Annotated in this window: 44 protein-coding genes; 19 read left to right on the top strand and 25 right to left on the bottom strand. The window is 71.3% G+C overall.

The genetic code is table 11. The features are described from left to right. From treZ to L615_RS20335, 4 genes are all read left to right on the top strand, one after another. Window positions 1-1,591: malto-oligosyltrehalose trehalohydrolase (treZ, locus tag L615_RS20320; RefSeq protein ID WP_261376789.1), on the top strand; the 1,591-nt coding region annotated here is incomplete at its 5' end. Beyond that, a complete protein-coding gene (locus tag L615_RS20325) occupies window positions 1,588-3,045 on the top strand; it encodes a YdiU family protein (RefSeq protein WP_145726289.1) in 1,458 nt (485 codons plus the stop codon). The genes treZ and L615_RS20325, both read left to right, overlap by 4 nt. A gap of 49 nt (window positions 3,046-3,094) precedes the next feature. Next, entirely contained in the window at window positions 3,095-3,691 is a 597-nt protein-coding gene (gene wrbA / locus L615_RS20330; RefSeq protein ID WP_145726290.1) for an NAD(P)H:quinone oxidoreductase, read from the top strand. Window positions 3,692-3,816: 125 nt separating this feature from the next. Next, on the top strand, window positions 3,817-4,182 hold the full coding sequence (locus tag L615_RS20335) for a YciI family protein (protein ID WP_028655500.1): 366 nt from the start codon (window positions 3,817-3,819) through the stop codon (window positions 4,180-4,182). A 21-nt stretch (window positions 4,183-4,203) separates the two neighbouring features. Here the strand turns inward: L615_RS20335 and L615_RS20340 are convergent, their stop codons facing one another. The 4 genes from L615_RS20340 to L615_RS20355 form a co-directional block, all read right to left on the bottom strand. Further along, on the bottom strand, window positions 4,204-4,749 hold the full coding sequence (locus L615_RS20340) for a 1-acyl-sn-glycerol-3-phosphate acyltransferase (RefSeq protein ID WP_186449955.1): 546 nt from the start codon (window positions 4,747-4,749) through the stop codon (window positions 4,204-4,206). Between the two features lie 225 nt (window positions 4,750-4,974). Further along, complete coding sequence (locus tag L615_RS20345; protein ID WP_028655498.1) at window positions 4,975-6,351, bottom strand: FAD-binding oxidoreductase; 1,377 nt, start codon at window positions 6,349-6,351, stop codon at window positions 4,975-4,977. Next, window positions 6,348-7,574 (bottom strand): saccharopine dehydrogenase family protein, encoded by a 1,227-nt coding sequence (locus tag L615_RS20350; RefSeq protein ID WP_145726291.1) that lies wholly within the window; start codon window positions 7,572-7,574, stop codon window positions 6,348-6,350. The genes L615_RS20345 and L615_RS20350 overlap by 4 nt, the downstream gene beginning before the upstream one ends. A gap of 14 nt (window positions 7,575-7,588) precedes the next feature. Beyond that, window positions 7,589-9,028, bottom strand: coding sequence for an aminobutyraldehyde dehydrogenase (locus tag L615_RS20355; protein WP_028655496.1), 1,440 nt, complete (start codon window positions 9,026-9,028; stop codon window positions 7,589-7,591). Window positions 9,029-9,152: 124 nt separating this feature from the next. Between L615_RS20355 and L615_RS20360 the strand changes: the two genes are divergently transcribed. Further along, the gene (locus tag L615_RS20360; protein ID WP_261376790.1) at window positions 9,153-10,547 is read left to right on the top strand and encodes an aspartate aminotransferase family protein; all 1,395 of its coding nucleotides are present in this window, start codon (window positions 9,153-9,155) and stop codon (window positions 10,545-10,547) included. Window positions 10,548-10,811: 264 nt separating this feature from the next. Here the strand turns inward: L615_RS20360 and L615_RS20365 are convergent, their stop codons facing one another. Genes L615_RS20365 through L615_RS20380 form a run of 4 tightly spaced genes read right to left on the bottom strand, consistent with a single transcriptional unit; the run spans window position 10,812 to window position 14,788 of the window. Then, the gene (locus L615_RS20365) at window positions 10,812-11,627 is read right to left on the bottom strand and encodes an ABC transporter permease (RefSeq protein WP_261376791.1); all 816 of its coding nucleotides are present in this window, start codon (window positions 11,625-11,627) and stop codon (window positions 10,812-10,814) included. Next, window positions 11,624-12,472 (bottom strand): ABC transporter permease, encoded by an 849-nt coding sequence (locus L615_RS20370; protein WP_145726293.1) that lies wholly within the window; start codon window positions 12,470-12,472, stop codon window positions 11,624-11,626. Before L615_RS20370 ends, L615_RS20365 begins: the two co-directional genes overlap by 4 nt. Then, complete coding sequence (locus L615_RS20375; protein ID WP_145726294.1) at window positions 12,472-13,635, bottom strand: ABC transporter ATP-binding protein; 1,164 nt, start codon at window positions 13,633-13,635, stop codon at window positions 12,472-12,474. The genes L615_RS20370 and L615_RS20375 overlap by 1 nt, the downstream gene beginning before the upstream one ends. Next, entirely contained in the window at window positions 13,619-14,788 is a 1,170-nt protein-coding gene (locus tag L615_RS20380; RefSeq protein ID WP_261376792.1) for a spermidine/putrescine ABC transporter substrate-binding protein, read from the bottom strand. Before L615_RS20380 ends, L615_RS20375 begins: the two co-directional genes overlap by 17 nt. Before the next feature lie 166 nt (window positions 14,789-14,954). Between L615_RS20380 and L615_RS20385 the strand changes: the two genes are divergently transcribed. Next, complete coding sequence (locus L615_RS20385) at window positions 14,955-15,395, top strand: Lrp/AsnC family transcriptional regulator (protein WP_396954779.1); 441 nt, start codon at window positions 14,955-14,957, stop codon at window positions 15,393-15,395. 99 nt (window positions 15,396-15,494) lie between these two features. Beyond that, window positions 15,495-16,043, top strand: a complete 549-nt coding sequence (locus tag L615_RS23585) for a hypothetical protein (RefSeq protein ID WP_186449956.1) — start codon at window positions 15,495-15,497, stop codon at window positions 16,041-16,043. 58 nt (window positions 16,044-16,101) lie between these two features. Here L615_RS23585 and L615_RS20390 read toward each other — a convergent pair whose 3' ends face one another. From L615_RS20390 to L615_RS20400, 3 genes are all read right to left on the bottom strand, one after another. Further along, window positions 16,102-16,542 (bottom strand): hypothetical protein, encoded by a 441-nt coding sequence (locus L615_RS20390; protein WP_145726296.1) that lies wholly within the window; start codon window positions 16,540-16,542, stop codon window positions 16,102-16,104. 130 nt (window positions 16,543-16,672) lie between these two features. After that, complete coding sequence (locus tag L615_RS20395) at window positions 16,673-17,020, bottom strand: MerR family transcriptional regulator (RefSeq protein WP_145726297.1); 348 nt, start codon at window positions 17,018-17,020, stop codon at window positions 16,673-16,675. Window positions 17,021-17,082: 62 nt separating this feature from the next. Next, window positions 17,083-19,203 carry a glycogen debranching N-terminal domain-containing protein gene (locus L615_RS20400; RefSeq protein ID WP_145726298.1) on the bottom strand — a complete coding sequence of 707 codons (2,121 nt, stop codon included), beginning with the start codon at window positions 19,201-19,203 and terminating at the stop codon, window positions 17,083-17,085. Between the two features lie 109 nt (window positions 19,204-19,312). On the opposite strand from L615_RS20400, the gene L615_RS20405 reads away from it, so the two are divergent. Together L615_RS20405 and L615_RS20410 are read left to right on the top strand one after the other, a co-directional pair. Further along, on the top strand, window positions 19,313-20,419 hold the full coding sequence (locus tag L615_RS20405) for a glycosyltransferase family 4 protein (protein ID WP_051485719.1): 1,107 nt from the start codon (window positions 19,313-19,315) through the stop codon (window positions 20,417-20,419). A 40-nt stretch (window positions 20,420-20,459) separates the two neighbouring features. Then, entirely contained in the window at window positions 20,460-20,789 is a 330-nt protein-coding gene (locus L615_RS20410; protein ID WP_028655486.1) for a hypothetical protein, read from the top strand. 76 nt (window positions 20,790-20,865) lie between these two features. Here L615_RS20410 and katG read toward each other — a convergent pair whose 3' ends face one another. From katG to L615_RS20425, 3 genes are all read right to left on the bottom strand, one after another. Beyond that, a complete protein-coding gene (gene katG / locus L615_RS20415) occupies window positions 20,866-23,178 on the bottom strand; it encodes a catalase/peroxidase HPI (protein WP_145726299.1) in 2,313 nt (770 codons plus the stop codon). A 148-nt stretch (window positions 23,179-23,326) separates the two neighbouring features. Next, window positions 23,327-23,800 (bottom strand): universal stress protein, encoded by a 474-nt coding sequence (locus tag L615_RS20420; protein ID WP_028655485.1) that lies wholly within the window; start codon window positions 23,798-23,800, stop codon window positions 23,327-23,329. A gap of 1 nt (window position 23,801) precedes the next feature. Next, window positions 23,802-25,247 (bottom strand): APC family permease, encoded by a 1,446-nt coding sequence (locus L615_RS20425; RefSeq protein ID WP_145726300.1) that lies wholly within the window; start codon window positions 25,245-25,247, stop codon window positions 23,802-23,804. A 304-nt stretch (window positions 25,248-25,551) separates the two neighbouring features. Between L615_RS20425 and L615_RS20430 the strand changes: the two genes are divergently transcribed. The 5 genes from L615_RS20430 (at window position 25,552) to L615_RS20445 (ending at window position 29,196) form a co-directional block, all read left to right on the top strand. After that, a complete protein-coding gene (locus L615_RS20430; protein ID WP_186449957.1) occupies window positions 25,552-26,853 on the top strand; it encodes a hypothetical protein in 1,302 nt (433 codons plus the stop codon). 14 nt (window positions 26,854-26,867) lie between these two features. Beyond that, window positions 26,868-27,311: a hypothetical protein gene (locus L615_RS20435; RefSeq protein WP_145726302.1), complete on the top strand. Its 444-nt coding sequence runs from the start codon at window positions 26,868-26,870 to the stop codon at window positions 27,309-27,311. Continuing rightward, entirely contained in the window at window positions 27,301-28,452 is a 1,152-nt protein-coding gene (locus L615_RS20440; protein WP_145726303.1) for a hypothetical protein, read from the top strand. The genes L615_RS20435 and L615_RS20440 overlap by 11 nt, the downstream gene beginning before the upstream one ends. 201 nt (window positions 28,453-28,653) lie before the next feature. Then, window positions 28,654-28,776 (top strand): hypothetical protein, encoded by a 123-nt coding sequence (locus L615_RS24470; protein WP_261376793.1) that lies wholly within the window; start codon window positions 28,654-28,656, stop codon window positions 28,774-28,776. A 105-nt stretch (window positions 28,777-28,881) separates the two neighbouring features. Further along, window positions 28,882-29,196 (top strand): hypothetical protein, encoded by a 315-nt coding sequence (locus L615_RS20445; protein ID WP_145726304.1) that lies wholly within the window; start codon window positions 28,882-28,884, stop codon window positions 29,194-29,196. 335 nt (window positions 29,197-29,531) lie between these two features. On the opposite strand, the gene L615_RS20450 is transcribed toward L615_RS20445, so the two are convergent. Both L615_RS20450 and L615_RS20455 read right to left on the bottom strand, forming a co-directional pair. Continuing rightward, window positions 29,532-29,732 (bottom strand): hypothetical protein, encoded by a 201-nt coding sequence (locus L615_RS20450; RefSeq protein WP_145726305.1) that lies wholly within the window; start codon window positions 29,730-29,732, stop codon window positions 29,532-29,534. A gap of 108 nt (window positions 29,733-29,840) precedes the next feature. Continuing rightward, the gene (locus L615_RS20455; RefSeq protein WP_145726306.1) at window positions 29,841-31,364 is read right to left on the bottom strand and encodes a malate:quinone oxidoreductase; all 1,524 of its coding nucleotides are present in this window, start codon (window positions 31,362-31,364) and stop codon (window positions 29,841-29,843) included. A gap of 356 nt (window positions 31,365-31,720) precedes the next feature. Between L615_RS20455 and L615_RS20460 the strand changes: the two genes are divergently transcribed. Continuing rightward, window positions 31,721-32,065 carry a hypothetical protein gene (locus L615_RS20460; protein WP_145726307.1) on the top strand — a complete coding sequence of 115 codons (345 nt, stop codon included), beginning with the start codon at window positions 31,721-31,723 and terminating at the stop codon, window positions 32,063-32,065. Between the two features lie 7 nt (window positions 32,066-32,072). Beyond that, the gene (locus tag L615_RS20465; RefSeq protein ID WP_145726308.1) at window positions 32,073-32,522 is read left to right on the top strand and encodes a hypothetical protein; all 450 of its coding nucleotides are present in this window, start codon (window positions 32,073-32,075) and stop codon (window positions 32,520-32,522) included. Window positions 32,523-32,608: 86 nt separating this feature from the next. On the opposite strand, the gene ppsA is transcribed toward L615_RS20465, so the two are convergent. From ppsA to L615_RS20490, 5 genes are read right to left on the bottom strand one after another with little or no spacing between them, the layout of a single operon-like run. After that, window positions 32,609-34,984 (bottom strand): phosphoenolpyruvate synthase, encoded by a 2,376-nt coding sequence (gene ppsA, locus L615_RS20470; protein ID WP_145726309.1) that lies wholly within the window; start codon window positions 34,982-34,984, stop codon window positions 32,609-32,611. Further along, the gene (locus L615_RS20475; protein WP_145726310.1) at window positions 34,981-35,895 is read right to left on the bottom strand and encodes a pyruvate, water dikinase regulatory protein; all 915 of its coding nucleotides are present in this window, start codon (window positions 35,893-35,895) and stop codon (window positions 34,981-34,983) included. The genes ppsA and L615_RS20475 overlap by 4 nt, the downstream gene beginning before the upstream one ends. Then, entirely contained in the window at window positions 35,892-36,542 is a 651-nt protein-coding gene (locus tag L615_RS20480) for a lactate utilization protein C (RefSeq protein WP_028655479.1), read from the bottom strand. The genes L615_RS20475 and L615_RS20480 overlap by 4 nt, the downstream gene beginning before the upstream one ends. Next, entirely contained in the window at window positions 36,539-37,987 is a 1,449-nt protein-coding gene (locus L615_RS20485; protein ID WP_222430642.1) for a LutB/LldF family L-lactate oxidation iron-sulfur protein, read from the bottom strand. Before L615_RS20485 ends, L615_RS20480 begins: the two co-directional genes overlap by 4 nt. Next, window positions 37,984-38,814 carry a (Fe-S)-binding protein gene (locus L615_RS20490; protein WP_261376794.1) on the bottom strand — a complete coding sequence of 277 codons (831 nt, stop codon included), beginning with the start codon at window positions 38,812-38,814 and terminating at the stop codon, window positions 37,984-37,986. The genes L615_RS20485 and L615_RS20490 overlap by 4 nt, the downstream gene beginning before the upstream one ends. 117 nt (window positions 38,815-38,931) lie before the next feature. Between L615_RS20490 and L615_RS24475 the strand changes: the two genes are divergently transcribed. Continuing rightward, window positions 38,932-39,057 (top strand): hypothetical protein, encoded by a 126-nt coding sequence (locus tag L615_RS24475; RefSeq protein WP_261376795.1) that lies wholly within the window; start codon window positions 38,932-38,934, stop codon window positions 39,055-39,057. A 24-nt stretch (window positions 39,058-39,081) separates the two neighbouring features. Here L615_RS24475 and L615_RS20495 read toward each other — a convergent pair whose 3' ends face one another. The 4 genes from L615_RS20495 to L615_RS20510 all read right to left on the bottom strand — a co-directional run bounded on the left by L615_RS20495 (window position 39,082) and on the right by L615_RS20510 (window position 43,039). After that, window positions 39,082-39,900 (bottom strand): sulfite exporter TauE/SafE family protein, encoded by an 819-nt coding sequence (locus tag L615_RS20495; RefSeq protein WP_145726311.1) that lies wholly within the window; start codon window positions 39,898-39,900, stop codon window positions 39,082-39,084. Between the two features lies 1 nt (window position 39,901). Next, a complete protein-coding gene (locus tag L615_RS20500; protein WP_145726312.1) occupies window positions 39,902-41,308 on the bottom strand; it encodes an MBL fold metallo-hydrolase in 1,407 nt (468 codons plus the stop codon). Between the two features lie 3 nt (window positions 41,309-41,311). Next, complete coding sequence (locus tag L615_RS20505; protein ID WP_028655476.1) at window positions 41,312-41,617, bottom strand: rhodanese-like domain-containing protein; 306 nt, start codon at window positions 41,615-41,617, stop codon at window positions 41,312-41,314. A gap of 132 nt (window positions 41,618-41,749) precedes the next feature. Next, complete coding sequence (locus L615_RS20510; RefSeq protein ID WP_145726313.1) at window positions 41,750-43,039, bottom strand: CdaR family transcriptional regulator; 1,290 nt, start codon at window positions 43,037-43,039, stop codon at window positions 41,750-41,752. 194 nt (window positions 43,040-43,233) lie between these two features. Here L615_RS20510 and L615_RS20515 point away from each other — a divergent pair, with 194 nt between their 5' ends. Together L615_RS20515 and L615_RS20520 are read left to right on the top strand one after the other, a co-directional pair. Continuing rightward, window positions 43,234-44,700, top strand: a complete 1,467-nt coding sequence (locus L615_RS20515; protein ID WP_145726314.1) for a class I adenylate-forming enzyme family protein — start codon at window positions 43,234-43,236, stop codon at window positions 44,698-44,700. 1 nt (window position 44,701) lies between these two features. Then, a partial coding sequence (locus tag L615_RS20520; protein ID WP_186449958.1) for a DUF3556 domain-containing protein occupies window positions 44,702-45,826 on the top strand: 1,125 nt, incomplete at its 3' end.

The following is a 45,826-nucleotide window of genomic DNA, read 5'->3' on the forward strand; positions in this document are numbered from 1 at the left end:
CCTCCTCGACGACGACGAGCAGGTGCTGCCCGACCCCCGGTCGCGGCGCCAGCCCGACGGGGTGCACGAGCGCTCGGCGACCTTCGACCCGTCCGCGCACATGTGGCAGGACGGCGGGTGGACCGGGCGGCAGCTCGCCGGGGCGATCGTCTACGAGCTGCACGTCGGCACGTTCACCCCTGAGGGCACCCTCGACGCCGTGGCCTCCCGCCTCGACCACCTCGCGAGCCTCGGGGTCGGGTTCGTCGAGCTGATGCCGGTCAACGCGTTCAACGGCGTGCACAACTGGGGCTACGACGGTGTCCTGTGGTCGGCCGTCCACGAGGCCTACGGGGGTCCGGCGGCCTACCAGCGGCTCGTCGACGCCTGCCACCGCGCCGGCATCGGCGTGATCCAGGACGTCGTCTACAACCACCTCGGTCCGTCGGGGAACTACCTGCCGAGGTTCGGGCCCTACCTCAAGCAGGGCCGCAACACCTGGGGCGACCTGGTCAACCTCGACGGCGAGGGCTCGGCCGAGGTGCGTCGCTACATCCTCGACAACGCACTGATGTGGCTGCGCGACCTCCACGTCGACGGGCTGCGGCTCGACGCCGTGCACGCGCTCGTCGACGACTCCGAGGTGCACCTGCTCGAGGAGATGGCCGTCGAGGTCGCCGCCCTCTCCGCCCACCAGAACCGTCCGCTCACGCTCATCGCCGAGTCCGACCTCAACGACGCCCGCATGGTGACCCCGCGCGAGGCCGGCGGCCGCGGCATCCACGCGCAGTGGAGCGACGACTTCCACCACGCCGTCCACGTCGCGCTCACCGGCGAGACCAGCGGCTACTACGCGGACTTCGCGCCGCTCGATGCACTGGCGAAGGTGCTCGACCGCGGCTTCTTCCACGACGGCACCTTCTCCAGCTTCCGCGGCCGCGACCACGGCCGCCCCATCGACACCGACCGGCTGCCCGCGTGGCGGCTGGTCGTCTGCGCGCAGAACCACGACCAGGTCGGCAACCGCGCCCGCGGCGACCGCACCGCCGAGCACCTCGACGACGAGCGCCTGCTCTGCGCCGCGTTGCTGACGCTGTGCTCCCCCTTCACGCCGATGCTCTTCCAGGGCGAGGAGTGGGCGGCCAGCACGCCGTTCGCGTTCTTCACCTCCCACCCCGAGCCGGAGCTGGCCACCGCGACCGCCGAGGGGCGCCTCGCCGAGTTCGAGCAGATGGGCTGGGACCCCGACGAGGTGCTCGACCCCCAGGACCCCGCGACCTTCACCCGCAGCCGGCTGGACTGGGACGAGCGACTCGGTGGCCGCCACGCCCGTGTGCTCGCCGGCTACCAGCGCCTCGCCGCGCTGCGCCGCGCGCACCCGGAGCTCACCGACCCCGCCTTCGGCCGCGCCACGGTCGACGAGGACGCCGGGCAGCTCACGCTCGATCGCGGCGCGCTCGCAGTGCACCTCAACCTCGGCACGGCACCGTGGTCGGTGGGTGCCGCCGAGGTGCTGTTCATCACCACCGACGACGTCCCGGCCGGGGCCGCGGACGGGCCGGTCGACGTACCCCCGGGCAACGCAGTGCTGGTGCGTAGGCTCGACGCATGACCACCGCACCGGCCGACCTCGCCACCCTCGAGGCGCGGTTCGCGACCGCGCTGCCGGAGCTCGCCCTGCCCGCGCAGGCCGCGGAGACCCCCGAGCCGCGGCTGGTGGTGCTCAACGTGCCCCTCGCCGAGGAGCTCGGGCTCGACCCCGAGCGGCTGGAGACGCCCGAGGGCCTCGGCCTGCTGACCGGCACCCGGCCACCGGCCGGCGCCCAGCCCGTCGCGCAGGCCTACGCCGGGCACCAGTTCGGCGGGTTCGCCCGCCTCGGCGACGGCCGGGCCCTGCTCATGGGCGAGCTCGTCGACCGCGAGGGCCGGTTGCGCGACCTCCACCTCAAGGGCTCCGGGCGCACCCGCTTCGCCCGTGGCGGCGACGGCCTGGCGGCGCTCGGCCCGATGCTGCGGGAGTACGTCGTCAGCGAGGCCATGCACGCGCTCGGCATCCCGACGACCCGCTCGCTCGCCGTGGTCGCCACCGGCCGGCGCGTGCACCGCGAGGAGGTCCTGCCCGGGGCCGTGCTGGCCCGGGTCGCCTCCAGCCACCTGCGGGTCGGCACCGTGCAGCTCGCCCGCGCCGCCGACGACGTGGACCTGCTCCGTCGCGTCGCCGACCACGCCATCGAGCGGCACCACCCGCTCGCGGCCGAGGCGCCCGAGCCCTACCTGGCGCTCTACCGCTCGGTGATCTCCGCGCAGGCCTCCCTGGTGGCGCGGTGGATGCTCGTCGGCTTCGTGCACGGCGTGATGAACACCGACAACATGACGCTGTCGGGGGAGACGATCGACTACGGGCCGTGCGCGTTCCTCGACGCCTACGACCCGGTGACCGTGTTCAGCTCGATCGATGACGGCGGCCGCTACGCCTACGGCCGGCAGCCCGCTGCCGCGCAGTGGAACCTCGCCCGCCTCGGCGAGGCGATCCTCCCGCTGCTGCACGAGGACCAGGAGGCGGCGGTCGCGATCGCGACCGAGGCGCTCGGCGAGTTCGCCCGCGAGTACGACGACGCGCTGGCCGCCGGGCTCCGGGCCAAGCTCGGGCTGCCGATCGGCGCCGAGGCGGACGCCCGTCGCCTGGCGGAACCGCTGCTCGAGCTCCTCGCCGGCGGGCACGTCGACCACACGTCGTTCTGGCGCAACCTCTCCACCGCCGCTCGCGGGGACGCAGAGCCGGTGCGCGGCATGGTGCTCGACCTGCCGCAGGTCGACGCGTGGCTGGAGGAGTGGCGCGCGCTGGGTCCGAACCCCGACGCCATGGACCAGGTCAACCCCGTGCACATCCCACGCAACCACCTCGTCGAGGAGGCCCTCGCCGCCGCGGACGAGGGCGACCTCGACCCGCTGCACCGGCTGCTCGAGGCGGTCCGCGACCCCTACCGCCCGCGTGCAGGGTGGGAGCGCTACGCCGAGCCGGCGCCGGCGGACTTCGGGCGCTACCGCACCTTCTGCGGCACCTGAGCCTGTCGCACCCCGTATGGGACCACCCGGATCGGCTAGCGCTCAGGGCATGGTCAAGCTCACGATCGTCCACTACTCCAGCTACGGCACCGCCCACGCGATGGCCTCGCGCATCGCGGAGACGGCCGAGAAGGCCGGCGCCGAGGTCCGCCTGCGCCGGGTGCGCGAGACCGCGCCACCGGAGGTGGTCGAGAGCGTCGACGCCTGGGCGGAGCACGCCCGCTCGGTCGCGGACATGCCCGTCGCCGAGCCCGACGACCTGGTGTGGGCCGACGCGGTGATCATGGGCTCGGGCACCCGCTACGGCCACGTCACCAGCCAGCTGCAGGCGTTCATCGACACCCTCGGCCCGGTGTGGCAGGAGGGCAAGCTCGCGGACAAGGTCTACGCCGCGTTCACGTCCAGCTCCACGCCGCACGGCGGCCAGGAGTCGACGATCCTCGCCATGCTCACGACCTTCTGCCACTTCGGCGGGATCATCGTGCCGCCGGGCTACACCGACGAGGTGAAGTTCCAGGACGGGAACCCGTACGGCGTCGGCGTGGTCACCGGCGGGCAGGAGACGCTCACGGACACCGACCACGCCGCCCTCGACCACCTGGTCAACCGGGTCCTGCGCGTCGCGGAGGGCCTCGAGCTCGACTGAGGCCTCCGGGGACCGGACGTGCCCGTCGGGGAAATCCTCTGGCGTGTTGTCGTACCGGCGTGGTGCCCTTCGTGGTGGGGGTGAGGGCGGTGATCGGCACCGCCACGACGGAGGAGAGTCCAGCAATGACGCACTACCTGATGTCCGTGATCGGCCCGACCGAGTACCACGACGAGTTCTCCGGTTACGGGTCGAAGGAGGAGATGGAGCAGTCGTTCGCCGACACCGGCGCGTTCAACGACCAGCTCAAGGCCGACGGCCACTGGGTGTTCGCCGGTGGCCTCCAGGCGGCCAGCAACGCCACCGTGGTCGACGGCCAGGGTGACTCGCCCGTCGTGACGGACGGTCCCTACCTGGAGACCAAGGAGGCGATGGCCGGCTTCTGGGTCATCGACGCCCCCGACCTCGACGTCGCGATCCGGCTGGCGGCTGAGGCGTCGAAGGCGTGCCGCGGGAAGGTCGAGGTCCGCCCGTTCGACGGGCTGGGCTGACGCCCGCCCGTGGCGGCGGGGTCAGGCGTCGGCGGGCCGGTCGTTGTAGGCGCCCGCCCCCTCCTGGCCGGTCAGCGGCAGCCGGGCGTCGACCGGCTGGAGCTGGTCGGTGCCGAGCAGCCCGACCGGAACCACCGGCACGCCGGCGGTCAGCGCCAGCTGCGCCACACCGGTCCGGCCGCGGTAGAGCCGGCCGTCGCGCGAGCGGGTGCCCTCGGGGTAGATCCCGAACGCGTCCCCGCGCCCCAGCACCTCGAGCGCGACGTCGAGCGAGTTGAGCGCCGCACGGGTGTCGTTGCGGTCGACCGGCACCATGCCGAGGCCCTCGAACCACGCCTTGCTCAGCTGCCCCTTGAGGCCGCTGCCCGTGAAGTACTCCGCCTTCGCCAGGAACACCACCTTGCGCGGCGCCACGATCGGGATGACGACGCTGTCGGCGAAGCTGAGGTGGTTGCTCGCGAGCAGCACCGGCCCCGTCAGCGGCACGTTGTCGATGCCCTCGACGCTCGGCCGCCACACGGCTCGTGCCAGTGGCGGGACGACGGAGTGGAGGACCTCGTACAGCACGCCGCCAGCCTAGGCCGCGTCGATGGCGGGGGCGTGACGGGTGGGTTTCGGTGGACGGGGTGGGGGCGTGCGGCGGGTGGGGTTTCACCACCTGGGTGGTGAAACCCCGGCGACACGCCGGGAGAAACGTGTGCCAGGTCCGGGTTTCTCGTGCCCAGTCACGGAGATTCACCACCTAGGTGGTGAAACCCCACGAGGCCCCACCCCCGACCCACCGACCCACCCCTACGAGTCGAACCCCAACCCCACCCGGTCCAGCGTCCGCAGCCACAGGTTCCGCCGCCCGGTCTCGTCCGCCCGCGCGGACGCCCACCGGGTCAGCTGGATGCCGGTCCAGGCGAACGGCTCGGGCGGGAACGGCAGCGGCTGCTCGCGCACCATCGCCAGCCGGGTGCGCTCGGTCTCCTCGCCGGCCAGCAGGTCGAGCATGACGTTCGCGGCGAACCGGGAGGCCCCGACGCCGAGGCCGGTGAACCCAGCGGCATAGGCGAGGCGGCCGCGCCTCGCCGTGCCGAAGAAGGCGCAGAAGCGGGTGCAGGTGTCGATGACGCCGCCCCAGCGGTGCGTGAACGCGACGTCGGCCAGCTGCGGGAAGGTCTCGTGGAAGTGCTCGGCCAGCACCCGGTGGGTCGCCGGGCGCTGCTCGTGGTGGGGGGCGATGCCTCGCCCGAAGTGGTAGACCGCGTCGTAGCCGCCCCACAGGATGCGGTCGTCGTCGGTGAGCCGGTAGTAGTGGAAGAGGTTGCCGGAGTCGGCGACCCCGCAGCGCTGCTCCCAGCCGATCGACGCCAGCTGGGAGGCCGTCAGGGGCTCGGTGGCGAGCACGTGGTCGTAGACGGGGACGACTCGGCGCCGGGCCTTGCGCAGCAGCGAGGTGAACACGTTCGTGGCCAGCACGACGTGCCCCGCGTCGACCACCCCGTGCGGCGTGTGCACCTCCATCCGGGTGCCGTTCCGTCGTACGGCGGTGACCGGGGTGCCCTCGGCGATGCGCACCCCGAGCGACTCGGCGGCCCCGGCCAGGCCCCACGCCATCCGGGCCGGGTCGACCATCGCGCAACCGTCGGCGTCGAGCCGGCCGGCGAGGTAGGTGGGGGAGTCGACCAGCGCGCGGACGGCGGCGGCGTCGAGGAAGCCCGGGGTGCCGGGCTCGAGCAGGTCGACTTCGTGCGGGCGGGTGGCGACCGACAGCTGGCCAGTGCGGGCGAAGCCGCAGTCGATGCCGTGGCGGCGGACCGTCTCCTCGATCTCGTCGAGGTTCTGCAGCCCGAGCCGGTCGAGCTCGTCGTACTCCCCGGGCCAGCGGTCGCGGCCGTTCGCCTCGCCGTGGGTGAGGCTGGCCTCGCAGAAGCCGCCGTTGCGTCCGGTCGCGTGCTCGGCGACCCGGTCGCGCTCGAGCAGCACCACGGACCGGTCCGGGTCGCGCTCCTTCGCGAGCAGCGCGGTCCACAGGCCGGTGAACCCGCCGCCGACGACGACCAGGTCGGCCGCGGTCGCCCCCACGGGCGGTCGAGCGGGCGGCCGGTCGGGGGTGTCGAGCCAGAGCACCCGCGGCTCGGCGGCGTCGGCGAGCGCGTGGGCGCGCTCCGGGGTGGTCGTCACTGCTCGCGCTGCCCCCACGGCGCGCCGTACGCCGTCAGCAGGTCGAGGAAGGGCACGGCGTCGAACGCTTCCGGGCCGAGCACGCCGGCGCCCTTCCACACGCCGGTCGCCAGCAGCTCCAGCGCGATCACGGGGTTGACCGCGGTCTGCCAGACCACGCACTGGTGGCCGTACTCCTGCATCGACCACTCGTTGTCGACCACGTGGTAGAGGTACGTCGACCGCGGGCCGGTCGGGTTGCCGTCGGCGTCCTTCCCGGTGCCGGTCACCCACAGGCCCGCGCAGGTCTTGCCGGTCATCCGCGGGCCGATCGTCGCCGGGTCGGGCAGCACGGCGGCGACCACGTCGCGCGGCGAGACCTCGACGCCCTTGACCCGCACCTTGTCCGTGCGGTCGAGCCCCAGGGTGTGCAGCACCTCGAGGATGGTGATCATCTCCTCGCCGAGGCCGTACTTGAACGTCGCTCGCCGGCAGTCCACCCAGCGCGGCATGAGGAGGACCTCCTCGTGCTCGACGTTGACGCACTCGACCGGCCCGATGCCCTCGGGGAAGTCGAAGACCTCCGGCTCGCTGAACGGGGCAGTGGTGAACCAGCCGCGCTCCTTCTCCCACACCACCGGCGGGTTCAGGCACTCCTCGATCGTGGTCCACATCGAGAACGACGGTGCGAAGACCTCGTTGCCGTCGTCGTCGGTGACGACGAGGTTCGCACCGTCGCGGGTGGCCAGCTCGTCGATCTCGGCGAAGAGGTGGTCCGCGGCGTAGCGGGCGAACACGTCGGACAACCCCGGCTCGACGCCGATCCCGACCAGGGCGAGGCGCCCGGCCTGCTCCCACCGGTCCACGACGGCGAACTGCTCGTCGCCCAGCTTCACCCCGCACCGCTCGTACGGCGCCTCGGGGTGCGGCTGCGACAGCGACATCGCCATGTCGAGGTAGTCGGCGCCGGCGGCGAACGCGCCCTCGAAGATCGACATGTTGAACACCGGGTCGACGGCATTCATCACGTGCGTGATCCCGTGCTCGCGGCACAGCGCCGTGACTGCCTCGGCCGACGAGGCGTCGACCTGGGCGGCGACGTACCGCGGGTCGGTCGCGGCGGCCCGCTCGGCCCGGACCGGGTCGTGGTCGGCGACGACGAGGAGCTCGAAGAAGTCGCGGCGCGCAGCGATCGCGGTGAGGGCGCCCCCCACGCCACCGGCACCGACCAGCAGGATCCGCATCGTCGCGCCGGTCCTCACTCGCCGATGTGCGACATCACGTGCTTGATGCGCGTGTAGTCCTCGAGGCTGTACACCGACAGGTCCTTGCCGTAGCCGGAGTGCTTGAACCCGCCGTGCGGCATCTCCGAGACGAACGGGATGTGGGTGTTGATCCACACCACGCCGAAGTCGAGCTTGCGCGACATCCGCAGCGCGCGGGCGTGGTCCCGCGTCCACACGCTGGAGGACAGGCCGTACTGCACGCCGTTGGCGAACCGGAGCGCCTCGGCCTCGTCGGAGAACCTCTGCACCGTGATGACCGGGCCGAAGATCTCCTGCTGGATCGCGTCGTCGTCCTGGCGCAGGTTGGAGACCACGGTCGGGTCGTAGAAGTAGCCGCCCTCGCCGCCGGCGACCGTCGGGCGGGTGCCGCCGGCCTCGATCCGGGCGTGGTCGGGCAGGTTCTCGACCATGCCGCTGACTCGCGCGAGCTGGTCGGGGTTGTTGAGCGCGCCGTAGAGGACGTCGGGGTCGTCGGGCATGCCGGTGCGGGTGCTGCGCGCCTGCTCGGCGAGCGCGGCGACGAGGTCGTCGTGCACGCCCTCGGCGGCCAGCACCCGGGTGGCGGCGGTGCAGTCCTGGCCGGCGTTGAAGTAGCCGGCGGTGGCGATCGCCTCGGCGGCGGCCGCGACGTCGGCGTCGTCGAACACGACCACCGGAGCCTTGCCGCCGAGCTCGAGGTGGACCCGCTTCAGGTCGGTCGCGGCAGACCCGGCCACCTCCATGCCGGCGCGGACCGAGCCCGTGATGGCGACCATCTGCGGGACCGGGTGCTCGATCAGCCTGCGGCCGGTGTCGCGGTCGCCGCAGACCACGTTGAGCACCCCTGGCGGCAGGAACTCGTTGGCGAGCTCCGCGAGCAGCACGGTGCTGGCCGGGGTGGTGTCGCTGGGCTTGAGCACGACGGTGTTGCCGGCCGAGAGCGCCGGCGCGATCTTCCAGATCGCCATCATCAGCGGGTAGTTCCACGGCGTCACCTGCGCCACCACGCCGATCGGCTCGCGGCGGATCCACGAGGTGTGGTCCTTGAGGTACTCGCCTGCGCTGCTTGCCTCGAGGACGCGCGCGGCGCCGGCGAAGAAGCGCAGCTCGTCGACGCTGGGCGGCAGCTCCTCCTCGGCGGTCAGGCCGATCGGCTTGCCGGTGTTCTCGCACTCGACGCGGACGAACTCGTCGGCGCGGTCCTCCAGCGCCTGGGCCATCCGCAGCAACGCCTCCTGCCGCTCCTTCGGGGTGGTGTCGCCCCAGGTGTCGAAGGCCCTCGCGGCCGCCTGCATCGCGCGGTCCACGTCCTCGGCGCCGCTCGCCGGGGCGGTGGCGTAGGCCTGCCCGGTCGCAGGGTTCACGACGTCGTACGTGGCGCCCGACGCGGCGTCGACCGAGGCCCCGTCGATGACATTGCGGAGGGTCGTCATGCCCGGGGAGCCTAGCCAGCATCTCGCACGCAGGGAAGCGCCTTCGCGACGAAATCCGTTGCGAAGTCGTGTAACAGCGACGAAATCACTTGCCGATATCGCGAACGCGAGGGAGGATGGCGCCGTGTACGACGATGCCGCGCACGGCGCCCTGCAACAGTCCGCCCGGGACCACCTGTGGATGCACTTCACCCGCATGTCGTCCTACGACACCGCCGACGTTCCCGTGATCGTGCGGGGTGAGGGTGCCTACGTCTGGGACAGCCGCGGCCGCAAGTACCTCGACGCCCTCGGCGGGCTCTTCGTCAGCCAGCTCGGCCACGGCCGCACCGACCTCGCCGAGGCTGCCGCGAAGCAGGCCGCCGAGCTCGCCTTCTTCCCGCTCTGGTCCTACGCGCACCCGACCGCGATCGAGCTCGCCGAGAAGATCGCCGGCTACGCGCCCGGCGACCTCAACCGCGTCTTCTTCACCTCCGGCGGCGGCGAGGCCGTCGAGTCGGCGTGGAAGCTGGCGAAGAACTACTTCAAGCTCGTCGGCAAGCCGATGAAGCACAAGGTGATCAGCCGCGCGATCGCCTACCACGGCACCACCGCCGGGGCCCTGTCGATCACCGGCCTGCCCGGCCTCAAGCAGCAGTTCGAGCCCCTGGTCCCGTCGACCTTCCGCGTCCCGAACACCAACATCTACCGCGCGCCGTCGTTCCTCGCCGGTGCGGACGGCACCGTCGACCCCGAGACCTTCGGCCGCTGGGCCGCCGACCAGGTCGCCGTCGCGATCGAGGCCGAGGGCCCCGACACCGTCGCCGCCGTCTTCCKSGAGCCGGTGCAGAMCSCCGGCGGCTGCTTCCCGCCGCCGCCGGGCTACTTCCAGCGGGTCCGCGAGATCTGCGACGAGTACGACGTCCTGCTCGTCTCCGACGAGGTCATCTGCGCCTACGGCCGGCTCGGCCACATGTTCGGTGCCGAGCGCTACGGCTACCAGCCCGACATCATCACCTCGGCCAAGGGCATCACCTCCGGCTACGCGCCGCTCGGCGCGATGATCGTCAGCGACCGCCTCTACGAGCCCTTCGCCCGCGGCACCGAGACCTTCCTGCACGGCTACACCTTCGGTGGACACCCCGTGTCCACCGCCGTGGCACTGAAGAACTTCGAGGTCTTCGAGGACGAGAAGGTGCTCGAGGGAGTCCGCGAGCGCGAGGGCGCCTTCCGCGGCACCCTCGAGAAGCTCCTGGACCTGCCGATCGTCGGCGACGTCCGCGGGGACGGGTACTTCTACGGCATCGAGCTCGTCAAGGACAAGAGCACCAAGGAGTCCTTCGACGAGGCCGAGTCCGAGCGCCTGCTGCGCGGCTTCCTCTCGAAGGCCCTCTTCGACGCGGGCCTCTACTGCCGCGCCGACGACCGGGGCGACCCGGTCATCCAGCTCTCTCCGCCGCTGGTCTGCGACCAGGCGCACTTCGACGAGATCGAGGAGAAGCTCCGCTCGGTGCTGACCGAGGCGGTCGCCCTCCTGTAGGGCACCAACGAACCGGGGACCGGGACCGGGTCGGCGTCGCGCAGAGCTGAGTGGGAGAGCGCGCGACACCGGCCCGGTTCTCGTTGGCCGGCTCGTCGAGACGTCACTTTCGGCGGGTTCAGACGTAACTTGTGGCGGGTCGAGAGGTCATTTTCGGCGGGTCGAGACGTCACTTTCGGCGCGGCGGGTGGTCACGTGGGCGCGTTGCGTACGCCGTGCGCGGCCGCCACCCCGAGCAGGCGGTGGCCGGCTGGCCCGGGCCGGTCAGGCGGGTTGCTTGCGGCGGGCGGCGAGCATGTTGCCGACGACGATGGCCAGGGCGACGAGGAACATGATCGTGCCGATCACGTTCACCTGCATCGGGATGCCGCGCTGGGCGACGCCCCAGACGTACATCGGGAAGGTCACGGTCTGGCCGGCGTTGAGGTTGGTGATGATGAAGTCGTCGAAGGACAGCGAGAAGCTCAGCAGGGCGGCGGCGGCGATACCGGGGAAGACCAGCGGGAAGGTCACCCGCCAGAAGGTCGTGGACTCGCTGGCGTAGAGGTCCATCGCCGCTTCCTCGAGGTTGCCGTCGAGGCCGGCGAGCCTCGCCTTGACCGTCACGATGACGAACGACAGGCAGAACATCACGTGCGCGATGAAGATCGTGACCATGCCGAGCCGGCCGCCGAAGCCGGCGGAGACGAAGAGGGCCAGCAGCGAGGAGCCCATCACGATCTCCGGCGAGGCCATCGGCAGGAAGATGATCGTGTTCATCGACGAGCGGCCCAGGAAGCGGTGCCGCACGAGCGCGAACGCCGCGAGCGTGCCGAGGATCGTGGCGACCAGGGTGGCGGACAACCCGATGACGACGCTGCGCAGCACCGCCTCGCACATCCCGTCCGGCTGGCACACGTTCGCCCAGTTGTGCCAGGTGAAGTCGCGGAAGGCGTAGACGTTGCGCGACTTGCTGTTGTCGTTGAAGCTCATCAGCATCACGACGGCGATCGGCACGAACATGTAGACCAGCACGAGCACACCGGCCGCCAGGACCAGGTGCTCGCCGATCCACCGGCCAGCGCGGTGCAGGACGTTCACAGCAGCTCCTCCGTCCCCGCCTTGCGGATGTAGAGCACGACCATCGCCACGATGATCACCATCAGCGTCACCGACAACGCGCCGGCGGTGGCGTAGTCGCCGGTGTTCGTGAAGAGGTCCTGGATCACGTTGCCCACCATCCGCTGGTTGGTGCTGCCGAGGAGCTGGGCGTTGATGTAGTCGCCCGCGGCGGGGATGAAGGTCAGCAGGGTGCCGGCGACCAGGCCGGGCATCGACAGCGGCAGCGTCACCTTCCAGAAGCCCCGCGCCGGCGAGGCGTAGAGGTCGCCCGCTGCCTCGATGAGGCGTACGTCGATCTTCTCCAGGCTGGCGTAGAGGGGGAGCACCATGAACGGCAGGAAGTTGTAGACCAGGCCCGCGATCACGGCGACCGGCGTGGCCAGCAGGCGGTCGTCCTCGCCCATGAGGTGCAGCGTCTGGAGGAAGTCGACGACGAACCCGTCGTCGGCGAGGATCAGCTTCCACGACAGCGTGCGGACCAGGAAGCTGGTGAAGAACGGCGCGATGACGAGCACCAGCATCACGTTGCGCCAGCGGCCCGCCTTGAAGGCGATCGCGTAGGCCAGCACGTAGCCCAGCACGGCGCAGATCACGGTCGCGACCCCGGCGTACCACAGCGATCGCCACAGCTCGTCCGCGTGCTCGCGCAGCGCGTCGGCGAAGTTCGCGACGTGCCAGGTGACGTCGTAGCCCGTCAGCACCGACCCCTCGGGGTCGTAGAGGCTGGTCGCCAGCAGCGAGTAGAACGGGATGACGAAGAAGACGCCGAGCCACAGGGCCGCTGGCAGCATCAGCCAGTAGCCCGTGAAGCGGCCGCGACGCATCAGTCCTCCTCGAACGCGCCGGCCCGGACGTCCTGGTCGGCGGGCAGCAGGAACGCGAACTCGGGGCGCCACGACACGTCGACCTCGGCGCCGTGGCGCAGGATCTTGCGGCGGCCGGTGTTCTGCTCGAACGCCATCAGCTCCTGCCCCCACGGCATCCGCACGAGGTACTGCGTGCTGACGCCGACGAAGCTGACGTCGGTCACCACGCCGCCGGTCATGTGGTTGCCGGGGGCGTCGATCGGCTCGCCGGCCGGGGCGACCAGCACCTTCTCCGGCCGGATGCCCACCCACCCGGCTCCGGTCCGGGTGTGCGCGCGGTCGACCGGGATCGAGACCTGGGTGCCGTGCATGTCGACGCGTACGACGTCCCCCTCCGCGCTGGCCACGGTCCCCGCGATGAGGTTGGACTGACCGAGGAAGTTCGCGACGAAGGTGGTCTGCGGGTTCTCGTAGAGCTCGGTCGGCGAGCCCATCTGCTCGATCACGCCGCCGTTCATGACGGCGATGGTGTCGGCCATGGTCATCGCCTCCTCCTGGTCGTGCGTGACGTGCACGAAGGTGAGGCCGACCTCTTCCTGGATGCGCTTGATCTCGATCTGCATCGACCGGCGCAGCTTGAGGTCGAGGGCGCCGAGCGGCTCGTCGAGGAGCAACACCTCGGGACGGTTGATCAGCGCCCGGGCCAGTGCGACCCGCTGCTGCTGGCCGCCGGACATCTGCGGCGGCTTCTTGCGGGCCTGGCTCTCGAGCTCGACCAGCTCCAGCATCTCCTGCACCTGCTGGTCGACGTCCTTGACGCCACGGCGCCGCAGGCCGAAGGCGACGTTCTCGTGGATGTCGAGGTGGGGGAAGAGCGCGTAGTTCTGGAAGACCGTGTTGACCGGCCGCCGGTACGACTTCTCCCACGTGATGTCGCGGTCGCCGAGGTGGATCGTCCCCGAGGTCGGCGTCTCCAGGCCCGCGACCATGCGCAGCGTGGTCGTCTTGCCGCAGCCCGACGGCCCGAGCAGTGCGAAGAAGGTGCCGGCCGGCACGGTGAGGTCGAGGGAGCGTACGGCGGTGAACGTCGCGAACTCCTTCGTCAGCGCAGCCAGCCGCAGGTCCCGCGGGCCTTCGGCGGGACGGGCGGTGGTGTCGGTGCGGTCAGCCGCCAGTGACATCGGCGTAGTCCTTCTCGTAGGCGCGGACCTGGAACTCCTCGAGTGCCATGAACGCGTGGGTCGTGGCCAGCGACTCGGCCGTCGGGAAGATCAGCGGGTTGTCGACGAGGCTCGGGTCGACCTTCTCCATCGCCTCCTGGGCACCCTTGACCGGGCAGATGTACCAGACCCAGGCAGCCAGCTTCGCCGCCACCTCGGGCTCGTAGTAGTAGTTGATCCACTCCTCGGCATGGGCCTGGTGGGTCGAGAGGTTGGGCACCAGCATGTTGTCCGACCAGATCATCTGGCCCTCCTCCGGCGCGACGAAGACGAGGTTCTCGTCCTCGGCCGCGGCGACGTCGCCCGACCACGCCTCGCAGGCGAGCACGTTGCCGGCTGCGAGGTCCTGGATGTAGTCGTTGCCGGTGAACGCCCGGATCTGCCCGTCGGCACGCGCCTTGCGGATGCGGTCGATCGCGTTGGACCACTGGTCCTCGGTGAAGTCCTCAGGGTCGTCGCCCTGGGCGAGGAGGGTCAGGCCCATCGTGTCGCGCATCTCGGTGAGCAGGGTGACCCGGCCCTTGAGGTCCGGGCGCGACAGCAGCTCCTCGAAGGAGCGCACCTCCTTGACCTTCGCCTTGTTGTAGGCGATGCCGGTGAGGCCGCTCTGCCACGGCGCCGAGTAGGTGCGGTCCGGGTCCCAGCCCACACCCCGGAGGGAGTCGATGAGGTTCTCGTGCAGGTTCGGGACCTTCGCGGGGTCCAGCGGCTGGATCCAGCCGACCTGGATCATCCGGGCCGCCATCCAGTCGGTCAGCATGAACAGGTCGCGCTTGGAGCTCTCGCACGCGCCGAGCTGGTTGACGACCTTGGCGAAGAACTCGAGGTTGTCGTTGATGTCGGCGGTGTAGCTGACGTCGATCCCGGTGCGCCGCTGGAACTCGGTGAGGGTCGACACGTAGCCGTCGTCGTCCTCGTCCATGTAGCCGGGCCAGTTGGACACGACCAGCCGGCGCTCCGAGTCCGACAGGTCGCGCGTCGTGCAGGTGGCGGGATCCTGCTTGCGGTCGGGGGTCCCGAACAGGGGGAGCACGCCGAGGCTGGCCGCGCCGAGCGCGACCCCCGCCCCGCCGCGCAGGACAGCCCTGCGACTGAGTCCGGACGAGCCTGCCAATGGCTCACCTCCTCGGGTGTGGGTCTGCGCATCGTGGCACGCCGACGTGGAGGTGACAAGCGATTCCGTGGTCAGTTCATGAGAACGCAACGGAATCCGAACGTGCGCGTTGCGTATCGCCGTCCCCACCTGTGAGGATTCGGAGGTGACCAAGCCGAAGGCCCCGCTGGACGACGTCTCCAAGGCGATCATCGCCGAGCTGCAGGAGGACGGGCGCCGCTCGTACGCCGCCATCGGCAAGGCGGTCGGGCTCTCGGAGGCGGCCGTGCGGCAACGGGTGCAGCGACTGGTCGACAGCGGCGTGATGCAGGTCGTGGCGGTCACCGACCCGCTGGAGATGGGGTTCGCCCGGCAGGCGATGATCGGCATCCGCGCCACCGGTGAGCTGGAGCCGATCGCGGACGCCCTGGCCGAGCTGGACGAGGTGGACTACGTCGTGATCACGGCGGGCACGTTCGACCTGCTCGCCGAGGTGGTGTGCGAGAGCGACGAGCACCTGCTGCAGATCATCTCCGCCGGGATCCGGAAGATCCCGGGCGTGCTGTCGACGGAGACCCTCGTCTACCTGCGGCTGCGCAAGCAGACCTACGCGTGGGGCGTGCGCTGAGCGGACGCCCGGGCGACCGGGACCTCGCGGGTCCTGCCCACCCCTCGGTGCCACAGGTGCGCGCGGACGTCCGCACCCCCTACGATCGCCGCATCCGACATGGGGCTGGTGACGTGGGGCATGGGCAGGGTCTGGTTGATGCGCGGCGGCGCCGCGGGGGTGCTCACCTTCGTGGCGGGTGCCTGGACGGTCGGCCTGGTGGTCGGCACCGACGACGGCGCGGACCAGGCGCGCGAACCCGCGCCCGCCGCCAGCACGTCGGCTGACCCCCTCGTCGAGGAGGAGCTGTCGGAAGAGCCCCGCTCGACGCCGTCCGGGGCTGCCAGCGGCGACGCGGCATCGGAGACCACGAGCCCGGGCGCGACCGACCTGCCGACGCCGGACGCCGTCGAGGGCGCTCCGGCCGTGGACGCCGGAGCCGACCCACCAGCACCGGAGCCCGAGACGCGGACGCCCGGGACGAAGCCCACCTCCAGCTCGTCGACGCCGAAGTCGAAGCCGACACCGAAGCCGACACCGAAGCCGACGCGCAAGCCGACCCCGAGGCCGTCCGACCCGACGACACCCAGCCCGACGCCGGACGGGCGGTGCACGGACATCCCCGACCTCGTCGAGTGCCTCCTCGCACCGATCACGACGCGCCCCTGACCACTGCGATGCGTGATGCGCAGGGGAGGGGAGCGCCGTGTGCCTTGGGGCCGACGGGCTAGGAGGTCGGCGGCGGGGTGTCGTCGGTCTCGCCGACGATGTCGGCGACGTCCGCAGGCGTCGCGTCGACGTGATCCGGGTCCGCCGCGGCGTCGATGCCGGTGACCGGCTTCGGTTCGCCGGAGCGGTCCACCGGTGCCGGGTCGAGGCCGAGCTCGTCGACGACGTTCACCGGCGTCTCCGGGTCGATGTCGACCTCGGGCTCCTCGGGCTCGACCGCGCCTGACGTCCCGGCCGGGCCGCCCTGGTCGGCGGTCGCCTCCTGCGGCGCGGAAGGGGTGGGGCGGGCGCCCTCGTGCTTCCCGGGGCGCACGGCGCGGGCCGCCTCGTGGGCCGCACCGACGGCTGCCCCGATGGTCGTCCGGGCCGCGGACAAGGGGAGCCCGACCGCGCTGGAGGCGATCTTCTTGACGGTGCTGAGGTGCGGGGTGCCGAGCACGGCAGGGTCCTCTCACTGGGGTACGACGGGTTCGACCCGGAGGTACCCGATCGCGCCCGCTCAACGCACCGGGACGACGTCGATCGCCCTTGTTGCTCGGGGGAGTTCCCGGTCGGGGAGGGTCCGGCGATCAGTCCTCGACGTCGTGGCCCCGGCCGCGCAGCTCGTCGAGCTCGTCCTCGAGGTCGCTGACGCGCTGGCGCAGGGCGAGCACCTCGCGCACGCCCGGCAGGGTGATGCCGCTCTCCGTCAGCTCCACGACCTCACGGAGGCGCTCGACCTCGTCGCGGCTGTAACGACGCTGACCGCCGTCGGAGCGGCTGGGACTGACGATGTCCTGCTCGTCGAGCCGGCGCAGGGCGGCCGGCTGCAGGCCGAGGATCTGGGCCACCTGGCCGATCGTGAAGAAGGGCGCGGACCCGTCGTCGAGGGGGGAGGACGGGGCGGTCGCGCGGCCCTTGTCGCTGCTGCCCGCCATCACACCCCCTGCTCCTCGTCCCTTGATCCTCGCGCCCGGTCCCGGGCGGTCGGGTCCGGATCCTAGCCCTGCGTCCACCCCGTCAGGCGCGACTGCGCCGCGTCGGCGTGGACCGACACTGTTCGGTTGCCCAGTCTCAGCCCGTCGATACGCACCGATCCGACCAGGCCCATGGCCGGCTCGGCGGACAGCCTCCCGCGCGGCACGTCCGCATCCAGCCCGACCGCGATGCGCAGCAGCTCGTAGGGCACCCCGGCGGCCCATGCCTGCGGCGAGCAGGACGTCGGGTAGGGGACCGGCACGGGCAGCTCGGTGCGGTCGAAGCCGCAGAAGAGCTCCGGCAGCCGGCCGCCGAACGCCCCGACTGCGTCCAACAGGCCGGAGAGCACCCGCTCGGCCTGCTCGCGGTAGCCGTAGCGCGCGATGCCGGCGGCGGCGAGGACCGTGTCGTGGTAGCTCACCGGGTTGTACGACGCCGCCTCCGTGCCGAGGGTGCGGATCCCGAACCCGGTGAACATCTCCGGAGAGAGCAGGTGGTCGATCATCTGCCCGGCGACGGACTCCTCGACGATCCCGGTCCACAGGCAGTGGCCGATGTTCGAGGAGAGCACCTCGACCGGTCGCTTGTCACCGTCCAGGGCCATGGCGTGGAAGCCGCGGTCGGGAAGCCAGAACGCGTCGTGGAAGCGCTGGCGCAGTGCGGCTGCCCGGTCCCGCCACGGTGCGCCGTCGGCGCCGAGCGCGTCGGCGAGGTCGGCACGGGCGAGGAGGGCGGCGTACACGTAGCCCTGCACCTCGGCCAGCGCGATCGGAGGCCGGGCGGCGCGCCCGTCGGGGAATGCGATGGCGTCGAAGCTGTCCTTCCAGCCCTGGTTGACCAGCCCGCGATCGGTCGAGCGCTGGTACTCCACGAAGCCGTCCCCGTCGCGGTCGCCGTAGGTGTCCACCCACCGCAGGCCGCGGTCGACAGCGGGGACCAGCTCGCGCAGCTGCTCCACGGGGACGCCCCACCGCAGGGCGCTGCCGACGAGCACCGCGAACAGCGGGGTGGAGTCGATGGAGCCGTAGTAGACGCTGTCGCCGCCGAGCGCGAGGGACAGGTCGGCGCCGAGCCGGACCTCGTGCAGGATCTTGCCGGGCTGCTCCTCGGTCATCGCGTCCTCGCGGCGTCCCTGCAGCCGGGCGAGCGTGCGCAAGGTGCCGAGCGCGAGCTCGGGCATGTAGGGCAGCAACATCGCGCTGGTCAGCAGCGAGTCGCGTCCGAACAGCGCCATGAACCACGGTGCCCCGGCGGCGACCACGTCGTCCCCGGGGTGGTCGGCGTCGACGATGCGCAGCGCACCCAGGTCGCGCCGGCTCATCGCCAGCGCCGCTGCGAGCCCCGCGTGACCCACCTCGATGGTCGGTGCCGCGGCCGTCCACCCCTGCATCCGCCGGGCGGGTGCGGCGGACTCCAGCGGCCGGTCGGTCGGGAAGGCGGCGGCGAGCTCCTGGCCGGAGACGCTCGGCAGCACCTCCACCGTCGTCGTCCAGCGTCCGTGCGGCGGCACGACCGCCCGGAAGGAGATGCCCTCCGCGGTGATCTGGGCGCCGGGCGCCGAGATCCGCACCCCGCGCTGCTCGGGGGTGTTCTCGACCCAGCAGACCAGGTCGGTGCCGACGGCGCGTCGGCCCACCCCGCGCCGGCCCCCCGGGCGGCGGTCCTTGACCTCGAAGAGGTCGGCGAAGTCCGCCTCTACCTGGAGCAGGACCTCGACGCCGGCAGCCTCCGGGCCGTGGTTGTGCAAGGTGATGTCCTCGCGCATGCCCTGGCCGACGAAGCGGCGGACCTCGCTGACCAGCGTGGCGTCGGCCTGGCCCGGGCGCGGTGTGCAACGGCCCAGGAAGCGGCAGCTGAACGGCTCCTCGGAGATGACCGTCAGCGGCTCGACCGGGTGCCTGTCGACGTACAGCTGCCAGCGCGACAGGACCCGGGTGTCGCGCACGAACAGTCCGTGCGCGCCGCCGGGGTCGATCGCCCCGGCGTGGTCGGACACGCAGAAGGAGGATCCCTCGACCAGCGTCACGTCCCGGCCGCGGGCGACGACGGCGCTCGAGGCGGCGACCTCCCCGTCCCGGTCGTGCCGGTCGGCGCGGTCGGTGGTCGTGGCGGTGTCCGGCGTCGGGCGCGCGGCGGTCTCCATTCCCTACTTGACCCCTTTCCGAGAATCTGTAACTTGATTTGTAATTTTAGCCCAACTGGAACTACAGCAAACCTGCGTCGTGGACGCCAGCAAGGGAGGAGTTCACTGGATGTCGCTGACCGTCTCGCCCCAGCCGGCCGCCCTGCGGATCGCCGTCGTGGCTCCGCCGTGGTTCGAGCTCCCGCCCCGGGGCTACGGCGGCACCGAGGTCGTCGTCGCCGGGCTCGTGGACCAGCTGGTCGAGCGGGGTCACGAGGTCACCCTCGTCGCCTCGGGCCGGCACCGCACCCGCGCCCAGCACTTCGTCCAGGTCTACGACGTCCCGCCGTCCTCGCTGCTCGGCACCCCGATGCCCGAGGTGCAGGCTGCGGCGGTCGCCGCTGGTGCGCTCGCGGAGCTCGACGTCGACCTGGTCCACGACCACAGCCTCGCCGGGCCGCTCCTGGCCCGCTCCCGCGCGGTCCCGACGGTCACGACGTTGCACGGACCCGCGCTCGGGCCGAACGGGCAGTACTTCGAGGCCCTCGGTGCCAGCGTCGACGTCGTTGCGATCTCGGCGGCGCAGCAGCGGCTCAACCCCCGGCTGAACTGGGCCGGGGTGGTGCACAACGGCATCGACGTGGCGTCCTTCCCCTACGTGGAGCGCAAGGACGACTACGTGCTGTGGATCGGCCGGTTCAGCGCCGACAAGGGCGCCCACCTCGCCATCGACGCCGCCCGCGCCGTCGGGCGCCGCATCGTGCTCGCCGGCAAGCTCAACGAGCCGGAGGAGCGGGCCTACTTCGAGGAGGCGGTGCGTCCGCGGCTGGGCCAGCGCGACGGCGTCGCGGCGGAGTACGTCGGGGAGGCCGACGCGGCACTCAAGCGCGAGCTGTGCTCCCGCGCTGCCTGCCTCGCGTTCCCGATCCAGTGGGACGAGCCCTTCGGCATGGTGATGGTCGAGGCCCTCGCGTGCGGCACGCCGGTGGCCGCGATCGGCCGGGGGAGCGTGCCGGAGGTGATCGAGGACGGCGTCACCGGCGTGGTCGTCGACCACGTGGCCGACTTCGCCGGCGCCCTCGAGCGTGCGACCACGCTGTCGCCGGTCGCCTGCCGCCGGAGCGCGGCCGAGCGCTTCGACCTGTCCGTGATGGCAGCTTCCTACGAGCGGGTCTTCGAGCTCCTGGTCGACGGAACCCGCGGCCTGCGCGACCTGCCGACCGCGCGGATCGCCTGAGCCGGAGACCTGGCCTGCTGAACGTCTGAGAGGAGGAACGATGACGATCTCGACGCAACCGATCGGGATCCCCCAGCTCCCGCGGCGCTCGTCGGGAGCCGACCCCGCCGGCGGGCTGCGACGGCTGCTGGCGCTGCTGGCCCGGGGCCTCGCCGCCGTGGGGACCGCGCTGTGGCACGCCACCGCCCGGACCTGTGTCCTCGCCGCGCGCCTGGTCGGGTGGTTCGCTGCCGAGCCGCGCCGCATCGGCGTGGCCCTGGCCGGCCTCGGCACCGCCGCCGCCACCGGGGTGCTGATCGGCTGGACGACCGGCGTGGTCGCCGCGCGGGTGGTGACCGCAGCGCTCGGCGTGATCGACAACGGCCCCTAGCCGGTCCGGCCGGGCAGCAGGACGGCGCGACGCGCTGGGCACGTCGCGCCGTCCTTCGGGTGCGGCCGGCCGCTGGTCAGGCCACGTGACGACCCCGGGCGCCGGAGCGGTCGAGGTCGAACCGGTCGGCCTCCATGACCTTGGTCCAGGCGTCCACGAAGGCGTGGACGAAGCGCTCCGTGGCGTCATCGGCGGCGTACACCTCGGCGAGCGCACGCAGCTCGGAGTTGTGGCCGAAGACGAGGTCGACCGCCGTGGCGGTGTGCACGACCTCGCCGCTGGCACGGTCGACACCTTCGTAGACGCCCTCGTGGTCGCGCGACACGCGCCACTCGGTGCGCATGTCGAGCAGCGTGGCGAAGAAGTCGTTGCTCAGCACGCCGACGCGGTCGGTCAGCACGCCGTGCTGCGTCCCGCCGTGGTTGGCGCCGAGCACCCGCATCCCGCCGACGAGGACGGTCATCTCCGGCGGCGTCAGGTCGAGCAGGTAGGACCGCTCCACCATCAGCACCTCCGGGTCTAGCTTGTCGCCCGGGCGGACGTAGTTGCGGAACGCGTCGGCGCGCGGCTCGAGCACGGAGAAGGACTCGACGTCGGTGAGCTCCTGGCTGGCGTCGGTGCGGCCCGGGTGGAAGGGGGCGGTGACCTCGACCCCGGCGTCGCGCGCGGCCTTCTCGATCGCGGCGTTGCCCGCCAGCACGATCAGGTCGGCCAGCGAGACCGCCTTGCCGGACCCGCCGGCGTTGAACTCGTCGCGGATGCCCTCCAGCACGCCGATGACGCGCTGCAGCTCCTCCGGGTCGTTGACCTCCCAGTCCTTCTGCGGCGCCAGCCGGACCCGGGCGCCGTTCGCGCCGCCCCGGTAGTCGGTCTTGCGGTAGGTGGACGCCGACGCCCACGCCGTGCGGACCAGCTCGGGCACGCCGAGCCCGGACTCGAGCACCTTCGCCTTGAGCGTCTCGACGTCGGCCTCGTCGACCAGCTCGTGGTCGACGGCCGGCACCGGGTCCTGCCACGGCTGGGGCTCCGGCACCCACGGTCCGAGGTAGCGGTCGACCGGCCCCATGTCGCGGTGCAGCAGCTTGTACCAGGCCTTGGCGAAGGCCTCGGTGAACTCCTCGGGGTGCTCGTGGAAGCGTCGCGAGATCTTCTCGTACTCCGGGTCGAAGCGCAGGGCGAGGTCCGAGGTGAGCATCCGCGGCTCGCGGTGCTTCGACGGGTCGTGGGCCATCGGCACCAGGTCGGCGCCTGCGCCGTTCTTCGGCCGCCACTGCTTCGCGCCCGCCGGCGACTCCATCAGCTCCCAGTCGTAGCTGAAGAGGATGTGGAAGAACTCGTTGTCCCAGCGCGTCGGGTGGTAGGTCCAGGTGACCTCGAGGCCCGACGTGATCGTGTCGTCACCCTTGCCCGTGCCGTGGCTGTTCTCCCAGCCGAGGCCCTGCTTCTCGATCGGGGCCGCCTCGGGCTCGGGGCCGACGGCGTCGGCGGGACCGGCGCCGTGGGTCTTGCCGAAGGTGTGGCCACCGGCGATGAGGGCGACCGTCTCCTCGTCGTTCATGCCCATCCTGCGGAAGGTCTCGCGGATGTCGCGCGCCGACGCGAGCGGGTCCGGGTTGCCGTTGGGGCCCTCGGGGTTGACGTAGATCAGGCCCATCTGGACTGCGCCCAGCGGCTCGGCCAGGTCGCGCTCTCCGCTGTAGCGCTCGTCGCCCAGCCAGGCGTCCTCCGGTCCCCAGAAGATCTCCTCCGGCTCCCACACGTCGGGGCGGCCGAACCCGAACCCGAACGTCGGCAGGCCCATGTCCTCCAGCGCCGCGTTGCCTGCGAACACGAGCAGGTCGGCCCACGAGACCTTCTGGCCGTACTTCTTCTTCACCGGCCACAGCAGCCGGCGCGCCTTGTCGAGGCTGACGTTGTCGGGCCAGCTGTTGAGCGGGGCGAAGCGCTGCTGCCCGGTGCTCGCGCCGCCGCGACCGTCGTAGATGCGGTAGGTGCCGGCGGCGTGCCAGCTCATCCGGATGAACAGCCCGCCGTAGTGCCCGAAGTCGGCCGGCCACCAGTCCTGGGAGTCCCGCAGCACGGCGACCACGTCGGCCTTGAGGGCCTCGACGTCGAGCGTGGCGAACTCCGCGGCGTAGTCGAAGCCGGGCGGCAGCGGGTCGGACGCCGGCTGGTTCGAGCGCAGCACCGACAAGTCGACCTGGTTGGGCCACCAGTCGCGGTTGCCCCGCGGCCGGGACGTCCCCTTCGGCTCCGGCGACGGGATCGCCGGGTTCTCGCTCTCGCTACCGCTCGCGCGGGCCGAGTCGCCCATGACCGGGCAGCCCTCCTGCTCCTTGCGCTCCGAGCCCTGCGGGTCCGTGGGTGTGTTGTTGCCACTCGACGTCATGGTTCGCTTCCCGTCCTTCGTCTCGAGGTTGGTGCACGTAGCCGGAGTCTCGTCCTGCACCCTGCACCCGCGCAACGGGCAGCAGGGAGCACGCGAGGACCAGGCCCGCCTCGGCAGCGTGGTACCCCGGGGATCGGGATGTAACGGGCTAGCGCTTCGGCGCCTTCTTGCGCGCCCGCGGCTGCGGCCGTACGACGAGCACCGGGCACGGCGCGTAGTGCTGGACCCGCTGGGCCGTGCTGCCCATCAGCACCGACTCGCTGAGCCCGCGACCACCCGCCGCGATGACGACCAGGCCGGCACCGAGCTGGCGGGCCGCCTTGATGATCTCGTTGGCCGGCGAGCCGCTGCGGATCCGCTGGTGCACCTTGGGGCCCCAGCCGTCGAACTCGGCGGCGACCGTGGCGACGGCCCGCTCGGCCTCGGCGCGGAAGGTGCGCTCGGGACCGGACGAGGCGGGGGAGGCGCCGGAGATCTCGTCCGCGAAGGCGACCGAGGACAGCGGCCGGACGACGGCGACCACGGACACGTCGGTGACCTTCGTCGGGTCGGCGAAGCCGAGGAACGTGCGGGCGGCCTGCAGGGACTGGCGCGAGCCGTCCGTCGTGACGAGGACGTGCATGTCAGGCTCCTTCCGCGCCGGTGGTCGTGGTGGTCGTCGGGTCACCCGGGGCGGCCGTCGGTGGACGGTTGCGGCGACCGAAGAAGTGCTCGAGGAGGAACAGCACCCCGCCGATGGCGAGCAGGCCCGCGCACCACACCACGGACGTCGGGTCGTCCACGACGACGTACCCCAGCAGCACGATGTTGCCGACCAGGCCGACGTAGAGCAGCGGCCGCGGCGCGCGGAAGGTCTGGTCGGTGACGTCCTGGCCGGACAGCTTGAGCGCCGCGAGGATCACGAGGAAGTAGATGAAGAGCAGCAGCACGACGGTGACCGTCGCCAGCCGCGCGATCAGGTCGATGCCGCCGCCGGCCTCGACCACCAGCGTGCCGATGACCAGCAGGGCGGCGACGACGAGCGCGGAGAAGATCAGCCCGACCCACGGGCTGCGGCGGCCGGGGTGCAGCTTCGCGAACACGCCGGGGACGACGTCCTCGCGAGCCATGCCGTAGAGGATGCGTGGCTGGGTGACCACCGCGACCAGGGTCGTGTTGGTGATCGCGATGCACGCGATGATCGCGAACAGCGTCGTCATGAAGCCCAGCGGCACCGGGATGATGTCCGCCTTCACGACCTCCAGCAGGGCGGCGTCGGACGCGGCGAGGTCCTTGGCGCCGACGACCAGGGACGCGGTGATCGCGACCAGCACGTAGATGACGCCCGCAGCGACCATGCCGCCGATGAGGGCCCGCGGGAACGAGCGCTGCGGGTCGACCGTCTCCTCCGCGACGTTGGCGACGTTCTCGAAGCCGGTCATGGCGAAGAAGGCGAGCGCGACGCCCGCGATGATCGCGAAGATCGGGGTCGTCGTGGTCTCGAACTCGGTGATCCGGCCGAAGTCGGCGTCGCCCTGGGCGACGAACCAGATCCCGATCCCGACCACGATGACGAGGCCGGAGAGCTCGACGATGGTCATCACCATGTTGACCACGACCGACTCGGTGATGCCGATGAAGTTGATGATCGTCAGCACCAGCAGGAAGAGCAGCGCCACCAGGAGCGCGGGCGGGACGTCCCACAGCTCGAGGAAGTAGCGCGCGAACCCGACCGAGAGCGACCCCGCCGCAGCGAAGCTGGCGGACAGGAAGGACACCGTCACGAGGAATGCCAGCGGCCGGTTCCCGAACGCCTTGTAGAGGTAGAGCGCTGCCCCCGCTGCCTTGGGGTACTTCGTCGCGAGCTCGGCGTACGCGAGCCCGGTGATCGCGGCGACCGAGACGCCGACGGCGAAGGCGATCCAGAACGCGCCGCCGACCTCCCCGGCGACCGACCCGATGAGGACGTAGATGCCCGAGCCGAGGACGTCCCCGAGCACGTAGAAGAAGAGCAGGCGGCCGGTGATGCTCCGGGTGAGCTCCACCTCCGCGTCGGGACTCGACCGGTCCGCGGTCTGGGACGACGTCATGTCAGCCTCCGGAGCTGGGGGATGTGCGACTCCCCGGTTCCCCGAACCGCCGGAAACATGATTACGACCGATCGACCAGAAATGTTCGTGCGTCAGGCCTGACGGACGACTGGCCCGGGTTCCCAGAAGATGTGCATGTCAATGCTTGACAGCAAGCCCGATGTCGCCCGAGTCGCCGGCGGGGCCGGGTTCGACGCCATCAGCCCCCACGCGACCGACTGAACTGACGGAAAAGTCAGAAATGCCTCGGACCCCGGCGGTAGCCTCCCCGCGCTTGGTTAATTGGCAGCAGAAAGGGTTCGTATTGTTCGCCAACTGGTCCGATCACCTGTCGGCGAGCACCCCACGTCTGGTGGTGCTCTTGCTGACAGTGGCAGCGCTGCTTGCCGTCGTCGGACGGATCTGGAGTGAGCGACGCACCTACGGCACGTTGTCGTTCCTCGGCGCTGCCACGAAGTGGACCGGCGTCGCCGTGTGCGCTGCTCTGGCGCTGCAGGTCGTCCAGCTGTCACGCCCCTACGCGGTGCCGGCGACCGGCCAGCTGGCTGTGGTGCTGGGCAACACGCAGAACAGTCCTGCGCCGCAGCTCGGTCACGAGGTGAGCAAGCTCGTCGAGTCGACGATGCTCCTCCACAAGGGAGAGACTGCGCAGGAGGTCCTCGAGGCCTTCACATTCGTATCGGCGACAGGTCATCCGGAGGTCGTCCCGCTCGCATCCCTTGGTCTGCCGTTCGTCGACGTCAGCCGGAACGACACCCGAGCCAAGCGCGACGTCCGCAAGAACGCTGGCCTGCTGCAGGAGCACCTCAAAGGCTTGCCGCCTGCCGACAATGGGGCGAACTACCTCGAGGCGATCCTCGTTGCCGCCCAGAACGTGGATCCCGGGACGAACATCCTGGTTGTCGGGTCAGGACTCAGTGATTCCGGCGACCTCGACTTCGCGCACGACAACTTGCTCACCAACGAGAACCGGCGGACTGAGGCGGTGGAGGAGCTGGCCGACAAGTACGGCTCCCAATACCTGGCAGGGGTGACGGTGTCCTTCTCGGGGCTGGGCGACACCGCCGAACCGCAGTACCCGCTATCGGAGAAGCAGCGTGGAATCGTTCGCGAGGTGTACGAGCAAGCCATCAAGGCGCTCGGTGGCAGGGTTGAGATCGACACCAGGAGCCTGACTGGATCGCCGGTATCGACAGAGTTTGTCGTGGATGCGACGGACACAGAGTGCGGTCCGCTGGACCGGACCTTCACCGAGGACGCCATCGAGTTCGTCAGCGACGAAGCGCGTTACGTCGATGCTGACAAGGTAGGTGCTGCGCTGCAGGGCATCGTGGACATCTACAACCGGAGCCCGCAGAACGTCACCGGCATCAACATCGCCGGGTTCATCGCGAACCCGTCGCAAGCCGAGAAGATCAGCCGCGGGGGCATGAAGCTCTCGCGTGACCGCGCCCGGGCGGTCCTCAGGTCGCTCGCCGACATGGGCGTCGCCCGATCCAAGCTGCACGCCGAGGGGCGTGGATTTGGTCCGCACAACGACCCCGACCGACTCGAGCTGGATCGCATGGTGAAGGTCACCATCGACCGCGACAATCCCGACTGCTGAACGAAGGACGACACATGGGCAGGCAGAAGGTCATCGACAACAAGGCCATCGAGAAACGGGTTCGGAAGATCCAGCGGGCCGTCCTGAAGGACGCCAAGCGAAAGCTTCGAAGGGGCACCCTCTCCGGCGAGGCCTTCGAGCTGTACCTGCCGTTCATCACAGAGCGCTACGACCACCTGCGCTCGGAGCTGAGCACAGGGCACCACGGAGCGCTTGCACGAATCAGTGGGGCCAACGCAGCCCTCCTGGGCGAGATCGAGAACCAGATCAACACACTCGGTGCTGATCGGCACCGCCTCGAGCAGGCCTACGCGACAGCACAGAAGCTGGCGGCAGCCGCCAAGATCGCGCGCACCGACCTCCCGGCCGAGGACAAGGTGACCCTTGATCCTCTTCGAGAGCGTGTGGCCCGCTTCAAGGGTTCCGGCACGACGGAAGGGGCGCACCGTGGCGCTTGAGAACACGTCCCCACACGGTGGCGAGCCTGGCGGAGACCGAAGGTCCGACCACGTCGAGATGCCGTACGGGGTGGCGCTGGCGATCCTCATCGGGTCGGTCGCCTTCACCTGCGTCGACCTCTCGTTCCTCTACGAGGTGGTCGGCGAGGTGCTCGATCTCGAGTTCTGGCCCGCCACCGCCGTGTCCGTCGGCGTCGGTCTCGTGGGACTGACATTCATGATCCACTTGGGCTACAAGCAGGCCAGCGAATCGAGCCATCCCGTCGGTGCTTTCAACAGGGTTGTGCACTACTCGCTGTGGATCGCGCTCGGCCTGGCCATCGCGGCAGCGAGATTCTTCCGCGCAACGATCCTCGACCTGGACTCGTTCGACGGCGAGACGCTGGTGGAAGTGTGGGGAGCCGACGTAGCGCAATCAGATGTCGTCTTCGCGCCGATCATGTTGATCATCTATCTGATCGCGGGCATCGGTGCGAAGGAAGCGACCCACAGTGTGCTGCTCAACCGCGGGTTCCACGGTGCGATGAGCGAGCGTTCCGCTGCTCGGAAGGCGCGGCAGCAAGAGAAGAACGCTGCCAAGGAGCAGCACCAGGCGCGGCTGGCCGAGACGCAACGCGAGATGGAGCAGAAGAAGAAGGAGCTGCTCGAGCAACGTAGTGCCGTTCGTCAGGCCAAGACGGAGACTGCTCGCAAGAAGGAAGAGCTGCGGCGACAGCAGCTCGAAGCGGAGCAGCAGCGGGCCGCCGAAGCTCATGCGGAGAAGATCGCCGCAGCCAAGCAGCTCGAGGCCCAGCGCGCCGAAGCGGCGAAGGCCAAGGAGGCGAAGGACGCGGAGCAGCAGGAAGTCAGCGACCGTCGCAGGGAGTACTACGACGCGGTGCGGCGCTACAAGCAGCTCGAGGGCAACTTCCGGAAGTCGTACCAAGACGTCTCTGACCGTTTGGCGGAGCTGGAGCAGAACTTCGCGGATGCCTCCGTCCTCGACCACGCGGGCAACAACCTGTTGGGGACCATCGCGAAGTCGGAGGAGAGCACCCAGCAACAGGTCGCTCTTCTAGTTCACTCGAAGACCCGGGCCCCCGTAGCGGAGCTGAGGGCGCTGATCTCCGCTCACAACGCCACGCGGGACTTGCGCTCCTGATCGGCCTGCTCCGGGTGAGGCACCCGGAGCTGCCTCCGTCGGAAGTCGGCAAGCCTAATTCCTAGTGCCGAGAACAAGTCCTTCGGTCCTCTCGGAACAACGAGAGGAGTCCGCGTTCGATGGAACCTGGCGGATCAGCGAACGCGCGCCGACCGTCGTGCCTCTGCCGCAGCCGGAGCCGCCCCACCTACGCTGGGGTCCGTGGCTGACCTGACCGAGCCCTGCCCCAACTGCCAGACGATGATGCGGTGGGAGACCTCCCACGAGCGGTGCGACGGCTGCGGCTACATCCGCCCGTGCTGCGAGGGCGCGCCCTGCTACTGAGCCGGCCCCACCCGGGACGGGTGGTGCTCGGACCGCAGGTGGGTCGCTGACGTGGAGCGGGTGCGCGGGCGCTACAGCCGTCCGCAGGTGGTGGACGGTGGTGCGGTGAGTGCTGCCGACGTCTGGTGCCGGTCGTGCGACTGGCGGGCGACCGTCCGGGGCGAGGACGCAGCCGCTGCGTCCCAGGCGGCGACGGGGGAGTTCTTCGAGCACCTGCAGGCGACCCACCCGGGTGCCGAGGGAAAGCTCACCCAGAAGGCGTCCTGGTGGGAGGTGCTGCTGGTCATCGGCTTCCTGCCGATCTTCGGCAAGCTCGTCCTCCTCGGGCAGGGCTTCTTCTGGTGGCTCATCCCCTTCCTCACGCTCCTCGGGCTGCTCGCCCTCGTCGGGGTCCGGTGGCCCGCTGCGAGCAGGCCGTGATCCGGGCCTGGGTGGTCGCGCTGCTCCTCGTGGCGCCGGTGCTCATCGCGCCCACCCTGTGACCGGTGCTCGCGGCGGTGCTGGGTACCGCCCGGGCATGGACCTCTTCGGGCTCGTCCTCACCGTCGTCGTGATGCTGGGCATCGCGTTGGCGATCCTGCTGTTCGAGCGCCGTCGCGCCCGCGAGATCGAGCACGACCTCCGTGAGCAGGCGCCGCGGACCACGCGTCAGCGGGGCCGCCGCCATGCCAGTCAGAAAGCCGGGGGGCCCCCCGCCGTGGCGGCCGTCGCGACGGAGGAGCCTGAGCGCCGGCGCAGCCGAGCCGGACCTGGCCTCAGGGCTGGTCGCTGCTGCCCGCCTGGTTGGTCGGGCRGTCGGCGTTGGTGCAGACCCGCTCGTCCGGGGTGGAGTCGCCGTCGCCGACGACGCCGTCGGCCGGACCGACCGGCTCGGACAGGTCGGCTCTCTCGGGGCCGCCCGCCCGCAGCTCGACCTGGGAGCCGCACACCTGGCAGGGCTTGGTGTCGAAGTACATGGTGCGCTCCTCGGGCCGGCAGAGGGCGCGGTGGGACGCCGCGCCGAGGGGACCGGGAGTTACCCCGTGGCGCGCCCGCTCATACCGGGCGCGCCAGGCAGGTGGGGCTCAGGCAGCGCCCCGCACAGCGGCGTCGGCGTCCAGGCCGAGCACCTTCGCGGTGCGGTCGCGGACCTCGCGGGCGAAGTCCGGGTCGTCCGAGAGTGCGCTGCCGTGGCTCGGCACGATCTCCCGCAGCTGCGGCTGCCAGGCCTCCCAGCGCTCAGGGAAGCAGCGCTCGAGGACCTCGAGCATGATCGGGGCCGCGGTCGAGGCGCCCGGAGAGGCGCCCAGCAGGCCCGCGATCGTGCCGTCGCGGTGCGTGATCACCTCGGTGCCGAACTGCAGCACGCCGTCGGGGCGGATCACCTGGACCCGCTGGCCGGCGGTGATCTTCTCCCAGTCGGCGGGGTCGGCGTCGGGGAAGAAGGCCTTCAGCTCGGTGAACTTCTTCTTCGCCGACGCGAGCAGCTGGGTGACCAGGTAGACCGTCAGCGGGATGTTCGCGAGGCCGGCGCGGATCATCGGCACGATGTTGTGCCCGCGCAGCGAGCGGAACAGGTCGAGCAGCGAGCCGTGCTTGAGGAAGCGGGGGCTGAAGCCGGCGTACGGGCCGAACATCAGGCTGGGCTTGCCGTCCACGACGCGGGTGTCGAGGTGCGGCACCGACATCGGGGGAGCGCCGACCGCGGCCTTGCCGTAGACCTTGGCGTGGTGGCGGGCCACCACGTCGGGGTTGCTGGTGCGCAGGAACTCGCCGCTGACGGGGAAGCCGCCGAAGCCCTTGATCTCGGGGATCCGCGACTTCTGCAGCAGCGTCAGCGCCTGTCCACCGGCGCCGACGAACACGAAGCGGGCGCGGTGGTGGAACTTCTCGCCACCCTGCTTGCCCATGACGTGCCAGGTGCCGTCCATGGTGCGGTGGACGAGCTTGACGTGCGCGTCGTAGTCGATGCTCGCGCCGCGGTCGGCGACCGACTGCAGCAGCAGCTCGGTGAGCGCGCCGAAGTCGACGTCCGTGCCCTCGGGGGAGTACGTCGCCGCGATCGGCTCGTCGCCGGTGCGCCCGGCGCCCAGCAGCGGGGCCCACTGCGCGATCTGCGCCGGGTCCTCGGAGTACTCCATGCCCTCGAACAGCGGGTGCGCCGACAGCAGGGCGTGGCGCTCGCGCAGGTAGGCGACGTTCTCCTCGCCCCAGACGAAGCTCATGTGCGGGGTCGCGTGGATGAAGGCCTCGGGGTCCGGGATCCGGCCCGCCTCCACGAGGAAGGACCACAGCTGGCGCGAGACCGCGAACTGCTCGTTCACGGTCACGGCCTTGGAGATGTCGACCGTGCCGTCCTCGGCCTGCGGCGTGTAGTTCAGCTCGCAGAGGGCGGCGTGGCCGGTGCCCGCGTTGTTCCACGGGTTCGAGCTCTCCCGCGCGGGGCGGTCGAGCCGCTCGAGGACCCGGATCGACCAGGTCGGCTCGAGCTCGGCGATGAGGGAGGCGAGGGTGGCGCTCATGATCCCGCCGCCGATGAGGAGCACGTCGGTGGTCTGCTCCGCGGGCGGCTGCGCTACAGAGGTGTGCACCGTCCTGTTATCCAGCATGGGAAATCATTCACAAGCAGCGGGGGGTCCCGGCACCCCCGATTATTTGACGCACGTCACACCCCGCACGGTCGGCACACTCGGCGTGGGGCAGCGCCACCGGCGTGGATCGCAGGCGGACCGAGCAGACCCCCAGAGGGCCCGGGAGGAGGCGCTCGACTCCAGGGATCGGATAGCGTCGGTGCTGCAGAACGGCTACTCGCAGGACGAGGTCCGCGAGGCCATCTCGGGACTCGTCGACATGAACAGGGGTCGAGGCATCGGATGAACATCACCGGCGACCTCGGCGTGATGATCACAGCGCTGGGCCACCCCTCGAGGACCGCGAGGTCCTCGACGCGCTGACCCTCGTCGGGTTGCCGACCGAGCGCAGCGAGTTCCAGGTCGGACCGACGAAGCGGACCTACTACACCGCCGAGCAGAAGTCCGCCGAGTTCATCTTCGAGGAGGACGTCCTGCAGTCCGTCATCGTGCAGACCGTCGCCGACGACGAGCACGGGGCCTACGCCGCGCCGGACGCGCTGGTCGAGGGGCTGTCGGGGACCGCGGCGCGGGACGAGGTCCTCGCGAGGTTCGGCACGCCGGTCAAGTCCACCGCTGCCTCCGACCGGTTCAGCGTCGACGGCGTCTTCGTCCGCTTCGGCTACGTCGACGACCGGGTCGCGGACGTCACGCTGATGCGCAGCGCGCCGGGCCAGTGAGGTCGCCATGACGACCACGACGGCAACGGGCGAGATCCAGGCCTACCTGGGCGCCCTCGGCATGGGTCCCGACGACCCCGCCCTCGACGCGGTGCTCGACCTGCCCGGCCCGACCACCGACACCCTCGAGCACACCGAGGCCGACGGCAACGTCGTCTTCCGTCTCGCCGCCCGCTCCAGCGGCACCGAGTTCATGTTCTCCCACCAGCAGCTGGTCGCCGTGTTCATCGGCACCCAGCCGCGCGAGGAGTGGGGCGTCTACCCGCGCCCGGACCAGCTCATCGACGGGCTGTCCGCGACCGCCACCCGGGCCGAGGTCCGGGCCCGCTTCGGCGAGCCGGTCTGGCAGCAGGAGGCGTCCGACCGGTTCGAGGTCGGGCCGGACTACCTGCAGCTCGAGTACGACGACGACCGGGTCCGACTCGTCGTCGCCGCGATCGGCGAGCGCGACTCCTGACGCCGGCTGAGCCGCGGCCGGCACCCGCCGGCCGCGCCTCGGAGCCGTCCGTCGCCCCGGTCAGCCCGTCAGTCCCGTCAGTCCCGTCAGCCGTGCCGGCCCGTCTCGGCGAGCGCCAGCCAGGTGTCGACGACCGTGTCGGGGTTGAGCGACATCGACGTGATGCCCCGCTCCAGCAGCCACTGCGCGAGGTCGGGGTGGTCGCTGGGGCCCTGGCCGCAGATGCCGACGTACTTGCCGGCCTTGCGGCACGCCTCGATCGCGCGCTCGAGCATGAACAGCACGGCCGGGTCGCGCTCGTCGAACGAGCCGGCGACGAGCGCGGAGTCGCGGTCGACGCCGAGGGTCAGCTGGGTCATGTCGTTGGAGCCGATGGAGAAGCCGTCGAAGCGCTCGAGGAACTCGTCGGCCAGGATCGCGTTGGACGGGACCTCGCACATCATCACGACCTCGAGGCCGTTCTCCCCACGGACCAGGCCGTGCTCGGCGAGGAGCGCGATGACCCCGTCCGCCTCGGCGAGGGTCCGCACGAACGGGATCATGACCTTGACGTTGGTCAGGCCCATCTCGTCGCGCACGTACCTCAGCGCCTCGGCCTCCATCGCGAAGCAGTCCGCGAAGTCCGCCGAGAGGTACCGCGACGCCCCGCGGTAGCCGATCATCGGGTTCTCCTCGTGCGGCTCGTAGAGCTCGCCCGCGACGAGGTTGGCGTACTCGTTGGACTTGAAGTCGCTCATCCGCACGATCACCGGCTCGGGGGCGAAGGCCGCCGCGAGCATCGACACGCCCTCGGCGACTCGGCGCACGAAGAACTCCCGCGGGCTCGCGTAGGCCTTGGTCGCCTCCGCGATCTCCGAGCGCAACGGCTCCTCGAGCGACGCGTGGTCGAGCAGCGCCTTGGGGTGGATGCCGATCTGGCGGTTGATGATGAACTCCAGGCGGGCCAGCCCGATGCCGGAGTGGGGAAGCCGGGCGAAGGCGAAGGCCTGCTCCGGCGTGCCGACGTTCATCATGATCTTCGTGGGCACGTCCGGCATCGCGGACAGCTCGGTCTCCTCGACGGAGAAGTCCAGCCGGCCGTCGTACACGAAGCCGGTGTCGCCCTCCGCGCACGAGACGGTGACGTCGCGGCCGTCGGTGAGCTCGCGGGTGGCGCCGCCGGTGCCGACGACGGCGGGGATGCCGAGCTCGCGGGCGATGATCGCCGCGTGGCAGGTGCGCCCGCCGCGGTTGGTGACGATGGCGGAGGCGCGCTTCATGATCGGCTCCCAGTCGGGGTCGGTCATGTCGGCGACGAGCACCTCGCCCTGCACGAACTCGTGCATCTGGTCGACCGAGGTCAGCACCCGCACCGGGCCGGCGCCGATCTTCTGGCCGATCGCGCGGCCCTCCACGACGACGGTTCCGGTGTCCTTCATCCGGAAGCGCTGCTGCACGCCGGCGCGCGACATGACCGTCTCCGGGCGGGCCTGGAGGATGTAGAGCCGGCCGTCGACGCCGTCCCTGGCCCACTCGATGTCCATCGGCCGGCCGTAGTGCTCCTCGATGACGAGGGCGTGCCGGGCCAGCTCCTCGACCTCGGCGTCGGTGAGGCTGAGCAGCCCGCGCTCGGAGGGGTCGGTGTCGACGAAGGCAGTGGTCCGGCCGACCGACGCGTCGTCGGTGTAGACCATCTTGGTGGCCTTCGAGCCCACGCCGCGCTTGAGGATCGCGGGGCGCCCGGCGCGCAGGGCGGGCTTGTAGACGTAGAACTCGTCGGGGTTCACGGCGCCCTGCACGACGGCCTCGCCCAGGCCGTACGACGACGTCACGAACACTGCGTCGTCGAAGCCGGACTCGGTGTCCATCGTGAACATGACCCCGGACGCACCGACGTCGGAGCGCGCCATCTGCTGCACGCCGGCGGACAGGCCGACCTCGTCGTGGTCGAAGCCGTGGTGCACGCGGTAGGCGATCGCCCGGTCGTTGTAGAGCGAGGCGAACACCTCGCGGACCGCCTGCAGCACCCCGTCGATGCCGGTGATGTTGAGGAAGGTCTCCTGCTGGCCCGCGAAGGAGGCGTCGGGCAGGTCCTCGGCGGTCGCGCTGGAGCGCACCGCGAAGGAGACGCCCTCGCGGCCGTCCACGAGGCGCTCGTACGCCGCCCGGATGTCGGCCTCGACCTCGGGCGGGAAAGCCTGCGCGGCCACCGACTGGCGCAACGAGCGGCCGACGCGGGCCAGCTCGAGGGTGTCCTCGGGGTCCAGCCCCTTCAACGCGCTGGAGATCTCCTCGGCCAGCCCGGTGTCGCCGATGAAGCGCCGGAACGCCTCGACCGTCGTCGCGAAGCCGTCGGGCACGCTGACGCCCAGCGAGGACAGGTTGCTGACCATCTCGCCCAGGGAGGCGTTCTTGCCACCGACCTGCTCGAGGTCGGCCATGCCGAGCTCGGCGAACGGGCGGACGTAGGGGGACTGGGTCATGGACGACTCCTCGGGGTTCCGGGGACGGGTGAGCTCGGTGGACGCGCGACCGACGGTGGCAGTGCCTTCATGGTCTTCAGCCGCTGCAGGATGATCGTCGAGATCTCCTCGACCGACTTGGTCGAGGAGTCGACGACCGGGAGGTCGTGGCGCCGGAACATCTCGGCGGTGCGGCGCAGCTCGAAGGTGCACTGCTCGAGGGAGGCGTAGCGCGACCCGGGCCGGCGCTCCTCGCGCACCGCTGCGAGGCGTTGCGGGGAGGTGGTGAGCCCGAAGCACCGCTCGCGCAGGTGCCGGACGGGACGCGGCAGGTCGGTGTGGTCGAGGTCGTCCTCGACGATCGGGTAGTTCGCGACGAACAGCCCGTGCTGCAGGGCGAGGTACATCGACGTCGGCGTCTTGCCGCAGCGCGAGGGCGCCACGAGGATCACGTCGGCCTTCTCCAGGCTGCGCAGGCTCTGCCCGTCGTCGTGCTCGATTGCGTACTCGATCGCCTGCATCCGGCTGTTGTAGCGCTGGACGTCGCCCACGCCGTGCAGCCGTGCGGGCAGCCGCACGCCGCGGGTGTCGAGGATCGACTCCACCCGCTGCATGTGCATGTCGAAGAAGTCGATGACCGGGCAGCGGGTGCGCTGCAGCTCGAGCCGGACCTCGTCGCTCGCCGCCGTCGTGAACACCAGCGGGGTGCGGGGGCTCTCGTCCAGCGCCCGGTCGAGGCGGGCGACCACCTCGCGCGCGTCCTCGACGGTGGAGATGAACGGGATGACGGTCCGCTCGAAGCGCAGCTCGGGGAACTGGATGAGCAGCGCGTTGCCCATCGTCTCCGCGCTGATCCCGGTGCTGTCGGACAGGAAGAACACCGGCACCACGTCGTCCGCAGCCCCGCGGTTCGCCCTGCCGGCCGTCGTCATGCCGGTGACTGTAGACCGTCCCCGTCACGGACGAGCAGCACGTGCAGGGTTCTCGGACCGTGGACGCCCTCGACCCGCTCCAGCTCGATGTCGCTGGTCGCCGAGGGACCGCTGATCCACGTCGACGGACGGCCGGCGTCGACGGCGGCGCGCAGCAGCGTGACCGACTCGGGGACGTCGCCGACGAGCTGTGACTCCCGCACCACGCACACGTGCAGGTCGGGCACCAGCGACAGCGCCCGGCGGCCCTGGTCGGGTCGGTGGTCGAGCACGATCGTGCCAGTCGTGGCGATGCCGACGGCCGCTGCGGTGACGACCGCGCCGCACCGGTCCAGGTCGTCGGGGGAGAGGTCCCCGTCGTCGACGAGCACCTCGGCCCCGTCGAGCGCGGAGAGCCACGCCCCCTCCAGCCCCGGGGGTACGACGACCCGGTCGGTCCCGCCCAGCGCGCGGGCCACGGCGGCGGCGAGCTCCTGCGGTGCGACCTGCTCGACGACGGCGCGGTAGTCCTCGACCCGCTCGACGAACAGGCCGACGACGTCGGGCACGGCGGCCGGAGCGCCGTACTCCTGCCGGGGCGGGGGCACCCGGTCGGCGCCGGCCAGGGCGGCGCTGACCCTGCCGAGGATCGCTGCGCGGCTGCTCATCGCCGGCCTCCCTTCTCCCGCTTCCACCACGTCCGGAAGGTCTCCGCAGGTGGGGTCGGGGCGTCGCGGGCATCGCTCCAGGCCGCCAGCGGGCCCGGCAGGCGGCCGATGGTGTCCTTGCCCCCGAGGACCCGACCGCCGAGCTCGGCGCCCTTCTGCGCCTTCTCCCAGCGCCGGTGGTCGGCGAAGAGCCACGCGGCGCCCTTCATGGCGAGCTGCTCGCCGGACGGGACGCCGCCGCGGTGCTCGTCGACGACCCGGGTGCGCAGGTGGACGAGGAGGTCGGGGATCTCGATCCCCACCGGGCAGACGTCGCCGCACGCGCCGCACAGCGACGACGCGTAGGGCAGCGACTGGTCGACCTCGCTGGTCGTCCCGCGCAGCTGCGGGTTGAGGATCGCGCCGATCGGGCCGGGGTAGACCGAGCCGTAGGCGTGGCCGCCGACGCGCTGGTAGACGGGGCAGACGTTGAGGCACGCCGAGCAGCGGATGCAGCGCAGGGCCTGCCGCCCGACGCTGTCGGCGAGCGCGTCCGTGCGGCCGTTGTCGAGCAGCACGACGTGCACGTCCTGCGGCCCGTCGCCGGGGGTGACGCCCGTCCACGTGGACGTGTAGGGATTCATCCGCTCCCCGGTGGAGCTGCGCGGCAGGAGCTGCAGGAAGACCTCGAGGTCCTCCAGGCGCGGCACCACCTTCTCGATGCCGACGACGCTGATCAGCGTCTCGGGCAGGGTGAGGCACATCCGGCCGTTGCCCTCCGACTCCACCACCACGAGGGTGCCGGTGTCGGCGACGGCGAAGTTCGCCCCCGAGACGGCGACCCTCGCGCGCAGGAACTTCTCGCGCAGGTGCACCCGCGCCGCCTCCGCGAGCTCGCGCGGGTCGGAGGTGAGGACGGCCGGGGGAGGCGCGCCGACCTGGCCCATCTCGCGCAGGAAGATCTCGCGGATCTCCGCGCGGTTGCGGTGGACGGCCGGCACCAGGATGTGGCTGGGACGGTCGTGCCCCAGCTGGACGATCAGCTCGGCCAGGTCGGTCTCCCACGCACGGATGCCGGCCTCCTCGAGCGCCTCGTTGAGGCCGATCTCCTGGGTCGCCATCGACTTGACCTTGACGACCTCGTCGGTACCCGTCGCCCGGACCAGGCCGGTGATGATCCGGTTGGCCTCCTCGGCGTCGGACGCCCAGTGCACCGTCGCGCCGGCGCGGGTGAGCGACTCCTCCAGCTGCAGCAGGTAGGAGTCGAGGTGGGTGAGGACGTTGTCCTTGATCGCCGCGGCCGTACGCCGCAGGCCCTCCCAGTCATCGAGCTCGGCGACGACCTGCGCCCGCTTGCCGCGGATCGTGCGGGTGGCGTGCTCGAGGTTGCGCCGCTGCTGGGCGTTGCCCAGCGCCTCCTTTGCCGCGGCCTGGAACGACGGCATGCCGAGGAAGGTGCCGCTCATGCCGTCGCCTCCCTGCCGTCGCGCGCACCGGCCGCGTACGGCGGACCGCCGAGCTCGTTCGCGGCGGCGAAGTCGCGCTCGGTGGACGCCAGCACCTCGGCCAGGTGCATGACACGGGTGCCGGAGCGCTGGCGGGTGAGCAGGCCGCCGATGTGGGCGAGGCAGCTGTTGTCACCGGCGACCAGGACCTCGGCGCGGGTCTCGCGGACGTGCTGGGCCTTGTCGGCCCCCATCGCCACCGAGGTGTCGGAGTTCTTCATCGCGAAGGTGCCGCCGAAGCCGCAGCACTCCTCGGCCTCGGGCAGGTCGACCAGCTCGATGCCGCGCACCTCGCGCAGCAACCGCAGCGGCTTGTCGGCCACGCGCAGCATCCGCAGCGAGTGGCAGGTCGGGTGGTAGGTCACCCGGTGCGGGAAGGTCGCGCCCACGTCGGTCACCCCCAGGACGTCGATTAGCAGCTCGCTGAGCTCGTAGACCTTCCCGGCCGCCGCCGTCGCACGGTCGGCCAGCGCCGGCCGGCCGCAGCCCCGCGCGACCCCGGCGTGCTGGTGCCGCACGCTGCCGACGCAGGAGCCCGAGGGAGCCACCACGGCGTCGTACTCCTCGAAGACGTCGGCGAAGCGCTCGACCAGCGGCAGCGCCTCGCGGGCGTAGCCCGTGTTGGTGAACATCTGCCCGCAGCAGGTCTGCTCGAGCGGGAAGTCGACGCTCACACCGAGCCGCTCGAGGACCGTCACCACCGCCCTGGGCGTCTCGGGCCACATCGTGTCGTTGAAGCAGGTGGCGAACAGCGCGACGCGCAGGCCGCTGCCGGGGAGCGAAGTCACGGGACCTCCCGAGGGTCGTCGGCGATTCGTTGGCTGGCCATCCTGTGGTCGGGCCACACGATCGACAGTGGGGTGGCCCTCGGCCCAGCGTCAAGGCCGACAGATCGGACGCAGGTCGTGCTCACCGAGCACCGTGGCATCTTCGCGGCCATCGAGGGCGGCGACGGCGCGCTCGCCGCCGACCGGGTGGACCAGCACATCCGCTCGTCCTTCGCCGCGCTCCCGCTCGCCCCCACCACCTGACGACCACCACCTGGCGACGCGCGCTCAGAGGAGGGCGGGCACCGCCCGGGTGGCGGTGTAGGCGGCGACGGCGAGCACCAGCACGGTGAAGGCGCCGGACAGCACGCGAGCGTCGACCCGGGCCGCGACGCGGGCGCCGGCGACCGCGGCCAGGGCCGAGGACGCAGTGAGGACGAGGACGAGGCCCCAGTCGGGGCTCGTGCCGGCTCCCGCGCGGGCCGCGAGGGCGGTGGTGCTGGTGATCGTGATGACCACGAGCGAGGTGCCGGCGGCGTGGGGGAGCGGGAGGGCGAGGCCCAGCACCAGGGCGGGTACGACGAGGAACCCGCCTCCCACGCCGAGGAACCCGGTGAGCAGGCCGACCAGCGTCGCGGTCACGAGCACCTTGAGGGCCCGCGGGCAGGCGCACGCGAAGGTCGGGCTGAAGGTGATGATCGGGTCGTCGAGGGTCGGTCGTGCCGCGTGCTGGGGGCCGGTGCGGTGACGCAGCTGCCGCAGGGCCATGAGGATGCCCACCAGCAGCATCAGGGCCGCGAAGGTGGCGAGCAGCACGTCCCCGTCGACGAGGGACGACGCGCGTGCTCCGAGCACGGCGCCGCCGACGGCCACGAGGCCGAAGACGACCCCGCGTCCCACCATCGCGTGGCCCGCTCGAGCCGCGGCCACGGCACCGGTCAGCGCCGTGACGCCCACGACGACCAGGGACCCGGTCGTCGCCTGGGTGGGGCCCTGGTCGAGGAGGAAGACCAGGACCGGCACCGCCAGGATCGATCCGCCTCCGCCGAGGGAGCCCAGGCTGAGCCCGATGAGCGCTCCCGCGACGACGGCGAGGACGAGGGTCATGTCAGGACTCGGGCCCCACCAGGTCCAGGCCCGCCGCGGCGGCGTCGGCGAAGCTGTCGTCGACCGCCACCGTCGTCCGCCCCCGCGCGTGCAGCATGGACGCAGCGATCGAGGCGCGGTAGCCGCTCGCGCAGTGCACCCAGACCTCGCCGGCCGGGACCTCGTCGATGCGGTTCCACAGCTCGTGCAGGGGGACGTTCTCGGCGCCGTCGATGGCGCCCGCGGCGTGCTCGTCGGCGCGGCGGACATCGAGGACCACGACGTCGCGGTGGTGGCGAACCTGGGCCAGGTCGGCGAAGGTCGCGGTCGGGAAGCTGACCGGTGCCCGGGTGCTCCAGTCCTCGGGGCCGCCGGTGGCGTGGGCCGCGGGTCGGTCGATGCCGATCCGGACGAGCTCGCGCTGCGCCTCGGCGACGTCCTCGGCGGTCTCGCCCAGCAGCGTGATCGGCGTGCCCCACGGCACCAGCCAGCCGAGGTAGGTCGCGAACGAGCCGTCCAGGCCGAAGTTGAGCGTTCCGGCGGCGTGGCCGGCGGCGAACACGGTGCGGTTGCGCAGGTCGACGACCCACTCGCCGGCCTCGACGCGACGCCGCAGGTCGGTGGCGTCGGCCAGCGCGGGCGGGCTGAGGTCGGGCGCAGCCGGGCCGGCGGCATTGGCGGGCGCCATGTGGGCGTAGTACGCCGGCCAGGCGCCGAGCCCGGCGAGCAGCTCGCGGACGTAGGTCTCCTCGTCCTGGGTCAGGACCGGGTTGGCCTGCTTCTCGCGGCCGATGGTCGACGACGTGGCGTCGGACTGGGTCGCGCTGCAGAAGGAGCCGAAGCCGTGCGTCGGGAAGACGCCGGCGTCGTCCGGGAGCAGCTCGGCCAGGCGGTGGGCCGAGGCGTGCTGGTGGCGGACCAGCTCGTCGGTGTGCTCCGGCCCGAGGAGGTCGGGACGTCCCGTCGCACCGAAGAGCAGCGAGCCGCCGGAGAAGACGCCGACGTCGCGCCCGGGGGAGTCGGCCTCCGGACCGAGGTCGCGCAGCGCGTAGGAGAGGTGGGTGAACGTGTGGCCCGGCGTCGCGAGGGCGGTCAGGCGCATGCGGTCGCCGACCTCGACGACGTCGCCGTCGCTGATCGGGGTCCGCTCGAAGGACACGTCGTCGGCCGCGTTCACCAGGTACGCCGCACCGGTCGCCCGGGCCAGCGCGAAGCCGCCGGTGACGTAGTCGTTGTGGATGTGGGTCTCGAGGACGTGCGTCAGCCGCACGCCGTGCTCGGCCAGCAGGTCCGTGACGCGGTCGATGTCGCGCTGCGGGTCGACGACGAAGGCGACGTCGCCGTCGTGGACCAGGTAGCTGCGGTCGCCGAGCGTCGGCGTCTCGATCGGGACGATCGTCAGGTCGGCGGGGGAGGACGGCGTGGTCATCGCTCAGCCCTGCTCGACCGGGCGTCCGGAGCTGATCCAGGCGCGGGTCCCGCCGGCCACGTTGACGGCGTCGAAGCCCTGCGCCACGAGCACGTCGGTCATCGCGGAGCTGCGGTTGCCGCTCGCGCAGACCACGTGCACGACGGCGGAGCGGTCGAGCTCGTCGAGGCGCCCGGGCAGCTGGCCCATCGGGATGTTGCGCGCGCCGGGCACGTGCCCATCGGCGTACTCGCTGGTCTCGCGCACGTCCACGACCACGGCACCGCCGTCGATCGCGTCTGCGAGCTGGTCGATGTCGATCTCGCGCATGGGTGGATTCTCCTTCGTGGCTCCAGCAAAGGCCGTGATCCCCCCGGGGGGATCCTTCGGCAACAGTAGCACAACCCCCCGGGGGGTTAGTCTCCCCTTGGTGCGCGGCGATGTGACGATCGAGCCGTGCCGTCAGTCGCCCGGTGCCTGGAGGACCCTCGGGCCGAGGTGGTGGGCGGCGACCAGGGCGAGCTCGAGCTCCAGCCTGTCCTCGGTCAGGGGGACCCCGCGGCTCTCGAGCGCCTTGGCGACGCGGTAACGAACAGTGTTCTTGTGCAGGTGGAGCCGCTCGGCGGTGACCACGTAGCTCTCTGCGGCTCGCAGGAAGGCGTGCAGGGTCGCCCGGAGCCGCTCGGCGCCCTCCGAGTCCTCGGCGAGGCCCCGGAGTGACGACGCCACCAGGCGGCGCGTGCTCTCCAGGTCCTGGGTGAGGAGCCAGGCCGTGCGCACCTCGGGGTCGTCGTACGACGTCACGGCCCGGGCGTGGCCGCCGGCGACCATCGCGACCTCGTGTGCCCTCCGGGCATCCAGGATCGAGGTGCGGAAGCCACCTTCCCCTGCTGAGGTGACGCCGAGGGCCGCCCGGACGCCGGGGCCGCACGCCTCCACGGCGGCAGCCACGGCGGAGGGTGACGGCGTGGACGTCTGGCGGCCCAGGGGGATCCAGGCCCACGCTGTCCCGGTGTCCTGCGGGATGACGAGCGGTCTGCCCGTCCCGGAGGTGCTCCGGGCGATGGCGTCCACGACCTGGTCGAGGTCGCCAGCCATACGGGTGTCCGGCTGTGCGCGCCACACGATGACTCCGAGGTGGTGCTGGCGCAGTCGGTGCCCGAGCGCGGCCTCCGCAGCGCCGACGTCGACGGGCTGTCCTGCGACCAGCTTCTCCACGACCTCCAGCCGGACCGTGTTCCGGTTGGCCAGCCACAGGTCGCGCTCGACCTGGTAGACCTCGACCAGGGCCTCGGAGACCCGGTCGATGTACTCGAAGCCGAAGGTCGTCAGCTCCCGGGACGCTGCGTAGGCAAGGTCGGCGTCGTCCTCGAGCCTCGTCAGCTGGTCGTTGGCCCAGTCGATGAACTGCCGCTGCCCGAGCCGGTAGGCGCGCAGCAAGGCGCCGAGGGGGACCTCGCGCTGGGCCAGGCGCCGGGCGTACTCCACCGCAGGGGCGGGCGGCTGGATGTCCTCCGGCTGGGTGTGGCCCTGGATGAGGTGGGCGACGTTCTCGAGGTTGCCGAGCGTGCTGGCCAGCAGCAGCTCCTCGATGACGGGGTCGCCCTTCAGGTGGGTGACCCGGTTGGTCAGGTCGGCGTAGATGGCGCTGGCGATGTCGGGCAGGTGGCCGGCCAGCAGGGCGCCCACCTGCTGGACCTGTCGGTCGACCCGGGGGTCGATCGCCCCGTCGGGGGACGGACGCAGAGCCATGGCTACCTCGCTCCTCGCGATCTGGTGTGCGACCTGATGTGGACTACCGGGCCAGCGACCCCGGATTGTGCCACGGGCTTCCCGGTGCCACGCATCCGAAATGTGGCCTGCGTTTCGTACCGCCAGCACAAGTCGGCGCGGTCGGTCAGTCCCTAGCGTCAGCCTTCGCCCGATCCCTGACCACGGAGCTGACCATGACCCTGGACTACCTGCCCTGGACGCGCCCGGCCGCGTACTCCGACCGTCCCTGCGTGCGCGACGAGCGGGTCGAGCTGACCTACGCCGAGTTCGCCGAGCGTGTCGAGGGAGCCGCCGAGCAGCTCGCCGAGCGGGGTGTCGGCACGGGCTCGGTCGTGGCGATCATGCTGCCGAACCGGGTCGAGCTCCTCGTGGCGATGATGGCCGCGTGGCGCCTGGGCGCGGCAGCGACGCCCGTCAACCCCACCTTCACGGCCAACGAGGCCGAGTACCAGATCGCCGACGCGGACGCGACGGTCGTCGTCGTGGGGCAGGACGGCGCACCGACCGCTGGTCGACCCGCCCTCCTGGCCGACCAGCTCCGCCTGCGCCCCGAGGGCGCCCCCGGCGCCGTGCCGGCGCCGGCCACCCGGGCCAGCGACCTGGCGCTGCTCATCTACACCAGCGGTTCCACGGGACGGCCCAAGGGTGTGATGCTGAGCCACGCGAACATCGACGCGATGACCGCGTCGATGGGCGAGGCGCTGCGGGTGACGCCGGACGACCACTGCCTCCTGGTCCTGCCGCTCTTCCACGTCAACGCGATCTGCGTGAGCGTGCTGACGCCCCTGCGCAACGGTGCGCAGGTCTCCCTGCTCGAGCGCTTCCACCCGACGGGCTTCCTCGAGCAGGTCGCCCGGCTGAGGCCGACGTACTTCTCGGCCGTCCCGACGATCTACCAGGTCCTGGTCTCCCTGCCGGCCGAGGTCGAGGCCGACACCTCGTCGGTCCGGGTCGGGATCTGCGGCGCGGCCCCCGCCCCGGCCGACCTCCTGGCTGCGGTCGAGAGCAGGTTCGGCTTCCCGGTGGTCGAGGGCTACGGCCTGTCCGAGGGCACGTGCGCCTCCACGGCCAACCCCGTCGACGGTCCTCGCAAGGCCGGCACGGTCGGCATCGCCCTGCCCGGGCAGACGGTCGCCGTGATGGACCCGGACGGCAACCTGCTGCCTGCGGGCGAGCGGGGAGAGGTCGTCATCCAGGGGCCGACGGTGATGCAGGGCTACCTGAACAACCCGTCGGCCACGGCCGAGGTGCTGGGCGACGGCTGGCTGCACACCGGCGACGTCGGGGTGCTCGACGAGGACGGCTACCTGACCATCGTCGACCGGATCAAGGACATGATCATCCGCGGCGGCGAGAACATCTACCCCAAGGAGATCGAGGCCGTCCTCTACGCGCACCCGGTGGTGCTGGAGGCGGCGGTCGTCGGCGCACCCGACGCGACGTACGGCGAGATCCCGGTTGCCTACGTCTCGGCCCGCCCCGGCACGGAGGTCGGCGAGGACGAGCTCCGCGCCCACTGCGCCGAGCAGCTCACCAAGGTCAAGGTCCCGGCCCGCATCCACCTGCTGGCAGAGATCCCCAAGAACCCCGTGGGCAAGATCGACAAGCCCCGGCTGCGGGCACAGATGGCGGAGGCCTGACATGGGCTTCATCAACCCCTCGCCTCCGCCGATGGAGCCGGCCGAGTTCTTCGCGCTGCCCTTCCTGGAGCGGGTCCGCGTCCTGACGACCAACTGGGTCCTCGACGGCTTCGGGACCCCCCGGGTCCTCCACGTCGTCTACATCCTGAAGATGCTGGGCCTCTACTTCGCCGTCGGCCTGGCGATCACGTCGCTGACCACCGAGTACGTCCACCTGACCGACCCCGGCACCTGGTTCGACAACATCGTGGTCTACCAGAAGCTGGCGATCTGGCTGATGCTCCTCGAGGTCGTCGGCCTGGGCGGCACGTTCGGGCCGCTGTGCGGGCACTTCGTCCCCATGGTGGGCAMCATCCGCTACTGGCTGCGGCCCGGCACCGTCCGGATGGCCCCCTGGGCGGGCCGGGTCCCGCTCACGGGTGGCGACGTCCGGACGGTGGCGGACGTGGTGCTGTACGGGGCCGTCCTGGCCAGCCTCGTCGTCCCGCTGGCGCTGCCCGCGGTGGAGGTCGACGCGGTCCCGCTGGGAACGGGGCCGCAGGAGCTCGTGCCGCCCGCCGCCTTCCTGCCCATCCTGGTGGTCATGCCCCTGATGGGCCTGCGCGACAAGGTGGTCTTCCTGGCCGCCAGGTCGGAGCAGTACTACCCGATCATGTTCTTCTCCGCCGTGCTCGGCGCGGTCGTGCTGTCCTCCAGCGACCCGGCCGACTTCGTCGACCTCGTCGTGGTCTTCAAGATCATCATCTGCGTGGTGTGGATCGGCGCCGGCATCTCCAAGGTGGGCGAGCACTTCGTCAACGTCGTCCCGCCCATGGTGTCGAACAGCCCCGGCCAGCTCGGCTGGATCAAGAAGCTGCACTACCGCAACGCCCCGGACGACCTGCGCCCCAGCCGCGGCGCGTGGTTCATGGCGCACGTCGGAGGCACCACGCTCGAGATCCTCATCCCGGTGGTCCTCCTGCTCACCACCAGCCCGACGGTCGCTGCCGTGGGTGCGGTCGCGATGCTGGTCTTCCACCTCTTCATCACCTCCACGTTCCCGCTGGCGGTCCCGCTCGAGTGGAACGTGTACTTCGGCTATATCGCGATCGTGCTGTGGTGCGGCATCGGTGACGGCTTCACCGCG

Origin of the sequence: Nocardioides sp. J9 (assembly GCF_007829375.1) — a bacterium.
GTDB lineage: Bacteria > Actinomycetota > Actinomycetes > Propionibacteriales > Nocardioidaceae > Nocardioides.

Bases quoted from the DNA above. Each gene is read 5' to 3' on its own strand.
- L615_RS20325 (WP_145726289.1), top strand. From the start codon at position 1,588: ATGACCACCGCACCGGCCGACCTCGCCACCCTCGAGGCGCGGTTCGCG.
- wrbA (WP_145726290.1), top strand. From the start codon at position 3,095: ATGGTCAAGCTCACGATCGTCCACTACTCCAGCTACGGCACCGCCCAC.
- L615_RS20335 (WP_028655500.1), top strand. From the start codon at position 3,817: ATGACGCACTACCTGATGTCCGTGATCGGCCCGACCGAGTACCACGAC.
- L615_RS20350 (WP_145726291.1), bottom strand. From the start codon at position 7,574: ATGCGGATCCTGCTGGTCGGTGCCGGTGGCGTGGGGGGCGCCCTCACC.
- L615_RS20355 (WP_028655496.1), bottom strand. From the start codon at position 9,028: ATGACGACCCTCCGCAATGTCATCGACGGGGCCTCGGTCGACGCCGCG.
- L615_RS20370 (WP_145726293.1), bottom strand. From the start codon at position 12,472: ATGCGTCGCGGCCGCTTCACGGGCTACTGGCTGATGCTGCCAGCGGCC.
- L615_RS20375 (WP_145726294.1), bottom strand. From the start codon at position 13,635: ATGTCACTGGCGGCTGACCGCACCGACACCACCGCCCGTCCCGCCGAA.
- L615_RS23585 (WP_186449956.1), top strand. From the start codon at position 15,495: ATGGGGCTGGTGACGTGGGGCATGGGCAGGGTCTGGTTGATGCGCGGC.
- L615_RS20395 (WP_145726297.1), bottom strand. From the start codon at position 17,020: ATGGCGGGCAGCAGCGACAAGGGCCGCGCGACCGCCCCGTCCTCCCCC.
- L615_RS20400 (WP_145726298.1), bottom strand. From the start codon at position 19,203: ATGGAGACCGCCGCGCGCCCGACGCCGGACACCGCCACGACCACCGAC.
- L615_RS20405 (WP_051485719.1), top strand. From the start codon at position 19,313: ATGTCGCTGACCGTCTCGCCCCAGCCGGCCGCCCTGCGGATCGCCGTC.
- L615_RS20410 (WP_028655486.1), top strand. From the start codon at position 20,460: ATGACGATCTCGACGCAACCGATCGGGATCCCCCAGCTCCCGCGGCGC.
- katG (WP_145726299.1), bottom strand. From the start codon at position 23,178: ATGACGTCGAGTGGCAACAACACACCCACGGACCCGCAGGGCTCGGAG.
- L615_RS20420 (WP_028655485.1), bottom strand. From the start codon at position 23,800: ATGCACGTCCTCGTCACGACGGACGGCTCGCGCCAGTCCCTGCAGGCC.
- L615_RS20425 (WP_145726300.1), bottom strand. From the start codon at position 25,247: ATGACGTCGTCCCAGACCGCGGACCGGTCGAGTCCCGACGCGGAGGTG.
- L615_RS20435 (WP_145726302.1), top strand. From the start codon at position 26,868: ATGGGCAGGCAGAAGGTCATCGACAACAAGGCCATCGAGAAACGGGTT.
- L615_RS20455 (WP_145726306.1), bottom strand. From the start codon at position 31,364: ATGCTGGATAACAGGACGGTGCACACCTCTGTAGCGCAGCCGCCCGCG.
- L615_RS20465 (WP_145726308.1), top strand. From the start codon at position 32,073: ATGACGACCACGACGGCAACGGGCGAGATCCAGGCCTACCTGGGCGCC.
- ppsA (WP_145726309.1), bottom strand. From the start codon at position 34,984: ATGACCCAGTCCCCCTACGTCCGCCCGTTCGCCGAGCTCGGCATGGCC.
- L615_RS20475 (WP_145726310.1), bottom strand. From the start codon at position 35,895: ATGACGACGGCCGGCAGGGCGAACCGCGGGGCTGCGGACGACGTGGTG.
- L615_RS20480 (WP_028655479.1), bottom strand. From the start codon at position 36,542: ATGAGCAGCCGCGCAGCGATCCTCGGCAGGGTCAGCGCCGCCCTGGCC.
- L615_RS20485 (WP_222430642.1), bottom strand. From the start codon at position 37,987: ATGAGCGGCACCTTCCTCGGCATGCCGTCGTTCCAGGCCGCGGCAAAG.
- L615_RS20495 (WP_145726311.1), bottom strand. From the start codon at position 39,900: ATGACCCTCGTCCTCGCCGTCGTCGCGGGAGCGCTCATCGGGCTCAGC.
- L615_RS20500 (WP_145726312.1), bottom strand. From the start codon at position 41,308: ATGACCACGCCGTCCTCCCCCGCCGACCTGACGATCGTCCCGATCGAG.
- L615_RS20505 (WP_028655476.1), bottom strand. From the start codon at position 41,617: ATGCGCGAGATCGACATCGACCAGCTCGCAGACGCGATCGACGGCGGT.
- L615_RS20510 (WP_145726313.1), bottom strand. From the start codon at position 43,039: ATGGCTCTGCGTCCGTCCCCCGACGGGGCGATCGACCCCCGGGTCGAC.
- L615_RS20515 (WP_145726314.1), top strand. From the start codon at position 43,234: ATGACCCTGGACTACCTGCCCTGGACGCGCCCGGCCGCGTACTCCGAC.